The sequence below is a fragment of the Pseudomonas sp. IPO3747 genome, assembly GCF_013385245.1.
In the GTDB taxonomy this organism is placed as follows: Bacteria; Pseudomonadota; Gammaproteobacteria; order Pseudomonadales; family Pseudomonadaceae; genus Aquipseudomonas; species Aquipseudomonas edaphica.
Window position 1 is genome coordinate 606,348 of record NZ_JACAQL010000004.1, and the last position, 57,671, is coordinate 664,018.

The window sequence follows — 57,671 nt, forward strand, 5'->3', positions numbered from 1 at the left end:
ATTGCGGCACTGGTCAAGCAGACCGGCGCGATCGAAACCGCCGCGGGCAAGCTGGGCATCAGTGATTTGAACCCGGATAACGCTGATCACGAGTTCTGATTGATCCTGCGCTGAATAAGGCGACCTTCGGGTCGCCTTTTTTGTGCGCGTTCCCCCCTTCCCATACCCACTGTGGGAGCTGGCTTGCCTGCGATAGCGATGGGTCTGCTACAGATGGGTGGCTGACAGGTCGCCATCGCAGGCAAGCCAGCTCCCACAGTCGAACTGCTTCGCCTCGTACACCCCGGTTTACAAGACCCGCACCGCAGGTAGAATGGCGCCACTCTCTCAAACCCGAGCTTTCTTCATGGCGTTGCCGACCCTGCGTATCATCGGTTTCATCATCGGCATCTTCCTGATCACCCTCGCGATCGCCATGGTCATCCCGATGGCCACCCTGGTGATCTTCGAACGCACCAGCGACCTGCCCTCGTTCCTGTGGGCCAGCATGATCACCTTCCTTGCGGGTTTGGCCCTGGTTATCCCCGGCCGCCCCGAACACGTGCACCTGCGCCCCCGGGACATGTACCTGCTGACCGTCACCAGCTGGCTGGTGGTGTGCATCTTCGCCGCGCTGCCGTTTCTGCTGACCCAGCACATCAGCTACACCGATTCGTTCTTTGAAAGCATGTCGGGCATCACCGCCACCGGCTCCACCGTCCTGAGCGGTTTGGACAGCATGTCCCCTGGCATCCTGATGTGGCGTTCAATGTTGCACTGGCTGGGCGGCATCGGCTTTATCGGCATGGCGGTGGCGATCCTGCCGCTGCTGCGCATTGGTGGCATGCGCCTGTTCCAGACCGAATCCTCGGACCGCTCAGAAAAAGTCATGCCGCGCTCGCACATGGTGGCGCGCCTGATCGTGGCAGCGTATGTGGGCATCACCATCCTGGGCAGCCTGGCGTTCTGGTGGGCCGGCATGGGCTTGTTTGATGCGATCAACCACGCGATGTCAGCAATTTCCACCGGCGGGTTTTCCACCTCCGATGAATCCCTGGCCCACTGGAAACAACCGGCGGTGCACTGGGTAGCGGTGGTGGTGATGATCCTCGGCAGCTTGCCGTTCACCCTGTATGTGGCCACATTGCGCGGCAACCGCCGGGCGCTGATCAAGGATCAGCAGGTGCAAGGCTTGCTCGGTTTGCTGATCGTGACGTGGCTGGTACTCGGCACCTGGTACTGGTGGACGACCAACCTGCACTGGCTGGATGCCCTGCGCCATGTCGCCCTGAACGTTACGTCGGTGGTGACCACGACCGGCTTTGCGCTGGGGGACTACAGCCTGTGGGGCAATTTCTCGCTGATGCTGTTCTTCTACCTGGGTTTTATCGGCGGCTGTTCGGGCTCGACGGCGGGCGGGATCAAGATCTTCCGCTTCCAGGTCGCCTACATCCTGCTCAAGGCCAACCTGAACCAACTGATCCACCCACGCGCAGTGATCAAGCAGAAGTACAACGGCCACCGTCTCGACGAAGAGATCGTGCGCTCGATCCTGACCTTTTCGTTTTTCTTCGCTATCACCATCTGCGCCATCGCCCTGGCCCTGTCACTGCTGGGTCTGGACTGGATGACCGCACTGACCGGTGCCGCCAGCACCGTGTCCGGTGTTGGCCCGGGCCTGGGCGAAACCATCGGCCCGGCCGGTAACTTCGCCAGCCTGCCGGATGCGGCCAAGTGGATCTTGTCATTCGGCATGCTGCTGGGAAGGCTGGAGATTATTACCGTGTTTGTTCTGTGCATTCCGGCGTTTTGGCGCCACTGACCGTCGATGCCTGCAGCAGCCGCACCCGATACTCGCCGGGCGTGACGTCGAACCAGCGGCGGAACGCGCGGAAGAAATTACTCGGGTCGGCAAAGCCCAACAGGTAGGCGATTTCCAGCAAGGTCATACTCGGCTGCGCCAGGTACTGTTCGGCAAGCTCGCGACGCGTATCGTCGAGCAACGTCTGGAAACTGGTGCCCTCCTCCTGCAAACGCCGCTGTAACGTGCGCTGAGACAAGTGCAGGGTCTGTGCCACCACTTCGCGCTTGGGCTCACCCTGGGGCAACAAGCGGCACAGCACCTGGCGCGCCTTGTGGGTCACGCGGCTCTCGGAAAACCGCGCCAGGTATTCACCGGCAAACCGATCATGCAGCAGCGCCATCGCCTCATTGGCGGTGGGCAACGGCGCATCCATGTCGGCCTGTTCGAAAATCAGCGCATCATAGGGCGCATTGAACTCCATAGGCGCATGGAATGCTTGCTTATAGGGCGCCAGATCGGCCGGTTGGTCACCTTGCAACATTACCTTGCGTGGCTGCAGGGTGCGGCCAGTCAGCCAGCCACATAATGCCAGGGCACTGGCCAACGAGGCTTCAGCGCTTTGCCGGGTCGGCGGCAGGTGATCGCCATGCACCGTCAGAATCAGCGCATAGCCTTCAGGTAACAGGCGAAAACTCAAGTCGGCGCTTTCGGCGATGATGCGTTGGTAACGCACCAGGCGCATAAAACCTTCGGCCAGGGTGTTGCTGGACATCAAGGCGTAACCCGCCACATGAAACGACGCCGGGCGCACCACCTTGCCCATGTTCAAGCCGATCGCGGGGTTGCCTGACAGCTCGACAGCGCGCTGCCACAGCCGGGTCATGGAGTCTTGCGCAAAACGTGCGTCAGGGTCACTGAGGGCGGCGTAGTCCAGGCCCAGTTGCTTGAACAAGACACGGCAATCCAGGCCGTCCATTTCCAACGCTTTGACGATGCCCATTGCCCAGCTTGCAGAAGTTGTTCGTTCGCTCATGGCGTCTTCTTGAAAAAGGCAGGCTTAAACGGCAGCCAGGAAGCCAAGGATACTAAAGTGGCATCTATTGTCACTGGCTGTTACCACTGATCACTCTAGACTCAAATAAGCTCCCCGCCGAACATCTGTTGGGCGGCATCACCAGCCCAGGGCCGATCACTGTGGAAAACGTCAAGCAATTCAACAGCTTCGCTGAGTTCTACCCTTATTACCTGAGCGAGCACGCCAACAGCACCTGCCGGCGCCTGCACTTTATTGGCACCACCCTGGTGATTGGGATTCTGGCTTATGCCATTGGCCGTGGCTCGTTGGGGTTACTGCTCGCATTACCGGTCGCCGGCTACACCTTTGCCTGGATCGGGCACTTCTTCTTCGAAAAGAACCGGCCTGCAACGTTTCAACATCCCTTCTACAGTTTGCTGGGGGATTTTGTGATGTATCGCGACATGATTTTGGGGAAGGTGCCTTTTTGAGGTCTTTCCAAAAGTGACCCGCTGTAAGAGCGGAACCCTACTCAGCCATCACCCAAATAACGGATATGCCCCCAAACCCAACACCCACCCAGCCACCCAGCCACCCAGCCACCCAGCCACCCAGCCTGCGACCCCATGCCACTTGCGCAAAAAAATAAAAATTCGCACATCCGCCGACATAAAATTCTTTTTGTCATTTTCAGTGCTGTATCCTGCCAAGGCTTTTTGAGAGCGCGGAATCACCTGCGATTGATAAAACAGATCTTGCGAGGAGCGACGACGATGCACGAGATACCTAATCTCCCCTTCCCAAGCCTGCACCCAACTGAGCAGCCAACACCGCAGCAGGCCAGTGACAAACAGCCTGAAGCCAAAGAAGCAAAACCAGTCGACAGCAAACGCCAGGACTGACGCCGTACCAGACCGTGTGGAAAGCGCACTTCAAGCGCTTTCCACACTGCCTGAATCATCGAGACCCCCGCCATGACCGACACCCTCCCCGACACCCCCGACGCCGCAGTACTGGACGCTGCCTTGCAGATGATCGAAGTCTGGAACCGCCTCAGCGCCGACAAACAAGCCCTGCTGCTCAAGCGTTTTGGCACCCAGGAAAACGCCTTGGCCGCCCTGGTGACCACGCAAATGCTGGCCCCGCCTCAAGCCTGATGTCTTTTTGAGCTGACGTTTTGCTTTTTACCGCCCTGCACAAGCCAAAGCATCGGTATCATTAGCAGCCTATCTTTACCTGCTGCGACGGTGGACCTCTCCCATGCCAGATACCCAGCGCCCCATGGCGGTCACGCTGCAAGTCGTTTCCATCGTGCTGTTTACCTTTATCGGCTACCTCAACATCGGTATTCCCCTGGCCGTATTGCCGGGCTATGTGCACAGCCAACTGGGCTACGGCGCAGTTATCGCAGGCTTGGTAATCAGCGTGCAATACCTGGCCACCCTGCTGAGCCGTCCGTATGCAGGCAAAATCATCGATAACCTGGGCAGCAAGCGCGCGGTGCTGATCGGCTTGGTCGGTTGCGGCCTGAGCGGCGTGTTCATGTTGCTGGCGGCGTGGTTTTCCAGCCTGCCGGGCGTCAGCCTGATCAGCCTGCTGATTGGCCGACTGGTGCTGGGCAGCGCGGAAAGCCTGGTGGGCTCTGGCGCCATCGGCTGGGGCATCGGCCGGGTCGGCGCCGCCAACACGGCCAAGGTCATCTCGTGGAATGGCATCGCCAGCTACGGCGCGCTGGCCATCGGTGCGCCGCTGGGTGTGCTGCTGGTCAGCCACTTGGGGCTGTGGAGCATGGGCGTCAGCATCATCCTGCTGGCGGTGCTCGGCGTGCTGTTGGCCTGGAACAAGGAAGCCGCGCCAATTGTGGCCGGCGTGCGCCTGCCCTTCATGAATGTGCTGGGCCGCGTACTGCCACACGGCTGTGCCCTGGCGTTGGGTTCGATTGGTTTTGGCACCATCGCCACCTTTATCACCCTGTATTACACCACCCAGCATTGGGACAACGCGGTGTGGGCATTGAGCCTGTTCGGCGCCAGTTTTATCGGCGCGCGCCTGTTGTTCGGCAATTTGATCAACCGGATCGGCGGCTTTCGTGTGGCGATTGCCTGCCTGTCGGTAGAAGCCCTTGGCCTGTTGTTGCTGTGGCTGGCACCCGACGCGCAATGGGCGCTGGCCGGTGCGGCGTTGAGCGGATTTGGCTTTTCGCTGGTGTTTCCAGCACTGGGCGTAGAAGCCGTCAACCTGGTGCCGGCCTCCAGCCGTGGCGCGGCGGTGGGGGCTTATTCGCTGTTTATCGACTTGTCATTGGGTATCACCGGCCCACTGGCCGGGGCGGTGGCGGCAGGCTTCGGCTTTGCGTCGATATTCCTGTTTGCCGCCCTCGCGTCGGTCGGTGGTCTGCTGCTGAGTGTTTACCTGTACCGGCAAGCCCCCAAGGCCCGCGAGGCGAGAGGCGCCTAGAAGTCGACCTTGCCGCGCCCGGCCTTGATGCTGCCGCGCTTGGTCTTGGATTCCAGGCGACGCTTTTTCGAACCCAGGGTGGGTTTGGTCGGGCGGCGCTTTTTTTCGACCTTGGTGGCGCTGAGGATCAACTCCACCAGGCGCTCCAGCGCATCGGCACGGTTCTGTTCCTGAGTGCGGTATTGCTGAGCCTTGAGCACCAACACACCTTCACTGGTGATACGACTGTCACGCAGCGCCAGCAAACGCTCCTTGTAGAACTCCGGCAACGATGAAGCCGGGATATCAAACCGCAGGTGCACCGCGCTCGACACCTTGTTGACGTTCTGCCCACCGGCGCCCTGGGCGCGAATGGCGGTCAACTCGATCTCGGCATCGGGCAAGTGCACGTTGTTGGAAATTACCAGCATCAATCAAAAACCTTAGGCAACGGGCCACAACAACATAAACAACAAGGACGCAGCAATATGAAAAGGCTATTCATCACTGTGCTCGGCACTTTATCACTCATTCAAACGCCACTGTCCGTCGCGGACACTGCCAACGGCAAAAACCTGTATTCACAGCGATGCGCCATGTGCCACGGCCCGGACCTCAAGGCCTCCGGGCCATTGGCCAGGAAAAGCAGCCCGCCCACGCCCGACCTCACAACGCCTGCTTTCAAAAAACGGCTGGCAGATTATCCGGGCGTTATTGTGTCTTCGGTGATCCTTCGCCCCAATGGCAACCTGATCCCAAAAACCCTGCAAGACAATGGTGTGAAGGTTGCGCCGCATGCCTGGAGCGTCAAGGATTTTCGCGACTTGAACGCCTACATGAGTGGCGTTATTGCAAACAGCCGATGAATCGCATCGCAAAAAAATACCCCTCAATAGAGGGGTATTAATCGCCGATGGAGCGTCGCTTACTTCAGCGCTGCATTTGCCGTGGTCAATGCGGCTTCAGCACTGCGCTTGTTCTTGATCCAGTAACACACCGCCATGAACGCTACCCACACCGGGATTGCGTATACCGACACCTGAATCCCCGGAATCATCAGCATGATCACCAGGATAAACACCACGAACGCCAGGCAGATGTAATTGCCATACGGATACCACAGCGCCTTGAACAGCGGCACCTGGCCGGTGCGGTTCATGTGTTGGCGGAACTTGAAGTGCGAAAAGCTGATCATCGCCCAGTTGATTACCAGGGTGGCAACCACCAGCGACATCAACAACTCCAGCGCGTGTTGCGGGATGAAGTAGTTCATCAACACCGCCACCAGAGTGACCGCTGCCGAGGCGAGGATCGAGCGCACCGGCACGCCGCGCTTGTCGATTTTGGCCAATGCTTTGGGCGCATCACCCTGCTCAGCCATGCCCAGCAGCATGCGGCTGTTGCAGTAGGTGCCACTGTTGTACACCGACAATGCCGCCGTCAGCACCACGAAGTTGAGGATGTGCGCGGCGGTGTTGCTGCCCAGCATCGAGAACACCTGCACGAATGGGCTGCCGCTGTAGGCATCGCCGGACGCGTTAAGGGTCGCCAGCAGGCTGTCCCACGGCGTCAGCGACAACAGCACCACCAGGGCGCCGATGTAGAAAATCAGGATGCGGTAGATCACCTGATTGATCGCCTTGGGGATCACCGTACGTGGCTGATCGGCCTCAGCAGCGGTAAAACCGAGCATTTCCAGACCACCGAACGAGAACATGATGATCGCCATGGCCATCACCAAACCGCCGACGCCATGGGGGAAGAACCCACCGTGGTCCCACAGGTTGCTCACCGACGCTTGCGGACCGCCGCTGCCGCTGACCAGCAAATAGCTGCCCAGGGCAATCATGCCGACGATAGCCACGACTTTGATGATGGCGAACCAGAATTCGGCCTCACCGAAGACTTTGACGTTGGCCAGGTTGATCAGGTTGATCAATACGAAGAACGCCGCCGCCGAGACCCAGGTCGGGATCTCTGGCCACCAGTAGTGCACATACTTGCCGACCGCAGTCAGCTCCGACATGCCTACCAGGATGTACAAAATCCAGCAGTTCCAGCCCGACAGGAAGCCGGCGAAACCGCCCCAGTACTTATGGGCAAAGTGGCTGAAGGAACCGGCGACCGGCTCTTCGACGATCATTTCGCCGAGCTGGCGCATGATCATGAAGGCGATGAAGCCGCAGATGGCATAACCCAGGATCATCGAAGGGCCGGCGGATTTGAGCACGCCGGCCGAGCCCAGGAACAGGCCGGTGCCGATGGCGCCACCGAGGGCGATCAACTGGATATGCCGATTTTTCAGGCCGCGTTTCAGCTCGCCTGAAGAAGATTGGGGTCCACTCATGAAAAGGGTCTCACGCAAGGTTTGAGAATGTCGAATGCAGGTTGCTGCCTTGAATTACCGACTCAAGCAGCGCCGCTCAAACCCCAGCGCAGGCACCAGGAGTACAGCGTCTTTCTAACGGTCATGCGTCACCTGTTTGTTTTTATCTGTGACGAAATCGAACCCGTCCGACTCGTGGCCGCACGGAGTGATCAGGGTGGGTAAACCCTGAGGTCTTGGCCTTTTGCGTGGATACGCAAGGGGGTCACAGTAAAACGCGGCGCATTGTACACCGCTCGACAGCTTCAGCACGCCCCAACAGAGTGCACACACCAAACTGTAAGCTAATCATTACAGCTGGACGGCACTCAGTAAAACCCGGACAAACTCGTAAATTAAACGTTACACCCCGGAAAACCAGCGTTACAGGCAGACTTTTTCGTCAGCTAACGGAAAACTGTCAGTGGGAAGTTTTTGAAAAATCGGTTCAGCCAATTTGCTGTTTTTTCTGGATAAAAAAACACACTGAAAAAACAGAAGAAAAAATTCAAATGAGACCGTGTCAATAAATATTTTGCATTTCCAAACACTCTCTCCTAGGTTCTTTCACTTGCCAGCGAAGCCCGTTGGCAAGCCGTTCTCAAACAACGTCCTCTAGGAGAAATACCATGCAAGCACTGGAAAACGACCTGGAAACCGAACTGCAACTCGACGATTGGTTTGAAGCGCCGACCCATGAGGCCGCCGTTGAAATGATGCAAGCCGATGCCGTTGTGCCCTTTGGCACTGCGATGTGGCCTTTCTAACACCCGGCAGGCATCCGGCAGGTGCTGTGCACGGCACCTGCCCCCTTACCCAAGGCACAGAAGGACACCCGTCATGGACAAGGCCCGCGCCGTCGAACACTTCCTCTACTACCTCGCACACCACCCGGCACTCAACGGCCTGAGCCGCCCGACGGTGTTGCTGGGCCATACCGAGCGCTACGACGCCATCGCCGAAGCAATCACCCACAGCAGCGCCGCACGCTTCAACTTCCAATGCCAGCGCCTGGACCTCACGCCCAGCGACACCCTGGCCCACGCCATCGAAGCCTGCGACCTGTACCTGTTTCTGTATGACTCTTCGACCCTGCCCAACCCACGTGCCGAAGGCCCGGATTTTATTCGCGCCCTGCAAAGCGTGATGGCCGAACACTGGAAGAAATCCCTGCTGTTCAAGGATTATGGCGACTATTTCTACGACACCTTCAGCGTCGAGCCGCAGCGCATCGCCGACCTCAACGCTACGCTGATCCGGCGCATGTCCCAGGCCAACGTGCTGAGCTTTACCGACAAGCACGGCTCCCGCCTTGAAACGCCACTGAGCAGCATCAAGAAGTGGACCAATATCAACGGGGTCGGCAACCACGACCTGGCACCAGGCGAAATCGCCACCCACAGCGAAGCCATCAATGGCCAGGTGCGGTTTGTTGGCACCTTCCTCAGCACCATCCCGTTTGCGCGTAAGTACGGCGTGCTGCAATCACCGCTGGAGCTGTGGATCGAGAACTCGACGGTTTGCAGCGTGGCCAGCGAGGTGCCAGGGCTGGCGGACGACTTCAATAAATACCTGAATGCCAACCCGTCCAACCGCCGTGTGGAGGAATTGGGGATTGGCACCAACGAGGGCGTAAAAGACTTGTATGCACGCAATGCCGGCTTCGAGGAGCGCCATTGCGGCCTGCACCTGGGCTTGGGTGGCGGGCAGAAAGGCAGCCATCACCTGGACCTGATCTTCGCCAGTGGCGTGTTGGCACTGGATGACAAGCCGGTGTTTGATGGCAGGTTTGCGTTCTAAACACACCTCGTTGAAACAAAGCGGATCCCTGTGGGAGCTGGCTTGCCTGCGATGCAGACACCTCGGTCCTTCAGTTGAACCGAGCTGATGTCATCGCAGGCAAGCCAGCTCCCACACTTGAAAGCATTTCAAATCAAGGTCCAAAAAAAACGCCAACCCGAGGGTTGGCGTTTTTTTATGCCGCAATCAAATCACTGCGGCTTCTTGCGACCAAAACCCGGACGCTGACCGGAACCGGCCGGCGCGCCACGGCGCTTGCCCGACGGCTCGTCGGCGACCAGTTTCGGACCAGGGCGCTTGTTCGCCGCGGGCTTGGCTGGGCGCTTGGTGCTGGCGTTGTCCGCTGGGCGGTCCGCTTCACCACGGTTGCTACGGCCGCCGCTTGGCGCTTCACCACGGGCAGGGCGCGGAGTGCGTGGCGCACGCTCGCCTTCCTGACGCGATGGCGCGGTTGGGCGACGCTCGCCTTCGATGTGCGGCTCACGGGAGATACGCCCACCGGTCGCCGGTGCATTCAGCGCAGGGCGCAAGGTGCGTGCAACACGCTCGGTACGCGCCACAGGACGCGAGGATTTACGCTGCATACGCTCAAGCTTGTCTTTGCTCTTGGCGTTCATCTGCGGCATGGCCACCGGCGTCAGGCCGACTTCGGCACTGAGGATGTCGACTTCGTACTGGCTCATTTCGCGCCAGCGGCCCATCGGCAGGTCGGAGTTGAGGAACACCGGGCCGAAACGCACGCGCTTCAGGCGGCTGACCACCAGGCCCTGGGATTCCCACAGGCGACGTACTTCACGGTTACGGCCTTCCATCACCACGCAGTGGTACCAGTGGTTGAAACCTTCGCCACCGGGCGCCTGCTTGATGTCGGTGAACTTGGCCGGGCCGTCTTCCAGCACCACGCCAGCCTTCAGGCGTTCGATCATCTCGTCATCGACTTCGCCGCGTACACGTACAGCGTACTCACGGTCCATCTCGTAGGACGGGTGCATCAAGCGGTTGGCCAGCTCACCGTCGGTGGTGAACATCAGCAAGCCAGTGGTGTTGATGTCCAGGCGGCCGATGTTGATCCAGCGGCCTTCTTTGGGCTTGGGCATCTTGTCGAACACGGTCGGACGGCCTTCCGGGTCGTCACGGGTGCAGATCTCGCCGTCGGGCTTGTTGTACATGATCACGCGGCGCACCGATTCGGCGGCCTCTTCACGCTTGATGACTTTGCCATCAATGGTGATTGCATCGTGCAGGTCGACGCGCTGGCCGAGGGTAGCCTCGACGCCATTGACCTTGATGCGCTTCTGGGTGATCCAGGCTTCGACGTCGCGGCGTGAGCCCACGCCGATACGCGCCAGCACCTTTTGCAGTTTTTCGCCTGCTGGGCCGATTTCCTGGCTGTCGTTCTGGTCTTGGTCGTTCATCTTAAGCACCTCCCGGTGGGTCGATTCAGGCGTGGCCTGAAGAGTATTGAAAGCGGGGCTTTGGCCGAATAGATCGGCAAAGGGTCGCGAATCATACGCGCATGGCGCGGGTTTCGCATCACAGACTAGTCGATAAGGCCCAAGTCATTTGCTTTTCCGCCGACCGGTGGCGCCCAGGGCCAGCAGGCGCAGCTCGGCTTCGGCCAGAACGGTGCGTTTGTCGGTTTTGTCGAGCTTCTTCCAGGCGCGGATTTCGCGCTTGCTGCGGCCACAGCCGACGCAGATGTCATCGGCGAATTTGCAGATGCTGATGCAAGGGTCTTTGGTGGAACTCATTTGAATCCTCCCAGTAAGCTGGCTTTTCTGTGGGAGCTGGCTTGCCTGCGATGGCATCACCTCGGTACAACCGACAGACCGGGGGGCCCGCATCGCAGGCAAGCCAGCTCCCACAGGGTTTCCATGTGTCTGGCAGACCGGGTCAGTCCTCAAACTGGCGCCGTTCGGCTTCGATGGCTTCAGCCAGCGCCCGGGCTTCGTCTTCCTCGTCGCTAAGCGGCGGCTGCTCAAGGGCGGCCACGGCGGCCAGGAGTTTTTCACGGGCTTCGGCCACGCCGAGGATATCCTCTTCGGGTTCCGGTTCGACTTCGGCCTCAACCTCAACGTTCACCTGGGTTTCAGGCTCAGCCGCGCCATCACGCAGCAAGTCATCAAAGTCAGTCTTGATGCCCTGCTCCATATCATCCAGTTCAAGCAGCAAGGTATGGAAACTGGTTTCGTCCTTCGGCTCTTCCGGCTCGGCGGTGGCGTCGGCCAGCTCCTGCAGGCTGGCCGGCACCGGCGCGTCGTCGAAGTCGAGCACCGGCTCGGCTTCCATCTCGCGCAGTTCGGCAAGCGGCGGCAGGTCGTCGAGGTTTTTCAGGTTGAAGTGGTCGAGAAACACCTTGGTGGTGGCAAACATCGCCGGTTTGCCGGGCACGTCGCGGTAGCCGACAATGCGGATCCACTCGCGCTCCAGCAGTGTCTTGACGATATGGCTGTTGACCGCCACACCCCGCACATCCTCAATCTCGCCCCGCGTGATGGGCTGGCGGTAGGCAATCAGTGCCATGGTCTCCAGCATCGCGCGGGAATAACGCTGCGGGCGCTCTTCCCACAAGCGGCCGACCCACGGGGAAAATTTCTCACGGATCTGCAAGCGATAACCTGACGCCACTTCGCGCAGTTCAAAGGCGCGGCCGTCGCAGGACTTGCGCAGAATCTCCAGCGCCTTCTTGAACACCGGTGGTTCAGGGCGCTCGGCCTCTTCAAACAACTCGAACAAGCGTTCCAGGGATTGCGGTTTACCCGAGGCCAGGAGAAAGGCTTCCAGCAAGGGCGCCAGTTCGCGGGGTTCAGTCAGATTCATCGATTCAGCTCTTTATTCGGCTCGCGCCCGCACGTGGATAGCCGCAAAAGGCTCATTCTGGACCAGCTCGACCAAGGATTCCTTGACCAGTTCGAGGATGGCCATAAAGGTCACCACCACCCCCAGGCGCCCTTCCTCTTTGGTAAACAGCTCGACAAACGGCACAAAGCCGCCGCCCTTGAGGCGCTCCAGCACATCGCTCATGCGCTCGCGGGTCGACAGCGCTTCGCGGCTGACCTGGTGGCTTTCAAACATGTCACCCCGGCGCAGCACCTCGGCCATGGACATCAGCAATTCTTCCAGGCTCACATCCGGCAACAGCTTGCGCGCCCGGGCTTCCGGGGCATCGAGCTTGGGCACCACCACATCACGGCCCACGCGGCTCAAGCCGTCGATGCCTTCGGCGGCGGCCTTGAAGCGTTCATATTCTTGCAGACGGCGGATCAGCTCGGCCCGCGGGTCGTCTTCTTCGGCCTCAATGGTCTCGGAACGCGGCAACAGCATGCGCGACTTGATCTCGGCGAGCATGGCGGCCATCACCAGGTACTCGGCGGCCAATTCCAGGCGTACCGACTGCATCAACTCGACATACCCCATGTACTGGCGAGTGATTTCTGCCACCGGGATGTCGAGGATATTGATGTTCTGCTTGCGAATCAGGTACAGCAGCAAATCCAGCGGGCCTTCGAAGGCCTCAAGAAAGACCTCCAGCGCATCCGGCGGAATATACAGGTCCAGCGGCATTTCCATGACCGCCTGGCCATACACCATGGCAAATGGCAGTTCCTGCTGGGCGCCCGCCTGGGGATCAGCGGTTTCCACGGCCGACATTCAGGCCTCGACCATAAACGGCGTCGGGTCGCCGCAGCCCACGCGTACCACTTCCGGCTCGCCGTCGGCCAGGTTGATCACAGTGGACGCCTTGTTGCCGCCGTAGCCGCCGTCAATGATCAGATCGACGTGTTTTTCCAGCAGGCGGCGCATCTCGTAAGGGTCGTACAGCGGCTCTTCTTCACCGGGCAAAATCAGCGACACGCTCATCAACGGCTCACCCAGTTCTGCCAGCAACGCCAGGGCAATCGGGTGCTCGGGCACACGCAGGCCGATGGTGCGCTTTTTGGGGTGCAGCAACAGGCGCGGCACTTCGCGGGTGGCATTCAGAATAAAGGTGTACGGCCCCGGCGTGTGCGCCTTGAGCAGACGGAAGGTGCCGGTGTCGACTTTGGCGAACAGCCCCAGTTGCGACAAGTCGCTGCAGATCAGCGCAAAGTTGTGGTTTTTGTCCAGGTCACGCAGGCGTCTGACCCGTTCAACTGCGCTCTTGTCGCCGATCTGGCAACCAATGGCGTAGGACGAATCCGTTGGGTAGATCACCACGCCACCGGCGCGAATGATCTCCACGGCCTGTTTAATCAGGCGCGCTTGAGGGTTTTCCGGATGAATCTGGAAGAATTGACTCACGTGTTCTACCTGTTCAGACGGTGGCAATAATGGGGTCATGCTTGAATCGCCCCCACAACAGCGGCAAGTCTTCCGGGACCTGGCGGTACTCGCCAATCTCGGACCAGCCGCCTGGGCCATGAAAATCACTGCCGGCGCTGACCAGCAAACCAAATTCGCGAGCAAGAATCGCCAGGCTGCCCACCTGCTCAGCGGGTTGATGCCCGTTGACCACTTCGATTGCGTGGCCGCCCGCTCCAATATAGTCGGCAATCAGCTTGCGGCGCTTGCTGCGGGTGAAATCGTAATGCCAGGGATGCGCCAGGCTCACCCAGGCTCCGGAGGCACGCAATGTGCCGACTGTATCTTCCAGCGTCGGCCAGTGTTGCTTCACATCACCCAACTTGCCGGCGCCCAGCCATTTGCGAAACGCTTCGGCGCGGTCCTTGACGAAACCTTCACGCACCATCCAGTCGGCAAAGTGCGGGCGGGCCGGCGCGTTGCCGCTGTCGCCCAGCTCTTGCTGGATGGCGCGGGCGCCGTCGAGCGCATTGGGCATGCCTTTAAGGCTGAGCTTGCGGCTTATTTCTTCGGACCGCAGCCAACGGCCATCGTGCAATTGGGCGATGGCCGCCACCAAAGGCGCGGCGTTTTGATCGAAGCCGTAGCCGAGCACATGAATGGTGGCGCCGCCCCAGGTACAGGACAATTCCACGCCGTTGACCAGTTGCATGCCCAAGGCATGCGCCGCCGTGCGGGCCTCGTCGAGGCCTTCGAGGGTGTCGTGGTCGGTCAACGACAAGACTCGCACGCCTTTTTCAAACGCACGCGCAACCAGTACCGCGGGCGCCAGGGCGCCATCGGAGGCCGTGCTGTGGCAGTGCAAATCAACATTCACGGGAGTGTGTAACCTCAAGTCAGCTGGCGCTTTCGCTACCAAGGATGTTTGTTATTATGCCGCCACATCCAGCTTCTGGCTCTTACTGTGAAACAATTCATCGACTTCATCCCGCTGTTGCTGTTTTTCATCGTTACTAAACTCGACCCCAGGGTCATCGATATCGCCGGTCATCCGCTCTCGTTCGGGGGCATCTACAGCGCCACTGCCGTGCTGATCGTCAGTTCTATCGTAGTCTACGGCGCCATTTTCATTTCCCAGCGCAAACTGGAAAAAAGCCAATGGCTCACCCTGGTTGCCTGCCTGGTGTTCGGCGGCCTGACCCTGGCCTTTCACAGCGAAACCTTCCTTAAATGGAAAGCCCCGGTAGTGAACTGGCTGTTCGCGCTGGTGTTTATAGGCAGCCACTTCATTGGTGACCGCTTGTTGATCAAGCGCATCATGGGCCACGCGCTGACCCTGCCGGAGCCGGTATGGACGCGTTTGAACGTGGCCTGGATCGTGTTTTTCCTGTTCTGCGGCGCCGCCAACCTGTTCGTGGCCTTTACCTTCCAGGATTACTGGGTCGACTTCAAAGTCTTCGGTAGCCTGGGCATGACCGTATTGTTCCTGATCGGCCAAGGTATCTACCTGTCGCGCCATCTGCATGACACCGCCCCTACCACGCCGAAAACCGAGGACTGACATGCTCTACGCCATCATTGCCACCGACGTTGCCGATTCGCTGGAAAAACGCCTGAGCGTGCGTCCGGCGCACGTTGAGCGCCTGAAAACCCTGCAAGCCGAAGGTCGCCTGGTGATCGCAGGCCCGCACCCGGCCGTCGACAGCAATGACCCAGGCGCCGCCGGCTTCACCGGCAGCCTGATCATTGCCGAGTTCGCCTCCCTTGCCGACGCAAAGGCCTGGGCCAACGCCGACCCGTACATCGCCGCAGGCGTCTACGCTGATGTAGTGATCAAGCCGTTCAAGCAAGTCCTGCCTTAAGCCCGGCTGCGCTGAACCTAATCGGTTCGGCGCGCTCCTAATTGCTCATTATTCTCGGTAACCTGCCGACAACGTTCTGAATATTCGTGTGGAATCAGGAGTTCCGATGCGCTTACGTCCGTTGTGTCTGTTGGCAGTGTTAATGATCGGGGCAAGCGCCCACGCTGAAGAAACCTCGAACACTGGCAGCTCCACGCCCTTGTCCCTGGCCGCCGGCAGCCAGATCACCGAGTTGCAGCAACGCTTGAAAGAAAGCGAACGGCTGCGTGAAGAACTGAGCAAACAACTGCAAAGTGCAGATACTGCTCGCGAAAGCGCCCAACTGAGTCGCTTGCGCCAGGAGAACCAACGCCTGGTCCAGCAACTCAAAGAGACACAAGGCGGCGCCTTGACCCGCTGGCTGACCGAGCAACAACAGTGGTTTGTCACGGGCGCGGCCGTCGCACTGATCGCCCTGCTGTGCGGGATCTTCGCCAGTGGTGGGCACCGTCGCCGTCGACAATGGCTAAATTGAGTGAGTCATGAGCGAGCTGTTACTGATAGATGATGACCAGGAGCTCTGTGAGCTGCTGACCAGTTGGCTGAGCCAGGAAGGTTTCCAGGTGCGCGCCTGCCACGACGGCGTGAGCGCGCGCAAAGCCCTGGCCGAAGCCGCACCCGCCGCCGTCGTGCTTGACGTGATGCTGCCGGATGGCAGTGGCCTGGAGTTGCTCAAGCAATTGCGCAATGACCACCCGGAATTGCCGGTGGTGATGCTCTCGGCCCGTGGCGAACCGCTGGACCGTATCCTCGGCCTGGAACTGGGTGCCGACGATTACCTGGCCAAGCCCTGTGACCCGCGCGAGCTGACTGCGCGCCTGCGCGCCGTGCTGCGCCGCAGCCACCCGGCCGCCGTGTCGACGCAGATGGAACTGGGCGATTTGTGCTTCAGCCCGGTGCGCGGTGTGGTCAGCATCGACGAGCAGGAATTCACCCTCACCGTGTCCGAAAGCCGCCTGCTCGAAGCCTTGCTGCGCCAGCCCGGCGAGCCGCTGGACAAGCAGGAACTGGCGCAGATCGCCCTGGGCCGCAAGCTCACTCTGTACGACCGCAGCCTGGACATGCACGTGAGCAACCTGCGCAAAAAGATCGGCCCACACCCGGATGGTCGGCCACGGATCGTGGCGCTGCGCAGCCGCGGCTACTACTACAGCCTTTAAAGATCGTTTAAAGATCGTTCCCACGCTCCGCGTGGTAATGCCGCCGGGGACGCTCTGCGTCCCGCTGTGTACGCCGGTGACGCAGAGCGTCACGGTATGCATTCCCACGCAGAGCGTGGGAACGATCAATTACCCTGTGGGAGCTGGCTTGCCTGCGATAGCGCAGGGTCAGCTTGCATCTATGTAGCTGACCCGCCGCATTCGCAGGCAAGCCAGCTCCCACACTTGATCGCATCAATCCGACAGTTTTGTCAGTTCACATCAAAACCCTCTTTACCCAAGCTTTACCCTCCCCTGACCGCCGCTGACCTTGCGCTGCGTAACCTACTCACATCCGGACTCACCGGAATAGAGACAGGAGAAACACCATGCGCAAGACCCTTATCGCTCTGATGTTCGCCGCTGCCCTGCCGACCGTTGCCATGGCCGCAATGCCAGAAGGCCCAGGCCCGATGGACGGCCCAGAAGGCCACATGATGGGTGGCCCGGGCCACGGCGGTGAACACGGTCCGCGTGGCAAAGGCGGCCCCTTCAGCCAGCTGGACCTGACCAAGGAACAGCGCCAGCAAATCGGCAAATTGATGGGTGACCAATGGCACGCCCGCAAAGACCTGGTCAAAAAGTACCTGGACAAGCTGCCGGCTGCTGACCAGAAAGCCATGCAGGATGAAATCGCCGCCGGCAAACAGAAAACCCAGGCTGACATCCGTGCCGTGCTCAAACCCGATCAACAGAAGAAATTCGACGAGATCGTCAAGAAGCAAGCCGAGCGCCGCGCCGAGTGGAAGGAATTCCAGGCCTGGAAAGCGCAACAGCCGCAAAAAGCGCAATAATGCTCTAGCGTTACCTCCCCAGCCCAGTGGCTCACGCCGCTGGGCTTTTCCTGCTTGAGGGTTTCCTGTGCGTTCATTGTTCTGGCGCATCCTGGCCAGTTTCTGGCTGGCCATCGCCTTGGTTGCCGGGCTGTCGATCCTGCTTGGGCACATGCTCAACCAGGACGCCTGGATTCTCAGCCGCCATCCCGGCCTCAACAACCTGGCGCAAGAGTGGACGCAACTCTATGAAGCCCAGGGTGAGGACGCCGCCCAGGATTTGCTGCAACAACGCAAACGCCAGTACCACATCGACGTGCAGGTACTCAACGAAAGCGGCGACCCGGTGGTACGCGGCACGTTCCCACGTCGCGCCGCCGCCTTCGAAGCCCGCCAGAATGACAACCAGGACAGCCACTTGCCCTGGCGCCGCCTGACCGCCGAGTACACCAGTGAAAAAACCGGGGACACGTACCTGCTGATCTACCGCATCCCCAACCCGGAACTGGACGCCTGGCACCGCAGCAGCCTGCTGTGGCCGTTTAGCGCGCTGGCGATTGCCCTGGTGGTACTGACGTTGTTCAGCCTGCTGGTGACCTTGTCCATCACCCGCCCACTCAGCCGCCTGCGCGGTGCGGTGCATGACCTGGGCCAGACCACCTATCAGCAAAACAGCCTGGCGCAACTGGCCAACCGCCGCGATGAGTTCGGCGTGCTCGCCACCGACTTCAACCGCATGGGCGCGCGCCTGCAAAGCCTGATCGGCAGCCAGCGCCAGTTGCTGCGCGATGTGTCCCACGAACTGCGCTCACCGCTGGCCCGCCTGCGTATTGCCCTGGCCCTGGCCGAACGCGCCAGCCCGGAAGAACGCGAACGGCTGTGGCCGCGCCTGACCCGCGAGTGCGACCGCCTGGAAGCGCTGATCAGCGAGATTCTGGTGCTGGCCCGCGTGGATGCCGACAACGCCAGCGCCGAAGACGTCGACCTCACCCCACTGCTCAGGACCTTGCAAAAGGATGCCCAACTCAGTGCGCCGGAACAGATGGTGCAACTGAGCGCCGAGCCCGAGCTGCACCTCAAGGGCTGGCCGACCATGATCGAGCGCGCCGTGGACAACCTGCTGCGTAACGCCCAGCGCTTTAACCCCGTGGGCCAGCCGATCGAGCTAAGCGCCCGGCACCAGGGCGAGCGCATCCTGATCAGCGTGCGCGACCACGGCCCCGGCGTTGAAGCCGAACACCTGAGCCAGTTGGGCGAGCCGTTTTATCGCGCGCCTGGCCAGGCCGCACAAGGCCACGGGCTGGGCCTGGCGATTGCCCGTCGCGCCGCCGAACGCCATGGCGGCAGCCTGATCCTGGGCAATCACCCGGACGGCGGTTTTATCGCCAGCATCGACTTGCCGTTGGAGCCGGGAGTGGTCACAGCCGTGTGAGGATCTTCTATAGTGGCCCTTCTCTAACGGAGGGCCTTTGATGACTGACCTGCTGACACCCATCCAAGCCGCACTCGATCTACCGCAAACCCCGCTGACGTTTACCGAGGCCGGCGCCCTGCCCTCGACCTTTGCCGTAACCGAACTGGCCAGCGCCAGCCTCGGCGCTGCCGGCCAGGCGGTTGCTCAACTTATCCAGCAACAGACCGGACGCTTGCCCAGCGTAAGCGTGGACCGGCGCCTCGCTTCCTTCTGGTTCTCCTCCTCGATTCGCCCGGTGGGCTGGCAAGTACCGCCGCTGTGGGACCCGGTAGCCGGCGACTACGCCAGCGCCGACGGCTGGATCCGTTTGCATACCAATGCGCCCCACCACCGTGCCGCTGCCGAGCGCGTGCTGGGCAAGGTCAAGGACCGCGCCGAGATGGCCAGTAAAGTCGCGACCTGGAACGCCGCCGAACTGGAACAGGCGATCGTCGATGCCGGCGGTTGCGCGGCGCAGATGCGTACATGGCAGGCCTGGCAAACCCATCCGCAAGGGTTGGCGGTGAACGCCGAGGCATTGGTGCAGCGCCAGGCCTTCGACACCCCCTGCGACAAACCTTGGCTCGGCTCGGTGGCACGCCCACTGGCCGGCATCAAGGTGCTGGATTTGACCCGCGTGTTGGCCGGCCCCGTGGCCAGCCGTTTTCTCGCAGGTTTGGGCGCAGATGTACTGCGCATCGACTCGCCGACCTGGAACGAGCCCGGCGTAGTACCGGAAATGACCCTGGGCAAACGCTGCGCACGCCTGGACCTTAAAAGTGCTGAAGACCGCCAGGTGTTCGAAAGCTTGCTCAAGGACGCCGACATCCTGTTCCACGGCTACCGCGCCGACGCACTGGAGCAGTTGGGCTACACCGCCACTGAACTGCAAAACCTCGCCCCCGGCCTGATCGACGTGAGCCTCAACGCCTACGGCTGGAGCGGCCCGTGGCGTAACCGTCGCGGCTTCGACAGTTTGGTACAGATGAGCAGCGGGATTGCCGACGCTGGCATGGCGTGGAAACAGGCAGATAAACCGGTGCCGCTGCCGTTGCAGGCGCTGGATCATGCGACCGGGTATTTGATGGCGGCCAGTGCGATTCAAGCGTTGAGTGAGCGGCTGAAAACCGGACGTGGTGGTTCGGCGCGGTTGTCATTGGCGCGCACGGCGAAGTTGCTGGTGGAGGCCGGGCACGTGCCGGAGCAGCCGGCGTTGCGGGCTGAAGAACCGGGCGATCAGGGCTTGGTGGTGGAGCAGACGGCGTGGGGCCAGGCGCATCGTTTGCTGGCGCCGGTGAGCATCAGTGGCACGCCGTTGCAGTGGGATTTGCCCGCCGGCGAATTGGGCTCACATCGGGCTCAGTGGTGACTTGAGATCGCTATCGCAGGCAAGCCAGCTCCCACATTGGATGTGTGAACACAGTCAAATGTGGAAGCTGGCTCTCACACATTGAAAGTGTGGCCACAGTCAAATGTGGAAGCTGGCTCTCACACATTGAAAGTGTGGCCACAGTCAAATGTGGGAGCTGGCTCTCACACATTGAAAGTGTGGCCACAGTCAAATGTGGGAGCTGGCTTGCCTGCGATGAGGCCCTGACAGCCACCCTCAATCCCCCCGACTCAACGACGTCCACAAATGCTGCGCCGCATACGCCCTTAAAGGCCGCCACGCCTCGGCACGCGCCAACAACTGCCGCGCCGACACCGGCCCGCCTTCCAGCGCCGCCAGCGCATTGATCAAGCCAATATCCCCCGACGCAAACGCATCCGGCTCACGCAACTGACGCATGGCGATGTACTGCGCGGTCCAGTCGCCGATTCCCGGCAAGGCCACCAGCCGCGCCACGCCGTCCTTGAGGTTGGCCTTGGGTGCAAATAACTGCGGATCTTCCAGCAACGCCTGAGCCACACCTGACAAAGTACGGCCCCGCGCCTTGGGCATGCCCAAGGTCGCGAGGTCCGCCGCCGCCAAGACTTCGGCAACAGGAAACACATGGGTAATACCGGCATAGGGCGTTTGCAGCGGCTGGCCATACTGCGCCACCAATTTACCCGCCAGGCGAATGGCCGCGACCACCGTGATCTGCTGGCCCAGCACCGCACGAATCGCCAGTTCCAAACCGTCCCACGTCCCCGGTACACGCAGGCCAGGGCGCGCAGCCACCAGTTGTGCCATCAACGGGTCGGCGGCCAGCTGCGCATTGATCAACCCAGGCCGGGCGTCCAGATCGAACATGGCCCGCAGGCGCCGCTCGATCTCGGGCAGCGCCGCCGCGTCGGGGAACTCAACACCCACTTCCAGCCAATCGCCCGCACCCGGTGCCACGCTGAGGCAGCCGTGCTGCCCGTTCACGCTGATGCTGCGCCGATACACGCCGGCCTCAACGGTCTCCAGCCCGGTGATCGCCCGCGCCGATAAAAAACCCAGCATTGCCGCCCAGTCATAGGGCGGCTCATACGCCAATCTCACAACGACAACACCCCGCTATACAGCCCATAAGCCGCCAGCCCCGCGCCCGCGATCACGCAGCTGAAAATGCCCTTTTCCATGTGCGTAAACAAGGGCTGGCCCTGCTCGCGCTTGGCCAGGGCAAACAGGATCACGCCGGGCGCATACAACAGCGCCGAGAGCAGCAGGTACTTCAAGCCGCCGGCGTACAGCAGCCAGACGGCATAGCCAAGAGCGATCAGGCCGACCAGCAAATCCTTATAGCGCTGGCGCTGGGCACCGGCATAGGTTTCACCGCGCCCGCTCAACAGCACCGCGTAGGCCGCCGACCACAGGTAGGGCACCAGGATCATCGACGAGGCCAGGTAAATCAGGGTGGTGTAAGTGCTGTGGGAAAACAGCGTGATCACCAGGAACACCTGGATCATCAGGTTGGTCAGCCACAGCGCGTTGACCGGCACCCGGTTGGGGTTTTCCTTTTTCAGGAAGGCCGGCATGGTCTTGTCATGGGCAGTGGCGTAGAGGATTTCCGCACACAGCAGCGCCCATGAGAGCAAGGCGCCGAGCAGTGACACGGCCAACCCGATGCTGATCGCCATCGCGCCCCACGGCCCGACGATATGTTCCAGCACACCTGCCAGGGACGGGTTTTGCAATTGCGCCAGCTCCGGCTGGCTCATGATCCCCAGGGACAGCACATTCACCAGCACCAGCAGTGCCAGCACGCCGAGAAAGCCGATCACGGTGGCGCGGCCCACGTCCGAGCGCTTCTCGGCGCGCGCCGAATACACGCTGGCGCCCTCGATGCCGATAAACACGAACACGGTGACCAGCATCATGCTGCGCACCTGATCGACCACGCTGCCAAATTGCGGGTTGCCCAGGCCCCAGATATCACGGGTGAAAATATCCGCCTTGAACGCCACGGCGGCGATCACGATAAACATCAGCAACGGCACGATCTTCGCCACGGTGGTGATCTGGTTGATGAACGCCGCCTCCTTGATGCCGCGCAGCACCAGAAAATGCACGGCCCACAGCAGCAGTGAGGCGCAGCCGATGGCGACCGGCGTATTGCCCTGGCCGAACACCGGAAAAAAGTAGCCGAGGGTGCTGAACAGCAACACGAAATAACCGACGTTGCCCATCCACGCACTGATCCAATAACCCCAGGCCGACGAAAACCCCATGTAGTCACCGAACCCGGCCTTGGCATAGGCGTACACGCCGGAATCCAGTTCGGGTTTGCGATTGGCCAGGGTCTGGAACACAAACGCCAGGGTGAGCATGCCGACGGCGGTGATGGCCCAGCCGATCAGCACGGCGCCCACTTCGGCGCGTGCGGCCATGTTCTGCGGCAAAGAGAAAATCCCGCCGCCGATCATCGACCCCACCACCAGGGCAATCAACGCGCTGAGACGTAGTTTCTCGGCCGGTTGGGACATGCAAACTCCTGAAATAAAATAGTTTGAGAGAACAAACGCGCACTCAACTAATTAAATCAGCGAGTGCAGCGTTTATTAAAGACAGCGATAAAACCGTCACGCTCATAACGCAACGGCATGACAGTTTATAAAGTTTAAGCTTATTTAGATTTTAAATAGAGCAGGCACTTGGCCAGTTTTTGCAGACTTAACCCGTTAATTGAGAAAAGTTTGCACATTCGACAAAGCGGGCTAGGGTCAAACGTCCACACCTCGGACTAAATGCTTGATCAAAACTCAGGAGCCGCTCTGGAAAGCGCCTTTTCGGGGGAAACTATTGCCCCGGGATCTTACCCCTAAGTCATTAATTCACAATGGAATGTGCCAATGACGTGATCTAAGTCAGCTGTTTGATCAGCGCACAGAATTATTCTGTGCTCTCTCTTCTCCTGCATTGGAGTCATGCAATGTCTGACACTCCCGGAAAACTTCGACTCGGCGCCCTGGTTGCGCTGGTCGTGGGCTCAATGATTGGCGGCGGGATCTTCTCACTGCCGCAAAACATGGCCGCCAGCGCCGATGTCGGCGCGGTGTTGATCGGCTGGGTCATTACCGCCATCGGCATGCTCACCCTGGCTTTCGTGTTCCAGACCCTGGCCAACCGCAAACCTGACCTCGACGGCGGCGTATACGCCTACGCCAAAGCCGGCTTCGGCGACTACATGGGCTTCTCGTCGGCCTGGGGCTACTGGATCAGCGCCTGGCTGGGCAACGTCGGATACTTCGTGTTGCTGTTCAGCACCCTCGGTTACTTCTTCCCGATCTTTGGCGAAGGCAACACACCCGCTGCGGTGATTGGCGCCTCGGTGCTGCTGTGGGCCGTGCACTTTCTGGTACTGCGCGGCATCAAGGAAGCGGCGTTCATCAACCTGGTGACCACCGTCGCCAAAGTGGTGCCGCTGGTGCTGTTCGTGTTGATCGCTGTGTTCGCGTTCAAGCTGGACATTTTCACCGCCGACATCTGGGGCGTGAAAAACCCCGACCTGGGCAGCGTGATGAACCAGGTGCGCAACATGATGCTGGTCACCGTGTGGGTGTTTATCGGCATCGAAGGCGCGAGCATCTTCTCGTCCCGTGCAGAAAAACGCAGCGACGTCGGCAAGGCCACCGTGATCGGTTTTATCACCGTGCTGTTGTTTCTGATGCTGGTGAACGTGCTGTCCCTGGGCATCATGACCCAACCGGAACTGGCCAAACTGCAGAACCCTTCGATGGCTGCCGTGCTGGAGCATGTGGTGGGCCACTGGGGCGCGGTGTTGATCAGCGTCGGCTTGATCATCTCGCTGCTGGGTGCGCTGCTGTCGTGGGTGCTGCTGTGTGCGGAGATCATGTTCGCCGCCGCCAAGGACCACACCATGCCGGAGTTCCTGCGTAAGGAAAACGCCAACCATGTGCCGGTCAACGCCCTGTGGCTGACCAATGCGATGGTCCAGGTTTTCCTGGTAATCACGCTGTTTTCGGCCAGCACTTACCTGTCGCTGATCTACCTCGCCACCTCGATGATCCTGGTGCCTTACCTGTGGTCGGCGGCCTATGCACTGCTGCTGGCGGTGCGCGGCGAGACCTACGAAAACGCCCTGCGCGAGCGCAAGAAAGACCTGTTCATCGGCGCCATCGCGTTGATCTACGCGGTGTGGCTGCTCTACGCCGGTGGCACCAAGTACCTGCTGCTCTCCGCCCTGCTGTATGCCCCCGGCGTGATCCTGTTCGCCAAGGCCAAGCATGAACTGGGCAAACCGATTTTCACCAACGTCGAGAAGCTGATTTTCGCCGCGGTAGTCATTGGCGCCCTGGTGGCTGCTTATGGCCTCTACGCCGGCTTCCTGACTCTGTAACTTTTGTTCACTGGAGGATCTGTAATGACCACGGAAAAAGTGAAGTACGGCGTACATTCCGAAGCCGGCAAACTGCGCAAAGTCATGGTGTGCTCCCCAGGTTTGGCCCACCAGCGGCTGACCCCCAACAACTGCGATGAACTGCTGTTCGATGACGTGCTGTGGGTGGCCCAGGCCAAGCGCGACCACTTCGACTTCGTAACCAAGATGCGCGAGCGGGACATTGATGTGCTGGAAATGCACAACCTGCTGACCGATATCGTCGCCATCCCCGAAGCGCTGGACTGGATTCTGGAGCGCAAGATCACCGCCAATACGGTGGGCCTGGGCCTGGTCGATGAAGTCGGCTCGTGGCTGCGCAGCCTGGAGCCGCGCAAAATCAGCGAGTTCCTGATTGGCGGCGTGTCGGCCGATGACCTGCCGAGCAGCTTCGGCGGCCGGACCATCGAGATGTTCCGCGACTTCCTCGGCCACTCAAGCTTCATCCTGCCGCCGCTGCCCAACACTCAGTTCACCCGCGACACCACCTGCTGGATCTACGGCGGTGTGACGCTCAACCCGATGTACTGGCCGGCGCGACGTCAGGAAACCCTGTTGGCCAGCGCCATCTATAAATTCCACCCCGAGTTCACCAACGCCGACTTCCAGATCTGGTACGGCGACCCCGACCAGGAACACGGGGCCGCCACACTGGAAGGCGGCGACGTGATGCCGATTGGCAATGGCGTGGTGTTGATCGGCATGGGCGAGCGTTCTTCGCACCAGGCGATTGGCCAACTGGCGCGCAACCTGTTCAAGAACAAAGCCGTGGAACGCGTGATCGTTGCCGGCCTGCCGAAGTCCCGCGCGGCGATGCACCTGGATACGGTGTTCAGCTTCTGCGACCGCGACCTGGTGACGATCTTCCCCGAAGTGGTCAACCAGATCGTGCCCTTCACCCTGCGCCCGGATGAAAGCAAACCACACGGCATCGACATCCAGCGGGAGAAAACCAACTTCCTCGAAACCGTGGCCGCAGCCCTCAACCTCAAGACGCTGCGAGTGGTCGAGACCGGCGGCAACAGCTTCGCCGCCGAACGCGAGCAATGGGATGACGGCAACAACGTGGTGGCCGTGGAGCCCGGCGTGGTGATCGGCTACGACCGCAACACCTACACCAACACCTTGCTACGCAAGGCCGGTGTGGAAGTCATCACCATCAGCGCCGGTGAACTCGGCCGAGGCCGTGGCGGCGGCCACTGCATGACCTGCCCGATCATCCGCGACCCCATCGACTATTGATTTTTTGGCCCTGGCCGCTGCTTATCCAGCAGCGGCCAGGGGGATAACCGAAACCTAAGGAGATCCATCATGGCTTTTAATATGCGCAACCGCAGCCTGCTCTCGCTGATGCACCACACTACCCGCGAGCTGAACTACCTGCTGGACCTGTCCCGCGACCTCAAACGCGCCAAGTACACCGGCACCGAGCGTCCGCACCTGCAAGGCAAGAACATCGCGCTGATCTTCGAAAAAACCTCGACCCGCACCCGTTGCGCGTTCGAAGTGGCGGCCCATGACCAGGGCGCCCACGTCACCTATATCGACCCAGTGTCGTCGCAGATCGGCCACAAAGAAAGCATGAAAGACACCGCCCGCGTCCTGGGCCGCATGTTCGATGCCATCGAGTACCGTGGCTTTGAACAGGAAATCGTCGAAGAGCTGGCCAAGTTCGCTGGTGTGCCGGTATTCAACGGCCTCACCGCCGAATTCCACCCAACCCAAATGATCGCCGACACCCTGACCATGCGCGAGCACAGCGACAAGCCGCTGCATGACATCAGCTACGCGTACCTGGGCGACGCACGTTACAACATGGGCAACTCGTTGCTGATGATCGGCGCCAAACTGGGCATGGACGTGCGCATCGGCGCGCCGAAAGCGCTGTGGCCACACGAAGACTTCATCAAGCAGTGCCAGGCGTTTGCCGAAGAAAGCGGCGCGCGCATCACCATCACCGAAGACCCGAAAGAAGCGGTCAAAGGCGTCGACTTCATCCACACCGATATCTGGGTGTCGATGGGTGAGCCGGTGGAAGCGTGGGACGAGCGTATCGAGCAACTGCTGCCGTACCAGGTCAACGCCAAGATGATGAAAGCCTCGGGCAACCCGCGCGTGAAGTTCATGCACTGCCTGCCGGCGTTCCATAACAGTGAGACCAAGGTGGGCAAGGACATCGCCGCGCGCTATCCGAACCTGGCCAATGGTGTGGAAGTGACTGAGGAAGTGTTCGAGTCGCCAGCCAACATCGCGTTTGAGCAGGCGGAAAACCGCATGCATACCATCAAGGCAATTCTGGTGTCGGCGCTGGCGGATATCTAACCCCACTCTGATCGTTCCCACGCTCTGCGTGGGAATGCAGCCAGTGACGCTCTGCGTCACAAGAGCGGACGCAGAGCGTCCAGTGAGGCATTCCCACGCAGAGCGTGGGAACGATCCTTCTAAAAGGAATGCATTATGCGCATCGTCGTAGCCCTGGGCGGTAACGCCCTGCTCCGCCGTGGTGAACCCATGACGGCGGACAACCAACGCGCCAATATCCGTATCGCCACCGAACAGATCGCCAAAATCCACCCCGGCAACGAATTGGTGATCGCCCACGGCAATGGCCCGCAAGTCGGCCTGCTGTCGTTGCAGGCGGCGGCTTACACCCAGGTTTCGCCGTACCCACTGGACGTGCTCGGCGCCGAGACCGAAGGCATGATCGGCTACATCATCGAACAGGAACTGGGCAACCTGCTGGACTTCGAGGTGCCGTTCGCCACCTTGCTCACCCAAGTGGAAGTCGACGCCAAAGACCCGGCCTTCCAGAACCCGACCAAGCCCATCGGCCCGGTGTACTCCAAAGCCGAAGCCGAAAAACTCGCCGCCGAAAAAGGCTGGGCCATCGCGCCCGATGGCGATAAATACCGCCGTGTGGTGGCCAGCCCAAGCCCCAAACGCATCTTCGAAATCCGCCCGATCAAGTGGCTGCTGGAAAAACGCGCCATTGTGATCTGCGCCGGTGGCGGCGGCATCCCGACCATGTATGGCGAAGACGGCACGCTGCGCGGCATTGAAGCGGTAATCGACAAAGACCTGTGCTCATCCTTGCTGGCATCACAACTGGACGCGGATTTGCTGGTGATCGCCACCGACGTCAATGCGGCTTTTATCGACTTCGGCAAGCCGACCCAAAAGGCCATCGGCCAGGCCCATCCCGATGACATGGAGAAACTCGGCTTCGCCGCCGGCTCCATGGGGCCGAAGGTACAAGCGGCCTGCGAGTTCGCCCGCCAGACTGGCAAAACTGCCGTCATCGGTTCACTCTCGGATATCGAAGCCATCGTCCAGGGCAGCGCCGGCACGCGTATCAGCACGGCAAAACCTGGCATCACCTACCTGTGAAGTAGAGGAGAAACGCCTATGGCCACCTTTGAACCCGGTCACCTGCACATCGAACGTCACGCGCTCAACAAGGATGACTACAGCTACAACCTGTGCATCGACTACGAGGTCAGCCAGGATCCAAAGGAAGGCAAGGGAATGCTCTTCAAGCTGCACGGCTCGGTGCAGGGCAAGGACCTCAAGGAGGAATTCTTTTTACCCAAGGATCAGTCCTTCGACTTTGCCCGGCATGCGATGAACATCGCGCAGAAATATGGAATGCCGAAGGCTGCGACGCTTAACGGCCAGATGCACAAGCAGTACGACTTGATGTTTGAGGATGTGCGGCATCAGTTGGATGTGAAATCCGGCGATCCGGTCAAACCGGAACACCTGGAGTAACAACACCGTAAGTCCAATGTGGGAGCTGGCTTGTGTGGGAGCTGGCTTGCCTGCGATGCGGTCACCTCGGTGTATCAGGTAGACCAAGGTGATGCTATCGCAGGCAAGCCAGCTCCCACATTTTGATCTCCCTGCGCTCCAAGGCATACTTGCCGCCTCCAGTTCCCCAGAATTGCCAGCCCCATGCGTATCCACGTCAGCTTCATCGACCGCGTCGGCATTACCCAGGAAGTCCTGGCCCTGCTCGGTGGGCGCAATCTCAACCTGGATGCGGTGGAGATGGTGCCGCCCAACGTGTACATCGACGCGCCGACCCTGAGCGCCGAGGTGCTCGAAGAGCTGCGCGATGCGCTGTTCAGCGTGCACGGCGTACAGGCGGTCACCGTGGTGGATATCCTTCCCGGCCAACGCCGCCACCTGCAACTCGACGCGTTGCTCGCGGCCATGACCGACCCGGTGCTGGCCCTGGACAGCGCGGGCAAGATCCTGCTGGCCAACCCGGCGCTGATCGCGCTGTATGGCCGCGAACCGGCGGGTGAAAGCATCAGCGCGTTGTTCAATGACCCGGCGTTGCTGGAAACCTTGCTCGAACAGGGCTTTCGTTTGCCGTTGCGCGAAATCAGCGTCAACGGCCAGACCTTTTTGCTCGACGCCACGCCGATCACTGACGCCGGCGCCCTGCTCACTCTGTACCAACCCAACCGCATCGGCGAACAGCTGTCGGCGCTGCACCATGACCATGCCGAAGGTTTTGATGCGCTGCTGGGCGAGTCGCCGGTGATTCGCACGCTCAAGGCGCGGGCGCAACGGGTGGCGGCGCTGGATGCACCGCTGTTGATCCAGGGCGAAACCGGCACCGGCAAAGAGCTGGTCGCACGCGCCTGCCATGCGATCAGTGCGCGGCACAGTGCGCCGTTTCTAGCGTTGAACTGCGCGGCGCTACCGGAAAATCTCGCCGAAAGTGAATTGTTCGGTTATGCGCCTGGCGCCTTTACCGGCGCGCAGCGTGGCGGCAAGCCGGGGCTGATGGAGTTGGCCAACCAGGGCACGGTGTTCCTTGATGAGATCGGTGAGATGTCGCCGTATTTGCAGGCCAAGCTGCTGCGGTTTCTCAACGACGGCAGCTTTCGCCGGGTGGGCGGCGACCGCGAAGTGAAGGTCAATGTGCGTATTCTCAGCGCTACTCACCGCGACCTGGAAAAGATGGTCAGCGAGGGCACCTTCCGCGAAGACCTGTTCTACCGCCTTAATGTGCTCAACGTCGAAGTGCCGCCGCTGCGCGAGCGCGGCCAGGACATTCTGCTGCTGGCGCGCTACTTCATGCAGCAGGCCTGTGCGCAGATCCAGCGCCCGGTGTGCCGCCTGGCGCCTGGCACTTATCCGGCGCTGCTGGGCAACCGCTGGCCGGGTAATGTGCGCCAGCTGCAGAACGTGATCTTCCGCGCCGCCGCCATCTGCGAAAGCAGCCTGGTGGACATCGGTGACCTCGACATCGCCGGCACCTCAGTGGCGCGCCAGAGCGACGGTGAAGTCGACAGCCTGGAGCAAGCGGTGGAAGACTTCGAGCGCAACCTGCTGGAAACGCTTTACACCAGTTATCCCTCGACCCGCCAACTGGCCAGCCGCTTGCAAACGTCCCACACGGCGATCGCCCATCGCTTGCGCAAGTACGGCATTCCAAACAAAACCTGAAAATGTAGAGATCAAAATGTGGGGCTTGTGTGGGAGCCAGCTCCCACACAAGCCCCCTCCCCCATGGAGGGCATCCAAGTTTTGGTCTGAGAACGACATCCGCTGTACTGAAAGCGCTACAGCGTAACGATATCGCTACAACCCTGTTTTTTGCGCGCCATGCAAGGCTTTGATCCGCATAGGCTTTTTTTGGTGTGCCCGAGCGTAGCGAAATCGCTACAGCTGAAAATCATATCGTCATAACCAAAATCGTTAAGTAGCTGATTTATAACGACTTAATAACATTGGCCGCAATATTGCTAAGCAACTCCCCATTATTCCAATCCCGTCCACCAGACGAATCTGGCCCTGAGGAGTTTCCATGAGCGAGTTGCGTTTCACTGAAGATCACGAATGGCTGCGCGCCGAAGCCGATGGCAGCGTCACCGTGGGTATCACCGCTTTCGCGCAGAATGCGCTGGGTGATGTGGTTTTCGTGCAACTGCCGGAGTTGCAGGCTTACGACAAGGGCGCCGAAGCCTCCACCGTGGAATCGGTAAAAGCCGCCAGCGGCGTGTACATGCCGCTGACCGGTGAAGTGCTCGAAGTGAACGAAGCACTCAGCGACAGCCCGGAACTGGTCAACGAAGACCCGATGGGCGAAGGTTGGTTCTTCCGCTTTAAACCGGCCGACGCCGAGGCGGTAGCTAAACTGCTGGATCAGGATGCGTACGACCGCCTGATCAAAGCCAACGCTGAAGCCTGAGGAGCGCGCCATGACCGTTAATCTGACCACCGCCAATGAATTCATCGCCCGCCACATCGGCCCTCGCCAGGAAGATGAGCAGCACATGCTCGCAAGCCTGGGTTTTGATTCCCTCGAAGCCCTCAGCGCCAGCGTGATCCCGGAAAGCATCAAGGGCACCAGCGTGCTCGGCCTGGAAGACGGCCTGAGCGAAGCCCAGGCCCTGGCCAAGATCAAGGCCATCGCCGGCAAGAACCAACTGTTCAAGACCTACATCGGCCAGGGCTATTACAACTGCCACACGCCGTCGCCGATCCTGCGCAACCTGCTGGAAAACCCGGCCTGGTACACCGCCTACACCCCGTATCAACCTGAAATTTCCCAAGGCCGCCTGGAAGCGCTGTTGAACTTCCAGACCCTGATCAGCGACCTTACCGGCCTGCCGATCGCCAACGCCTCCTTGCTCGACGAAGCCACCGCCGCCGCCGAAGCCATGACCTTCTGCAAGCGCCTGAGCAAGAACAAGGGCAGCAATGCCTTCTTCGCCTCGGTCCACAGCCACCCGCAAACCCTTGACGTGCTGCGCACCCGTGCCGAGCCGCTGGGCATCGACGTGGTAGTGGGCGATGAGCGTGAACTGACTGACGTCAGCGCGTTCTTCGGCGCTCTGCTGCAGTACCCGGCGAGCAACGGTGACGTGTTCGACTACCGCGAACTGACCGAGCGCTTCCACGCCGCCAACGCACTGGTGGCCGTGGCCGCAGACCTGCTGGCCCTGACCCTGCTGACCCCGCCGGGTGAGTTCGGCGCCGACGTGGCCATCGGCAGCGCGCAACGCTTCGGCGTACCGCTGGGTTTTGGTGGCCCGCACGCGGCGTACTTCTCCACCAAGGATGCGTTCAAGCGCGACATGCCCGGCCGTCTGGTCGGTGTGTCGGTCGACCGTTTCGGCAAGCCGGCCCTGCGCCTGGCCATGCAGACCCGCGAGCAACATATCCGTCGCGAGAAAGCCACCAGCAACATCTGCACCGCGCAAGTGCTACTGGCTAACATCGCCAGCATGTACGCCGTGTACCACGGCCCTAAAGGCCTGACCCAGATCGCCCAGCGCATTCACCAACTGACCGCGATCCTGGCCAAAGGCTTGACCGCCCTGGGCCTTAAGGTTGAGCAGGCAAACTTCTTCGACACGATCACCCTCAACACGGGCGCCAACACCGACGCCCTGCACGACAAGGCCCGCGCCCAGCGCATCAACCTGCGTGTGGTCGATGCTGAACGCGTTGGCCTGTCGGTCGACGAAACCACCACCCAGGCTGACATCGAAGCCCTGTGGTCGATCTTCGCCGACGGCAAGGCACTGCCCGCCTTTGCTGCGACTGAAAGCACCTTGCCCGCCGCGCTGCTGCGCCAGTCGCCGATCCTCAGCCACCCGGTGTTCAACCGTTACCACTCCGAAACCGAGCTGATGCGCTACCTGCGCAAGCTGGCCGACAAGGACCTGGCGCTGGACCGCACCATGATCCCGCTGGGTTCGTGCACCATGAAACTCAACGCCGCCAGCGAAATGATCCCGGTGACCTGGGCCGAATTCGGTGCCCTGCACCCCTTCGCCCCGGCCGCACAAAGCGCCGGCTACCTGGAGCTGACTTCCGACCTGGAAGCCATGCTCTGCGCGGCCACCGGCTACGACGCGATCTCCCTGCAGCCGAACGCCGGTTCCCAAGGTGAATACGCAGGCCTGCTGGCCATTCGTGCTTACCACCAGAGCCGTGGCGAAGAACGCCGCGACATCTGCCTGATCCCGTCTTCGGCCCACGGCACCAACCCTGCTACCGCCAACATGGCCGGTATGCGCGTGGTGGTGACCGCCTGCGACGCACGCGGCAACGTCGACATCGAAGACCTGCGCGCCAAAGCCATCGAGCACCGCGAGCACCTCGCTGCGCTGATGATCACCTACCCGTCCACCCACGGCGTGTTCGAAGAAGGCATCCGCGAAATCTGCGGGATCATTCATGACAACGGCGGCCAGGTGTACATCGACGGCGCCAACATGAACGCAATGGTCGGCCTGTGCGCACCGGGCAAGTTCGGAGGCGACGTGTCCCACCTGAACCTGCACAAAACCTTCTGCATTCCGCACGGCGGTGGCGGCCCGGGCGTTGGCCCGATTGGGGTTAAATCCCACCTCACGCCATTCCTGCCAGGCCACGCGGCCATGGAGCGCAAGGAAGGCGCGGTGTGCGCGGCGCCATTTGGCAGCGCGAGCATTTTGCCGATCACCTGGATGTACATCAGCATGATGGGCGGCGCGGGCCTCAAGCGCGCCTCGCAGCTGGCGATCCTGAACGCCAACTACATTTCCCGTCGCCTTGAAGAGCATTACCCCGTGCTCTACACCGGCAGCAACGGCCTGGTGGCACACGAGTGCATCCTGGACCTGCGCCCCTTGAAAGACAGCAGCGGCATCAGCGTGGATGACGTGGCCAAGCGTCTGATCGATTTTGGTTTCCATGCGCCGACCATGTCGTTCCCGGTGGCGGGCACCTTGATGATCGAGCCGACCGAAAGCGAATCCAAAGAAGAACTGGACCGCTTCTGTGACGCCATGATTGCCATCCGCGAGGAAATTCGCGCAGTGGAAAACGGCACCTTGGACAAGGACGACAACCCACTGAAAAACGCCCCGCACACGGCGGCTGAAATCGTCGGTGAATGGAGCCACCCGTACAGCCGTGAACAGGCGGTGTACCCGGTGGCGTCGTTGATCGAAGGCAAATACTGGCCGCCGGTTGGCCGGGTCGACAACGTGTTTGGCGACCGTAACCTGGTGTGTGCGTGCCCGTCGATCGAGAGCTACGCGTGATCTGACTGAACTCGGTCAATGTGGGAGCTGGCTTTTGTGGGAGCTGGCTTGCCTGCGATGCAGGCACCTCGGTCTATCAGGTAGACCAGGGTGATGCTATCGCAGGCAAGCCAGCTCCCACACAAGCCCGGTTTCTGCACTGAGCGAGCAAGTCTTCCAAAATAATAAGAAACCGGAGAACAACCATGTCCCTTAGCGTGTTCGACCTGTTCAAGATTGGCATCGGCCCCTCCAGCTCCCATACCGTCGGCCCGATGCGCGCCGCCGCTCGATTCGTCGAAGGCCTCAAGCGCGACAACCTGCTGAGCGCCACCAGCGGCATCAAGGTGGAGCTCTATGGCTCGCTGGGCGCCACCGGCAAAGGTCACGGCAGCGACAAGGCCGTGTTGCTGGGCCTGGAAGGCGAACACCCAGACACCGTGAATACTGAAACCGTCGCCGCACGCCTTGCGCAAATGCGCGGTGACGGTCGCTTGAACCTGCTCGGTGAACACAGCATTGCGTTCAACGAGAAAGAACACCTGGCGATGATTCGCAAGCCTCTCGCCTACCACCCCAATGGCATGATTTTTCGCGCCTTCGACACCGCCGGGATCCAGATCCGCAGCCGCGAGTATTACTCGGTCGGCGGTGGGTTTGTGGTGGATGAAGACGCTGCCGGCGCTGACCGGATTGTCGAAGACACCACGCCGCTGACCTTCCCTTTCAAGCACGCCAAGGACTTGCTTGGCCATTGCGCCACCTACGGGCTGTCCATCAGCCAGGTGATGCTCACCAATGAAAGTGCCTGGCGCCCGGAGGCGGAAACCCGCGCCGGCTTGCTGAACATCTGGCAAGTGATGCAGGACTGCGTGGATGCCGGTTGTCGCAACGAAGGCATCTTGCCCGGCGGCTTGAAGGTCAAGCGCCGTGCAGCGGCGCTGCATCGGCAGCTGTGCAAGAACCCCGAATCGGCATTGCGCGACCCGTTGTCGGTGCTGGATTGGGTCAACCTGTATGCGCTGGCGGTCAACGAAGAAAACGCCAACGGCGGGCGCGTGGTCACCGCGCCCACCAACGGTGCGGCCGGGATTGTGCCGGCGGTGTTGCATTACTACATGCGCTTTATCCCCGGCGCGAACGAGGACGGCGTGGTGCGCTTTCTGCTCACCGCCGCCGCCATCGGTATTTTGTACAAGGAAAACGCCTCGATTTCCGGCGCCGAAGTCGGCTGCCAGGGCGAAGTCGGCGTGGCCTGTTCCATGGCCGCAGGCGCTTTGTGCGAAGTGTTGGGCGGCAGCGTGTCCCAAGTGGAAAACGCTGCCGAGATCGGCATGGAACACAACCTCGGCCTGACCTGCGACCCGATTGGCGGGCTGGTGCAGGTACCGTGCATCGAGCGCAACGCCATGGGCTCGGTCAAGGCGATCAATGCCGTGCGCATGGCCTTGCGTGGTGACGGGCAGCACTTTGTCTCACTCGACAAGGTCATCCGCACCATGCGCCAGACTGGCGCCGACATGAAAAGCAAATACAAGGAAACCGCCCGTGGCGGTTTGGCCGTCAACATTATCGAGTGCTGACGCCTACAAGCGCGTCCGCACGTTTTTCAGGAGCTGAACATGTCCACCGAAACCCTGTTGAAAACCCCATTGCACGCGCTGCACATCGAGTTGGGCGCGCGCATGGTGCCCTTCGCCGGCTACGACATGCCGGTGCAATACCCGCTGGGCGTGATGAAGGAACACCTGCACACCCGTGATCAAGCCGGGTTGTTCGACGTGTCCCACATGGGCCAGATCCGCCTGACCGGCGCCAACGCCGCCAAGGCCCTGGAAACCCTGGTGCCGGTCGACATCATCGACCTGCCAGTCGGCATGCAGCGCTACGCCATGTTCACCAACGACCAGGGCGGCATCCTTGATGACCTGATGGTGGCCAACCTGGGCAACGACGAGCTGTTCCTGGTGGTCAACGCAGCCTGCAAGGACCAGGACCTGGCCCACCTGCGCAAACACATTGGCGAGCAGTGCAGCATCGAACCGCTGTTCGAAGAGCGCGCCCTGCTGGCCTTGCAAGGCCCGGAGGCAGTGAAAGTGCTGGCGCGCCTGGCGCCGGAAGTGACCAAGATGACTTTCATGCAGTTCGCCACCCTGCGCCTGCTGGGCGTGGAGTGCTACGTGAGCCGCTCGGGTTACACCGGCGAAGACGGTTTTGAGATCTCCGTACCGGCGGCCAATGCCGAGAGCCTGGCGCGCAGCCTGCTCGCCGAAACCGAAGTTCAAGCCATCGGCCTGGGCGCCCGCGATTCCCTGCGCCTGGAAGCCGGCCTGTGCCTGTATGGCCATGACATGAACACCGAAACCACGCCGATCGAAGCCAGTCTGCTCTGGGCGATCTCCAAGGCCCGTCGTGCCGATGGCGCGCGTGCTGGCGGCTTCCCGGGCGCTGACCGCATCTTCACCCAGCAACAAGCCGGCGTAAGCCGCAAGCGCGTGGGCCTGCTGCCACAGGAACGGACCCCGGTGCGTGAAGGCGCAGAAATCGTCGACGAACACGGCACGGTGATCGGCAGCGTGTGCAGCGGCGGTTTTGGCCCGACACTGGGCGGCCCATTGGCCATGGGTTACCTGGACAGCGCATTTGTCGCACTGGACACCGAAGTGTCTGCGTTGGTACGTGGGAAAAAGGTGCCACTACGTGTAAGTAAAATGCCATTTGTACCGCAACGTTACTACCGTGGCTGATTGACTGTTCCTATAAGTAACGCGGTTGCGTTAACGCGCACTAATTTGTAACGCAACCGCCATAAAAGAGTGCATTGACGATAGTCATTTTAATAGGCGCAAACCTATAACAAGTGAGCAACGCTATCGAATATGTGGGATCCACTTTTAGTCAACGAAGTGTCATATGGCCGAGCAAAACCTGGGGATTCTCCGGGGCTTGTTTTTTCCATATTAGTTGACGTAGAGTTTAGCCACTGTGTTTGCATGGGTCGCTTTGAACCTGGACCTGGGCAGTAGCCATAAGTTTGCTACAACCCGTTCGACGTCTCTTACTTTCCTGCAACCCAGCCCAGTACTCTTTCATGTGAAAGGGGCTGTCATTAATTTTTAGCGTCAAAGGAAATAAGAAATGTCGAATCGTCAGAGCGGTACCGTCAAGTGGTTTAACGACGAGAAAGGGTTTGGTTTTATCACTCCAGAAAGCGGTCCGGATCTGTTCGTGCATTTCCGCGCTATTCAGGGCAATGGCTTCAAGAGCCTGAAAGAAGGCCAGAAAGTGTCTTTCATCGCCGTGCAAGGCCAGAAAGGCATGCAGGCTGACGAAGTACAAGCAGAAGGCTGATCCTTACTGCGACAAAAAGCCCCTGATGGTGACATCAGGGGCTTTTTTATGTGCGTTTGCTCGTAAAATGGCTTTTTTCTCAAGAGAGACGGCCATGCCCAAACCTTTGTTGAGCCCCCAAGGCGAATTCCCCGCCGTTGGCCTGGGCCGTCGTCTGGCAGCGATGTTCTATGACTTCCTGTTGTGCACCGCGCTGCTGATCGTCACCGCGTTTATCTACAAGCTGGTGTGGATGGCGTTTATCGGCGAAGCCAGGATGCGCACGCTCACCGAGTCCGGCGCGCTGGACGGCGACCCGCTGCTGTCGACGATCCTGTTTTTTGTGCTGTTTGGTTTCTTCGCCAAGTTCTGGACCCATTCGGGGCAGACATTGGGCATGCAGGTGTGGGGCGTGCGCGTGCAGAACGCCGACGGCTCGCGCATCAGCCTGTGGCAGGCGCTGCTGCGCTTTGTGGTGGCGATTGCATCGTGGTTGTGCGTGGGGCTGGGGTTTGTCTGGTCGGTGTTTGATAAGCGCAAGCGCAGCTGGCATGACATCTACTCGGATACGCAGCTGGTGCACATTCCAAAGCAGAAAAAGTAACCCAAGAACACTAGAGATCAAGTGTGGGAGCTGGCTTGTCTGCGATGGCGATCGTTCAGTCACAGCAGCATTGACTGATAGACCGCTATCGCAGGCAAGCCAGCTCCCACATTTTGTCTATGTGTTCAACTTCAGGTCAGGCGTTGCCAGCCAGCTTGAGGCGCGCAGCCTGGGTAAAGTCCAACATGCGTTTGAGCGGGCGCACGGCGTGCGGGATCACCGACGGCTCGACGAAGATCTCATTACTGCCCTCACGCAAACACTGCAGTGTGCGCTCCAGCGTATTCATCGCCATCCACGGGCAGTGCGCGCAACTGCGGCACGCCGCGCCGTTGCCGGCGGTCGGTGCCTCAACGAAGACTTTATCCGGGCACAACTGCTGCATCTTGTAGAAGATGCCGCGGTCGGTGGCGACGATAAAGGTCTTGTTCGGCAAGCGCTGGGCTGCGGCAATCAGTTGGCTGGTGGAACCCACCGCGTCAGCCAATTCAATCACCGCCGTCGGCGACTCCGGGTGCACCAGGATCGCAGCGTCCGGGTACAGCGCCTTCATGTCTTCAAGCTGCTTGGACTTGAACTCTTCGTGGACGATGCACGCGCCGTCCCAGAGCAACATGTCTGCGCCGGTCTGGCGCTGAATGTAAGTGCCCAGGTGCTTGTCCGGCCCCCAGATAATCGTCTCGCCGTTGTCCATCAGGCTTTCGACGATTTCCAGCGCGCAGCTGGAGGTAACAACCCAGTCGGCACGGGCTTTGACCGCCGCCGAAGTGTTGGCGTAAACCACCACCGTGCGCTCGGGGTGCTGGTCGCAGAACGCCGAGAACTCATCCACCGGGCAGCCCAGGTCCAGGGAGCAGGTGGCTTCCAGGGTGGGCATGAGGATGCGTTTTTCGGGAGTGAGGATTTTGGCGGTCTCACCCATGAAACGTACACCGGCCACCAACACGGTCTTGGCCGGGTGGGCCGCGCCGAAACGGGCCATTTCCAGGGAGTCGGACACGCAGCCACCGGTTTCTTCGGCCAGGGCCTGAATCACCGGGTCGCAATAGAAGTGGGCAACCAGCACCGCGTCCTGAGCCTTGAGCTCGGCGGCGATGGCGCTGCGCAGGCTCGCCTCTTCATCGGCACTCAGCGCCTTGGGCTGCTTGGCATCGAGGTGGGCTTGAACCAGTAGGCGTTCGGAAATTTGCGTCATGTTCGCAAGACCTGCAAGCGCAGTAAGCGCGAAAGTCGAGTGTACCACCGGCTCTGGAGCCCTTCGGGCGCCGCCGGACGAAGTGATTGTGTTCATCAAGCACGGTTGAAGCTGCGCAAGGCTACAGAATATCGAATCGATTCAAAAGCCTAATCTGGCATCCAGGCGCACGCCTGTCGGGCAAAAAAAACGGGAAGGCCCCGTGATGAGCCTTCCCGCTTTCATGGCGCGCAACCTCAGCGCATCAGTACAGCGGGATAGTCCTTTAGCAGCACCGAATCCTGCATGGCCGCCAGGGCGTCCTTCAAGGTTGATTGCTCCAGCGCGTCCTTGGACTTTTTAACCTCCTGGGCTGCGTGCTCCAGCAACGCCAGGTAGTCGCGTTTGGACGAGCCATCTTTCGGCACCACCGTGTCTGACACCAACTGGGCCATCTCGTACTTCTGGGTCCGGGTGTTCTGCACCGCCGACTGCGACACAGAAGCACTCGCCAGTTGGCCATCCTTATAGGAGAAGCTCGCGGTGCTGCTGGCCTTGTCCTGCACTTGCACATACAGGTAGTTCTGCGATTCGCGGGTGCCATCCAACACCGGTGGCTCGCCACCGCTGAGGCTTTTGTGGAAGTTTGCCGACAGCACCGACTGCTGGTTCTGGGTCACGCTGCGGTCCGCGCTGCTGCGGCCATTGACCTGGGTCTTCTGCGACACGGTGTAGGAGAAGCTGTCGACTTCCGTAGGACGCATTGCGTTGGACGCACCTACGGCCTGCTTGATCGAAACCTTGAAGTCCGCCAGCCCTGTCAGCAAACCTTTGTCGGTCGGGTTGTTGCTCAATGCATTCGTTGCGCCAGCGCCTTGGGGATAGTTGCTGTTCATGGCGCTGAACGCATCCTTGAATATCGCCATCAAATCAGCATTGGCACTACCGCGCTGTTGCACCCGGTCGAACTGGGCGAGGTAGGTTTTCATCGCATTGGCCTGCTGTTTGGAGTCACCCAGGATTGCGCGGTTTTTCAGGTCCACAGACAGGTCGACGTCGCCGGCCGGGCCACTCATACGTGTGGTGCGGCTTTGGCTGTCGGCGTGGAACGCCAGGCTCATGTCCTCGCCCCCCTGGGTTTTGACTTTGGCGTTGAGGTCCACCGACGCCAACACGCTGGTGTCGAACTGGGTCAGTTTGCTCAGGTCGAGTTTCGGCGGTACGGCGGTCAACCCATCGACCGAAGCCTGGAACGCCGTCCCCAATTGGCCGACGGCTTTGAGTTCATCCGCGGTCAAATCGCCGCCGTCGACGGTGGCCTGCACGCCCAAGCCGTCTTTCTGACTGAACAGGCTGAACGTCACAGTCTTACCGCTGGCGGTCTTGATGCTGAGGCTGATTTGGTTGTCGGCCTTGCTGTGCAACACCGCCTGGTCGGCCTTGATCCCGCCCGTATCACCGGCACGCTCTGCCGTGGTGTTGAGCACCGATTGTGAAATCCCCGCCCCGCCGCCCCCGGTGAACTGATCCACCAACGCAGCACCGAGACCGCTGTAACGGCTGGCCGTGGAGATTGAACCGAAGCGTTGGCTGATCGCCTGGGTGACTGCGTCCTGATTATCGTTTTCCCAGGCCCACACGGTTTCGCGGCCGGGGAGCTGCCCGTTTTTGGAATAGAGATCGATAACGTCGGCCACGGGATTTCCGAGGCTGACCACGGAAGACGGCCGGGCCGGTGAGACGTCGAGGGTGTTCGCAAGCGCTGCCGGCGGTGAGGTCGTGGCGGCGCGAAGAATGAGGGGATTGGTCGCGATGATCGGCGTTAGCGTAGTCATGACAGTCCGTGTCCTAAAAGCTGATTAGCCTTCAATCTAACCAAGACACGCCGCGATTGACAGCATTGAGGTCAAAACTTACGGCAAAGGACCACGCCAAAAAACCGGCCCTTTGCCGTTATCCACAGGTCAGAAGCGGTAAGTCACCGAACCACCAAAACCATTGGCACTGTTTTCATACTTGGCGTCGTAGGTCAGCGCCAACTGAGGATTGTTGTTGCGCACCTTGATGGGCTCTTCCTTCAGGTAGGAATAGGCCACGTCAAAGGTCAGGTTATCCACAGGCGTCCAGCCGGCACCGAGGCTGAAGACGGTGCGGTCGCCGGTCGGAATACGCACCGAACGGTCGGTGTTGTTGGTTGGCGTCTGGTCCACCGAGAAGCCGGTACGCAGCACCAACTGCTTGTTGAGCTGGTACGACAGGCCTATCGCGTGGGACCAGGTGTCGTGCCAATGCTGCTCTTCGGTGATGGAGCCCAGGCCGGCCAGCTCAGCGGTAATGTCCGACACGCCGGCGTTGTTGACCGTGATCTTCTTCAACTGGCTCCAGCGCGTGTAGGTGCTACCCACGTAGAGGGTCAAGGCGTCGGTCAGTTGGTGCGTGACCGAGAAGTCCACGGACGACGGCGTGGTGACATTCAGCTTGGCGTCATACTTCTGCGCCCCGCCGTCCAGCACATCGGAGAGCACGCCGGAGGCGTTGGTATGGCCGCTCAGGTGATAGACGACTTGCGAGTGGTAGGTGACGCCGACGCGGGTGCTGTCCAGGGCCTGCACCAGGATACCGGCGTTGAAGCCCATCGCGGTGTCGTCACCCTTGATCTTGGCCGTCTCGGTGCCCAAGCCAAACGCCGGGACTTTGGAATCCAGCTCGCCGCTGATTTTGTTGAAGGTCGGGCCGAAACCTACCGAAACCTTGTCGTTGAACGCATAGCTGACCGTCGGCTGCACGGTGATGACCTGAATCTTGCTTTTGTTACCAAAGCCATTGCCCTGGAACCCGTGTTCATAGTCGGTCACCAGACCGAACGGCGCGTAGACCCCCAGGCCAAAGGCCCAGTGTTCATCGATCGGCGTCACCAGGTAACCCATCGGCACGGCAATGCCGGGGACCATATCGCCTTTGTTGGTGCCAGGATTGTCGACACCGCCTTGAGAGGAACTGGCGTCCTTGATGTTGGATTTGGCATCGAGGTAGGTGGCGCCGATGCTGACTTCATTGTGCTTGATGCGCGACATGCCGGCCGGGTTACCGAACACCGTGCTGGCGTCATCCGCCGAGGAAGAACGCCCGGCGTAGCCTGTACCCATTGAGCTGACACTTTGCTCATTGAGGGCAAAACCACCGGCGAACAGGTGTGTGGAGGCGAGCGAAATGGAGAGCGCCAAGGCGCTTTTAAGAGTTTTGTTATTCATTATTAGGACTCGAATTATTGGGCAGCGCTGGGGAAACTACCAACGTTCGAGTGAGGCGTTTATGAAGAGTTTTTCATGCTTTTGATTGTCGGACAATCTCAGGATTTTCAAAGACTTCGCCTGATTTTCCGTGTCTTTTTATGACTTTTTAACCGGATCGTGACTGCCTGGTTTCATCGTCGTAAAGCTGTCAATTTGAACGCCAATACCCCTCGATAGCCACGTTGACGACATGGGATGCGTGCATCTCTATAAACACGCCGATTAAGTCATCTTGCTGCAACAATCAAAACCCTCCCACATCGCCTGATCCACATACCCACCCCGTAAATTCAGGGACCTGATAGCCCCCACCAGTCAATTTGCACTGATTTTGTGCATTTATTTGCTGAATAACGCGGCATTCCTCACGTTTTATGTAATAAATCCTACAGACGATGTAACAATCCGTTTAATCATGACTCAAGAGCGGCAAGCCCCCCGAGCTCACGGTTTGGCTCCGGGGCATGAATCGTGTGTATTTCTACGTTAAGGATGTCGAGTGCCGAACCTGCCCTCACTCAAACGCTTGTGCCATCTCCACCCATTGGGTATCGCCCTGCTCTGCGTGTGCGCGCTGCCCGCGTCCGCCGCCGACGGCCCGCAGCCAGGCCAGGAAGCCCTGCGTTTGCAGCAACAACAGCAGCGCGACCTGCAGCAATTACAGCTGGAGCAACGCCAGCGCCAGCTCCAGAAAGGCAGCTTCGGCACACCGACGGCCGCCCCCACTGTGCCAGCAGACAATGTCAAAGATGAACGCTGCTGGCCGCTGAGCGGCATACGCCTGGCCGGTGTCACGCTGTTCAGCAGGGCCGAGCTGAATAAACACATCGAGCCCTATGTCGCCCCGTGCATGGGCGTCACCCAGATCAACCGCCTGCTGGCCGAGATCACTCGCCTGTACGTCGAGGCCGGTTATATCGCCAGCCGCCCGTACCTGATCAGCACCCCGGCTGCCGGGCAACCGCTGGATATCCATGTCGAAGAAGGCTACCTGGAAGCCATCGAACTGGCCGACCAAAGCTTGCCCGTGTCCCTGGCCGGCGCCTTCCCCGGGCTGCTCGGCAAGCCACTGAACCTGCGCGACCTGGAGCAAGGCCTGGACCAGCTCAACCGCCTGCGCTCGGTGGACCTCACCGCGGATATCGCCCCTGGCCGTGAACCTGGTGCCTCGCGCATCATCCTGCGTTCGCGCAGTAGCGCCTCACGTTGGGGGCTGGGCCTGGGAGTGGATAACCTTGGCAGCGCCGGCACCGGCCGTGATCGCAACGCCATCAGCCTGAGCCTGGACAGCCCGCTGCAGCTCAACGATTCACTCAACCTGAGCTTCAGCGACACGCTCAACCACGGCCCGCGTTACAGCCGCAGCAACAGCCTGTTTTATTCGATCCCCTACGGCTACTGGACCTACAGCCTGTTCGCCAGCCATGCCGAATACCGCTCACCGCTCAAGGTCAGCAACACCACGCTGTACAACAGCGGCCGTACCGATCAGATCAGCCTGCGCACCGACCGCGTGTTGTGGCGCGACCAGGGCCATCAACTCAGCGCCAACCTGCAACTGGCCTACAAGGACGTCGACAGCTACCTGCAAAAGGTCCGCTTGGGCATCCAGAGCCCAACGCTGAGCGTGGCCGAGGCCGGTTTGAACCTGTTCTGGCTCAACAGCGCGGTGTGGAACCTGGACGTCAATTACGCCCAGGGCCTGACCTGGTTCGGCGCTGATCGCGACGCTGACCAAGTGCAGAAAAACCTGCCCCAGGCGCAGTTTCACAAGTACCGCGCCAACCTCACTCAATGGCGCAACGGCCAATGGCGCACGCAACCCTGGCAGTGGCAAAGCCAGCTGTCTGCGCAATACAGCCCGGACCGTTTGCCTGCCATTGAGCAACTGCTGGGCACCGACGATTCGGCTGTGCGTGGCTACCGCGAAAACAGTGCCTCGGGCGCCATCGGTGCGGTGTGGCGCAACACCTTGCGCCTGCCGCTCAACAGCGACCTGCTGGTAAAAATCACCCCGCGCCTGGGCCTGGACAACGGTTGGGTCAAGCGCGAATACGGCGCCCCGGGCCAACGCCTGAGCGGCGCGAGTGCCGGGCTCAACCTGAGCTGGAAGAACGTGCAGCTCGACGTCGATTACCAACGCAATTTGAACACGCCAACAGGCTTTGGCCAGGAGCCGGAGGTCTGGCTGACGCGCCTTAGCTTGCAGATATGAGCGTGCAGATATGAGCGTGCAGATTTAAACCAACACCCGATTAGCCTGAAACAACCGCCGTACCTGACCACCCCAGTAGCGTTGCAACGAACAACGCACGAGGCGGCTCAGCCAACATAGAGCGAACTTACTTATGCCGACTGACACCCACACGTTTCACCTTTCACCCCAGGGCAAACTGCGCTGGGCCATCGCCAGCCTGTTCCTGCTGCCGCAACTGGTACTGGCCGCCGGCATCACCGTGGTCGAAGGGCCTGGCGGGATACCGCAACTGCAAAACCAGCAGGGCGTGCCCATCGTCAATATCGTCGCGCCGAATGCTGGCGGCCTGTCCCATAACCAGTTCCTGGATTACAACGTCGACCGCCAGGGCGTGGTGCTGAACAACGCCCTGCAGGCCGGCCAGTCGCAACTCGCCGGGCAACTGGCGGCGAACCCGCAGTTCCAGGGCCAGGCGGCGAGCGTGATCCTCAACGAAGTGATCAGCCGCAACGCCTCGACCTTAAACGGCGCCCAAGAGATTTTCGGTAAGGCGGCCGATTATGTGTTGGCCAACCCCAACGGTATTTCGGTGAATGGCGGCAGTTTCATCAACACCCCGAACGCCAACCTGGTGGTGGGCCGCCCCGAACTCAATGACGGCAAGCTGCAAGCCTTGAACACCCGCGACGCAAGCGGCCAACTGACGGTGCACGGCCAAGGCCTGCAAAACCGCGCGGGCTCGATCAACCTGATCGCGCCGCGCATCGACAGCGACGGGCGCTTGAGTGCCCGCGATCAACTGAACCTCACCGTGGGCCGCAACCAGGTCGATTTCGCCAGTGGCCAAGTGCGCCAGGTCGACCCGGCCAGCAAGACCCAGGACCAGCGCATCGACGCCAGCCTGTTTGGGGCGATGCAGGCCGGACGCATCAACATCATCAGCACGGCCGAAGGTGCTGGCGTGCGCGTAGGCGCGGTGCAAGTGGAAGGTCGTGACGGGGTCAACGTCAGCTCGGCCGGCGACCTCGACATCAGCGGCCAAGTCCACGCCAACAGCCTGGACGCCACCCGCGCCGGCGTGCAAAGCCAGCATGGCGATGTGGACTTGCACAGCGCCAAGGATTTGAACCTGGCCGCCACCGACGTCAGTGGGCGCAACGTCAAGCTCGACGCCGGTCGCAACCTGACCCTCAGTAGCCTGGAAAGCCGCAAACTCCAGGAAAAACGTGAACAGTGGGACAACAGCAACTTCCTGTTCACCTACGAAACCTACGACCGCACCACCACTGATAAAGACTCGCGCCAGCACGGTAACAAGGTCGTAGCGCAGCAGGATGCAACGCTGTCTTCCGGCGCCAAGGCCGAGATCAAGGCCAGCCAAGTCGAAGCGGGCAATGCCTTACGTGTCAACAGCGGCGCCGACCTGCTGGTGAACGCCGCGACTGAAACCCATGAAACCCGCGATCAGGGCAACCATCGCAAACATCTGTGGAAAGCCAACTGGGATAAATCTTCCAGCGAGCAACGCAGCGTCACCAGCAGCCTCAAGGCCGGCAAAACGCTGGAGCTGACCAGCCAGCAGAAACTGCAATTGCAAGGCGCCGAACTGAAAACACCCGGCGATATTCAATTGGCCGGCCGCCAAGTGGAGATCAGCAGCGCCAGCCGCACCCAGGTAAGCCGCGACAACGCTTACTCCGGCGACCTGACCGGCGGCAGCTTCTTTGGCAAGAGCGGCGACGGCGACAAGGGCAAAACCTTGAACACCGGCAGCAAGGTCAACGCCGACGGCAAACTGCTCGTCAAGGCCGACGACGTGCGCATCAGCGGCAGCCAGGCGCGTGGCGGCAAGCAGGCCAGCGTGATCAGCGACAAAGGCTCGCTGGTGATCGACGGCGTAAAAGACACCTCCCACGACAATAGCTACAGCAACGACAGCAAGTTCTTCGGCATTTCCAAGGATGAAAGCCGCAAGCAACTCAAGGACAGCACTGTCGTGGCCAGCAACCTGCGCTCGGACAGCAACCTCAAGCTGCAAAGCGCCAAGGACATTCAAGTCAGTGGCTCTCAGGTGTCGGCCGCCGGTAAATTACAGGCGGACGCCAAGGGCGATATCAAGATCGCTTCGGCTGACAACACCACACACGACACCACCACCACTCACACCCGTGGTTTCGATGGCTACGCCAAGGAAAACGCCGAAGGCACCCGCCAGTACCGCGCTGGCGTGAGCTTTGAGGACCAGCAGCAAACCAGCAAGACCGACACCACAAAACAACAAGCTTCCAGCCTCAGCGGCGCCAGCGTGGCGGTCACCGCCGATGGCAATGTGAGCATCAAGGGTTCCGGCGTCCAAGCCACCCAGGGCGATGCAATTTTGAGCGGCAAAAACGTCGAGTTGCTGGCGACCGATAACAGCACGCGCAACACCACCGACAAAACCACCACCGGCGGTGGCGTGTACTACACCGGCGGTCTGGACAAGGCTGGCAACGGCGCACAGTTCAGCCATCAAAGCAGCCACGACAACAGCAGCAACACCACCGCGCAAACCAGCAACGTGGCAGCGGCTGGCAAGTTGACCATCAACGCCGGCAACACCCTCACCAGCCAGGGCGCGCAGGTCAAAGCAGGCTCCGAATTGCAGGTCAACGCCGGCACCGTCGATAACCAGGCGGCGCACAACAGCCAGACCAGTACCCACAAGGAAAACGGTTGGAGCGCCGATGTCGGCGTCAATGTTGAATACAAAGGCATCACCCGACCCATCGAAAAAGCCATCGAAGGTGTGGCCCAGGCCAAATTCCATCAACCCGGTTTGCTCGATGCTTTCGAGCAGCCGAATGTCGGGCTGGACGTGGAAGTCGGTCACACCAACAAGACCCGCACCCAGCAGGACAGCACGGCGGTGGTCAGCCAGTTCAGTGGCGCCACGGTGCAGGTGGATGTCGCCGGTAAGTTGCAGGATGAAGGCACTCAGTACCGCGCCACCGATGGCGGGCTGAAGATCGATGCCGGCGAGCATATCGCCAGCGCCGCAGCCAACACCCACAGCAGCAGCGAACAAAGCGTGGACGCCAAGGCAGGCGTGCGGGTCTACACCACCACCGGTGAAGACGTGAACGTGCGCGGCAGCGGCGCAGGCGGCAGCAGCGATGTGCGCGAAGCCAGCAGCACGGCGGTGGTCGGCAGCTACGCGGGCACTCAGGGCGTGAACATCACGGCCAAGGGCGATGCGCATTACGCGGGTAGCCAGTTCAACGGTGGCCAGGCGGGCGTCAACCTCAAGGCCGGTGGCGAGTTGGCGCTTGATCAGGCCAGCGACACGCAAAGCACAACCAGCAACAGCCTGCGCGGTAATGGTTCATTGACCGTGGGCACCGCACCGGGCACCAACGGTACCAACGTCAACCTCGGTGCTGGTGTGCAACTGGATAACAAGCAGCTGGCCACCCAAGACAGCCAGGCGCGGGTCGCGACGCTTCAAGGCAGCGGGCCGATCAAGCTCAGCAGCGGCGCCGACATGACCCTGCAAGGCACGCAGATCGCCAGCAACGGTGATATCAGCCTGAATGCCGGCGGCAAGCTGGACCTGCAAGCGGCCACCAATACGCATGTCAGCAATGGCAGCAACCTCGGCGGCGGCCTGAGCGTCGGTGCCGGAAAAACCAGTGGCGCCGACAGCAGCGCCAAGACTGGCAGCCTGAGTGCCAACTTCAATATCGGCAAGGTGGCGGAAAACGATCAGGGCGTGGTTGTCGGGCAGTTGCACAGCAAGGGCAACGTGAGCCTCTCCAGCGCCGATGATCTCCATCTGCAAGGTACGCAGATTGCCGCCAAAACGGTCACCCTCGATGCGCAAAACGGCGGCATCCTGCAAGAGTCGGCGCAATCCACCCAGGCTCACAACAGCTGGGGCGTGACCCTCGGCGCGGGTGGCAGCGGCGGTAAAACAACACGGGGCGACGCCGGTGAACACGACACACCCAAGACCCAGCTGGGCATCAATGCCCGCGCCAAGGTCGATGTGGACCACGTGCAAGGCACCACCCAGCACGACAGCCTGATCAAGGCCGATAGCGTAGCCATCAACAGTGCCGGTGATACCCATCTGGCGGGTGCGCGGATAGAGGCGGATCAGGTCAGCGGCAACGTCGGCGGGGATCTTGTGGTCGAGAGCCGCAAAGATCACGTCAGCAGCACTAAGGTCAACGTCGACGCCAAGCTTGATGTCGAAAAAAACCAACCCGGCGTGGTCAACAAGCTCGCCAAGACCACCGGCCCGCTCAAGGACAAGGTGCAAGCCAAGGCCGAGGGCGCGTTCGACAAGCATCGGGAGAAGTTGGAAAACGCCGTCGACAAAGGCACCGAGCACCTCGCTTCGGCCAAGGACAGCGTGATCAACGCCAAGGAGCGCCTGGGCGAAAAGCTCAGCCGCAGTGGCAGCTACGAGGTGAATCCTGAACCCCGTGGCGCCTTTGGCACCCGCGTGGACCAGGCCAAGACCTACCTCGCGGACAAGAAAGATGCACTGGGCACGCGCCTGTCCAGCTTCAAGGACAAAGTCTGGCCAAAAACCAGCGACAGCTACACCGTCAGCGGCAAGGACACCGCCGGCAGCAAGGTGGCCGATACCGCGCAAAACGTACTGTTCGGTGACAAGAGCGGCAACACCAGCTACACGCCGACGCTGAACCTGGACGTCAGCCACGTGGTGAAAGACAGCGTTAATCAGGCCTCGGGCATTCGCGGTGCTCAGGGCGTAAACCTTGAAGTGGCTGGCGACACACGGCTGACTGGCGCGCGGATCAGCGCCGAAAGCGGCAAGGTTGAGTTGGGCGGTTCCAAAGTGACGGCGACGACGTTGGCAGGCAGCGACTATCGCGCCGATGTCGGGCTGAACCTGTCGAAATCGCCGGTCAACCTGGCGCTGGGCGCCAAGGACGAACTGACCCAGAAACAGGACGACGCCACACGCAAGGATCAGGCTTTCAACCTTGGGCCGCTGCGGGTCGGCGGGCACAGTGACCAGCAGGAATTACAGGCGGGGATTGACCAGAAAGGCAGCTAAGTAGCATCGCCTGGGTGACAGCAGGCATGCTCGCTGCCACCCAGGCAAACATTTCTAAATGTTTCTTCATAAAGCCAAACCGTCATTAAACAGCAACATATCAGGAATTAAATCGTCACGTCTTAGACAGGTGGGCCTACCCACTTACCCCTTCCCTTGAGGTGTTGTCGTGATGTTGCCGACTAAAAAAAGTCTGTCTGTATTGTTGAGCGCCCTGTGCCTGAGCGGCATGGCCCACGCCACCGACGTTACCGGTGCCGGCTCCAGCTTCGTCTACCCGGTGCTGTCCAAGTGGTCGCAGGACTACAGCAAGAACTCCAGCAACCGCATCAACTATCAGTCGATCGGCTCCGGCGGCGGCATCGCCCAGATCAAGGCAGCCACCGTTGACTTCGGCGCCTCTGACGCACCACTGTCGGCCGACGATCTCAAAGCCGGCGGCCTGGGTCAGTTTCCCAGCGTGATCGGCGGCATCGTGCCGGTGATGAACGTCGAAGGCGTGGCCGCAGGCCAGCTGAAACTCGACGGCGACACCCTGGCAAAGATCTTCCTCGGTGACATCAAGGCCTGGAACGACCCTGCCATCGCCGCGCTCAACCCTGGTGTGAAGTTGCCAAGCGCAAACATCACCGTGGTGCACCGTTCGGACGGCTCCGGCACCTCGTATAACTTCACCAACTACCTGGCCAAAGTCAGCGACAGCTGGAAAACCAGGATTGGTTTCGGCACCACCGTACCGTGGCCGGTCGGTGTGGGCGGCAAGGGCAACGAAGGCGTTTCGGCCTACGTGAAGCAGATCAAGAACTCGATCGGCTTTGTGGAATACGCCTACGCCCTGCAGAACAAAATGACCTTTGCCTCACTGAAGAACGCGTCCGGCAAGTTCGTCGAGCCTAACGCCAAGGCGTTCCAGGCCGCCGCCGACACCGCCGACTGGGCCAGTGCCAAAGACTTCAACCTGATCATGACCAACGCCCCAGGTGAAGGCGCATGGCCGATCACGGCCACCACCTGGATCATCATGTACAAGCAGCCCAAGAATGCCGAGCAAAGCCAGGCGGCGTTCAACTTCTTCAAGTGGTCGCTGGAAAAAGGCCAGGAACAGGCTGCGGCCCTGGACTACGTCGCATTGCCGGGCTCCCTGGTGTCGCGAATCGAAGATTACTGGAAGTCTGACTTCGCCCACTGATTCGCCCTACGACCGCCTTCCTCGATAACTGAGGAAGGCGCTGAGCACCTCTGATATGAACGACACGGTCCACACCCTGGTTATGACTACTCACGCGAGCGACACCGGGGGCGACCGCCGCGCCGCCCGCGATCAACGCCACGACCTGTGGTTCAAACGCTCGATGTTCGGTGCCGCCATGCTGGTACTGGCGCTGCTGGGCGCCATTGCCGCCTCGACCCTGTGGGGCGGCGGGCTGGCGTTCAAGACGTTTGGTTTCGGTTTCATCACCAGCACCGAGTGGGATGCCGTCAATAACCACTTTGGTGCCGTGGTGCCGATTTACGGCACCTTGGTCACCTCCTTTCTCGCCTTGCTGATTGCCGTTCCGGTGAGTTTCGGCATCGCGATTTTTCTGACTGAAGTTGCACCGCCCTGGCTGAAAATGCCGGTGGCCTCGGCGATTGAGCTGCTGGCCGGTATCCCGTCGATCATCTATGGCATGTGGGGTTTGTTTGTGTTCGGGCCTTTCATGGCCGAACACCTGTCGCCGTTGATCAATGACTACCTGGGCGCCCTGCCCTTTGTTGGCTCGCTGTTCCAGGGGCCGCCACTGGGAATCGGCATGCTCACCGCCGGCATTGTGCTGGCGGTGATGATCATGCCGTTTATCACCTCGGTGATGCATGAGGTGTTTCGCAGCGTGCCCAAGCAGTTGAAAGAATCCGCCTACGCCTTGGGCAGCACGACGTGGGAAGTGGTGTGGGACATTGTTCTGCCTTACACCCGCTCGGCGGTGGTCGGCGGTATCTTCCTCGGCCTGGGCCGCGCCCTTGGCGAGACCATGGCGGTGACCTTCGTATTGGGTAACGCACAACAGTTTTCCGCCTCGTTGCTGATGCCCAGCAGTTCCATCGCCTCGGTCATCGCCAACGAATTCAGCGAGGCCTACACCGACCTGCATCGCTCTGCGCTGATTGCCTTGGGTTTCCTGCTGTTTATCGTGACCTTCGTCGTGCTCGCGCTCGCGCGACTGCTGCTGATGCGCCTGTCGCGCAAGGAAGGGTTATGAACGCCAACGAACGCCTGTATCGCAAACGCGCATTTAAAAATGGCGTGGCCATGTTCCTCAGTTGCGGCGCCACCGCCTTTGGCTTGCTGTGGCTGACGTGGATTCTGCTGACCACCATTATCAACGGGTTCCAGGCCCTGAACCTGCGCCTGTTTACCCAGATGACCCCACCGCCCGGCACCGAGGGCGGCCTGGCCAATGCGTTTTATGGCAGCGCGTTGATGTCGGGTATCGCGTTGCTGATCGGTACGCCCATCGGGCTGATGGCCGGCATCTGGCTGGCAGAGTTCGCACGCCACTCGCGCCTGGGGACTACGGTGCGTTTCATCAATGACATCCTGCTGTCCGCCCCCTCGATTGTGCTGGGTTTATTCATCTACACCGGGGTTATCCTGCCGCTGAACCTGCTGACCAATCATCAGGTCGGCTTCTCTGCCATCGCCGGTGCGCTGGCGCTGGCGCTGCTGGTGATTCCGGTGGTGGTGCGCACCACCGATGAAATGCTCCAGTTGCAACCCTCCACCATGCGCGAGGCGGCCCTGGCACTCGGTGTACCGCAGTGGAAGCTGACGCTGCAAATCGTGCTGCGGGCGGCCAAGGCCGGCGTAGTCACCGGCATCCTGCTTGCCCTGGCGCGCATCACCGGGGAAACCGCGCCACTGCTGTTCACCGCCTTTGGCAATCAGTTCTGGAGCAGCAACCTGCTCAAGCCGATCGCCAGCGTACCCGTGGTTATTTTTCAGTACGCCATGAGCCCGTTCGACGACTGGCATGCACTCGCCTGGGCCGGCGCATTGGTCCTGACGTTGTTCGTGCTGGTACTCAGCCTGGCATCCCGCCTGATTCTTTTACGCAATAGGTCTCACTGATGGACGCCACCGGCATTGCTCCCGACAAAACCAAAATCCAGGTGCGTGGGTTGGAGTTCTTCTACAACAACCAACGCTCGCTCAAATCCATCAACATGGATATTCCGGAAAAGCGCATTACCGCCATCATCGGGCCTTCGGGCTGCGGCAAGTCCACCATGCTGCGGGTGTTCAACCGCATCTACTCGATGTACCCCAAGCAGGAAGCGCGCGGCGAAGTGCTGCTCAACGGCGAAAACATCCTCGCCCCCGGCTACTCGATGAACCGCCTGCGCAGCCACGTAGGCATGGTGTTCCAGAAGCCGGTGCCGTTTCCGATGTCGATCTACGACAACATCGCCTACGCAGTGCGTCACCACGAAAAACTCTCGCGCCGCGAAATGAACGACCGCGTCGAACAGGCCCTGCGCGGCGGTGCGCTGTGGGATGAAGTCAAAGACAAACTCAACCAGAGCGCCCAGAGCCTCTCCGGCGGCCAGCAACAACGGCTGTGCATCGCCCGCACCATCGCGCTGCGCCCGCAGGTGCTGCTACTGGACGAACCAACCTCCGCCCTCGACCCGATTTCCACCGGGCGTATCGAACAGTTGATTACGGAATTGAAGGCGCAGTACACGGTGATCATCGTGACCCACAACATGCAACAGGCCGCGCGGGTTTCGGACAGCACCGCGTTTATGTTCATGGGGGAATTGATTGAGCATGGCAAGACCGATCAGATCTTTACCACGCCGAAGATGAAGCAGACGGAGGACTATATTACGGGGCGGTTTGGCTAAGGCCGGGCAACGAGCCGTCTCTTGGAGGCGGTTTTTTACCAGCGCCAAATTGCAGGCAAAAAAAAACCCGGAAATCCTCACTTACGTGGGCCTTCCGGATTTTCTAAACCGCCAAAAATGGTGGGTCGTGTGGGATTCGAACCTACGACCAATTGGTTAAAAGCCAACTGCTCTACCAACTGAGCTAACGACCCGCTGTGTGGTGGCGCGTATAATACTGATTTCTAAGGATTATTCAACACCTTATTTTAAATAAATCAGAAATAACGCGTTGGGTCCGCAATTGCGGCGTTTTTGAAGCCTTCTGCTCGCAGTCTGCAAGCGTCACATTTCCCACAGGCACGACCGGAATCGTCTGCCTGGTAGCAGGAAACTGTCAGCGCGTAATCGACGCCCAGTCCTACGCCAGCCTTCACGATGTCTGCCTTGCTCATGTTCTGCAGCGGCGCCTGAATGCGGAATCCCTGCCCTTCCACTCCGGCCTTGGTCGCCAGGTTGGCCATGCGTTCGAATGCCTCGACGTATTCCGGACGGCAGTCCGGGTAGCCGTTGTAGTCGAGGGCATTAACACCTATGAAGATGTCGCGGGCTTTCAATACTTCGGCCCAGCCAAGCGCGAGGGACAGGAATACGGTGTTGCGCGCCGGCACGTAGGTCAACGGAATGCCTTCGCTGGGCGCTTCAGGCACATTGATGCTGCTGTCCGTCAGGGCCGAGCCGCCGATGCCGTTGAGGTTGAGGCCGATCACCTTGTGCTCGACCACGCCCAGCTCACGGGCAACACGCTCGGCGGCGTGCAGCTCGGCGCGGTGGCGTTGGCCGTAGTCGAAACTCAGGGTGTAGCAGCTGTAGCCTTGGGCGCGGACCATGGCCACCAGCGTGGCGGAATCCAGACCGCCAGAGAGCAGGATGACCGCGCGCTTTTGCTCGGTCATGTCAGCGCCCCGGCTCGTCGTTCCACAGGTATTTGTGCAACTGCAATTGCAGGCGCACCGGCAGGTTGTCCGCCACCACCCAATCGGCCAGGTCGCGGGCATTGAGGTCATGGTGGCTCGGCGAGAACAACACCTCACCGGCACGGCGGTCGAGGTTGTACTGGATCAGCTTGGAGGCCGCCCAGTCATAGTCATCCCGCGAACAAATCACGAACTTGACCTGATCGTTGGCCGTCAGCAAATCCATGTTGTCGTAGAGGTTGCGGTGCGCTTCCTTGGAACCTGGGGTCTTGAGGTCGACCACCCGACTCACGCGCGCGTCGACCGCGGAGATATCCAGGGCGCCGCTGGTTTCCAGTGAAACCTCATAGCCAGCGTCACACAGCCGCTTGAGCAACGGGATGGCATTCGGCTGGGCCAGGGGCTCACCACCGGTCACACAGACGTAGCGCGGCTTGAAGCCGGCAACCTGCTCGATGATGTCGTCGAGGGTGCGCACGGTGCCGCCACTGAAGGCGTAGGCGCTGTCACAGTATTGGCAACGCAACGGGCAGCCGGTCAACCGTACAAATACGGTAGGCAGGCCAGCGGTACGCGTTTCACCCTGTAACGAGTAAAAAACTTCGGTAATACGTAATGTGTCTTGCATAGTCGCCACGGGCGTAACAGCTAAACAGGCTGTCCGCCTCCGTCAGGCACTTCAAGGAACCCCGCCAACGCGTAGGCCCCAAAAAGCGTGTTTCATAAAAGGGCGTGGATTCTAACGAAAAAACCCGCGCCAGGCGCGGGTTTCTTCTAAACGGGTTGCATCGCTTACAAGCGCTGCAGATCCCGCTGGGCCAACTGGGCTGCGGAGGTACCCGGATATTGGGCAACCACCTGTTGCAAAATGCCTTTGACCTTGTCGGTGTGACCCAGGCGGCGTTCTACATCAGCCAGTTTATACAGCGAGTCAGGCACCTTGGCATGCTTTGGGTACAGCTGGCTGACCTTGGCAAATGCCTGGCCTGCCGCTTGCAAATCACCCTTTGCCAGGTTCACCTCACCCAGCCAGTACTGGGCATTGCCCGCGTATTGGCTGTTAGGGTATTTGCGCAGAAATGCGGTAAAGGCCTGGCTGGCCTTATCGAAATCCTTGGCTTTGATCAGGTCAAAAGCTGCGTCGTAATACAGCTTTTCCTTGGCCGGATCACCCGGTTCGCTGCTGGCAGCAGGCGCTTGGCTAGCCGCTGCGCCTGCTGCTGCACCACCGGCGGCAGCGCTTGGCGCGCCACCGGCAGAAGAATTATCAGGAGTTGCGGCAGGTGTAACACCGGCTCCAATGCGTCGATCAAGATCCTGGTAACGTTCCAGGCCTTCTTGCTTCAGCTGGTTCACTTGGTTCTGCAAGATCTCAATGGTGCCTTGTTGCTGCGACAATTGATCCTGCATACGTTGCAGCTGGTTGAACAGTTCGCCCTGTGCCGAGGGAGCGGCAGTTGCCGGTCCCCCAGCATAGGCGCCGTTCGTGCCATAACCCGCTGGCGGATAACTGCTCCCGCTATTGTTATAGCCAGAGTTGCTATCTTCCACAGGAACCGCAGCCCACACCGCAAGCGGTGCGAGGCTGAGAGCCAATACAGTTAGAGCACGACGGCACGTTCGCATGACGAATTACTTACGCAGTTCGACGCGACGGTTTTGAGCCCACGACTGTTCGTCGTTGCCAGTTGCAACTGGACGCTCTTTACCGTAGGAAACCAGTTCCAGTTGGCCTGGAGCAACACCTTGCAGTACCAGGTAGCGTTGAACGGCTTTCGCACGACGCTCGCCCAGTGCCATGTTGTACTCACGAGTACCACGGGCGTCAGTGTTACCTTCCAGAACAACGCGAGCGCCGTTAGCTTTCAGGTCCTTCGCGTGAACGTCCAGAGCGCGCATGGCTTCTGGCTTCAGGTCAGAACTGTCGTATTCGAAGTAGAAAGTGGTGATAGCGCGCAGAGCAGCTTCTTCGCTCAGGGAGCCGTCAACTGCACCAGTGTTAGCGCCGTAACCAGCGTTTGGATCAACAGCTGCGCCTTCACCGGCATTGTCGCCGCCTTTAGACGAGCAACCAACGGCTACGGACAGAGCCAGAGCCAGAGCAGCAAACTTACCAAACTTCAGCATTTCCATCGTGAAACTCCTAATGAACCCCAGTGTGTTAAGCAATTCTTTTTGTAGCGCCGCGTCAGTTCAGGTAAGGGGACCAGGATGGTTCTCTGACTTCGCCTTGTGCGGTAGGAAGCGGGAGCCTTACGCGTCCATTAATGGACACGAGCATCAAGACTCCCCGGCCCTGCTGGCGGGTGGCGTAGATTACCATGGTGCCGTTGGGCGCAACAGTGGCTGACTCATCAAGGTTGGTATCTGTGAGGATTTTTACCGTTCCACGCTGCAAATCCTGGGCCGCAACCCGGAAATTAGTGAAACCATCCTGACGGTGAATCATCACCAACGTCTTTTCATCGGCCGAAAGCTTAGGGTTGGCATTGTAGTTACCAATAAAGGTCACGCGTTCCGCGCCACCGCCACCTACGCTTGTTTTGTAGATTTGAGGCTTGCCGCCACGGTCGGAGGTGAAGTAGATGGTCGAGCCATCCTTACCCCAGAACGGTTCGGTATTGATGCCCGGGCCACTGGTTACACGGCTGATCTGCCGCGAAGCCATGTTCATCACGTAAATGTCCGGGTTGCCGTCCTTGGACAGTACGAACGCCAGGCGCGAACCATCCGGCGACCACGCAGGGGCACCGTTGAGGCCTTCAAAGTTGGTGATCTGCTCACGACGACCGGTGTCGATGTGCTGCACGAAAATGCGCGGGCGGCGCTGTTCGAACGACACATAGGCAATACGCTTGCCGTCCGGCGCGAAGCGCGGCGACAGGATTGGCTCACGCGACTGCAGCAAGGTCACGGCGCGGGCACCGTCGTAGTCCGAACGCTGCAAGGTGTAACGCGTGTTGTCTACGGAGAAACGCTCAGCCGTTACATAAAGCAGACGTGTCGAGAACGCACCCTTGATACCGGTGAGTTTTTCAAACGACTGGTCCGAGATGTAGTGCGCCATGTCCCGCAGTTGTTCGGCGGTGCCCGATACGCTGCCGGTCAAGACCTGCTGCTCGGTGGCCACGTTGAACAACGTGTACTGGATTTGCAGGCGACCGCCGGCCGGCGTAATGCTGCCGACCATCAGGTACTGGGCGCCTACCGCTTTCCAGTCACGGAAAATGACTTCGCTGGCCTGGGTCGGCTGGCTGATCATGTTGCCTTTTGGAATAGGCGCGTAGTAGCCGGAGTTGCGCAGGTCGTCGCT

Annotated in this window: 53 protein-coding genes and 1 tRNA gene (2 of these 54 cut by a window edge); 33 read left to right on the top strand and 21 right to left on the bottom strand. The window is 60.3% G+C overall.

The annotated features are described in order from the left end of the window. Positions 1–99 carry the 3' end of an imelysin family protein gene (locus tag HX790_RS09790; protein ID WP_017139174.1) on the top strand. The gene continues 1,236 nt to the left of window position 1, outside the view, so only the last 99 of its 1,335 coding nucleotides appear in the window; the start codon falls outside the window, past its left edge; its stop codon occupies positions 97–99. Between the two features lie 247 nt (positions 100–346). Then, positions 347–1,801 (top strand): TrkH family potassium uptake protein, encoded by a 1,455-nt coding sequence (locus HX790_RS09795; RefSeq protein WP_017139173.1) that lies wholly within the window; start codon positions 347–349, stop codon positions 1,799–1,801. Here the strand turns inward: HX790_RS09795 and HX790_RS09800 are convergent. Then, positions 1,758–2,816, bottom strand: a complete 1,059-nt coding sequence (locus HX790_RS09800) for an AraC family transcriptional regulator (RefSeq protein ID WP_017139172.1) — start codon at positions 2,814–2,816, stop codon at positions 1,758–1,760. The genes HX790_RS09795 and HX790_RS09800 overlap by 44 nt on opposite strands. A 161-nt stretch (positions 2,817–2,977) precedes the next feature. Here HX790_RS09800 and HX790_RS09805 point away from each other — a divergent pair, with 161 nt between their 5' ends. After that, positions 2,978–3,289 carry a DUF962 domain-containing protein gene (locus HX790_RS09805; RefSeq protein ID WP_099550496.1) on the top strand — a complete coding sequence of 104 codons (312 nt, stop codon included), beginning with the start codon at positions 2,978–2,980 and terminating at the stop codon, positions 3,287–3,289. A 48-nt stretch (positions 3,290–3,337) separates the two neighbouring features. Here HX790_RS09805 and HX790_RS09810 read toward each other — a convergent pair whose 3' ends face one another. Continuing rightward, positions 3,338–3,577, bottom strand: a complete 240-nt coding sequence (locus tag HX790_RS09810; protein WP_176991482.1) for a hypothetical protein — start codon at positions 3,575–3,577, stop codon at positions 3,338–3,340. A 195-nt stretch (positions 3,578–3,772) separates the two neighbouring features. Here HX790_RS09810 and HX790_RS09815 point away from each other — a divergent pair, with 195 nt between their 5' ends. Together HX790_RS09815 and HX790_RS09820 are read left to right on the top strand one after the other, a co-directional pair. Further along, the gene (locus tag HX790_RS09815) at positions 3,773–3,955 is read left to right on the top strand and encodes a hypothetical protein (protein ID WP_017139170.1); all 183 of its coding nucleotides are present in this window, start codon (positions 3,773–3,775) and stop codon (positions 3,953–3,955) included. A 103-nt stretch (positions 3,956–4,058) separates the two neighbouring features. Continuing rightward, the gene (locus HX790_RS09820) at positions 4,059–5,255 is read left to right on the top strand and encodes an MFS transporter (protein WP_176991483.1); all 1,197 of its coding nucleotides are present in this window, start codon (positions 4,059–4,061) and stop codon (positions 5,253–5,255) included. Here the strand turns inward: HX790_RS09820 and arfB are convergent. After that, on the bottom strand, positions 5,252–5,665 hold the full coding sequence (arfB, locus tag HX790_RS09825) for an alternative ribosome rescue aminoacyl-tRNA hydrolase ArfB (protein ID WP_016975416.1): 414 nt from the start codon (positions 5,663–5,665) through the stop codon (positions 5,252–5,254). The genes HX790_RS09820 and arfB overlap by 4 nt on opposite strands. A gap of 57 nt (positions 5,666–5,722) precedes the next feature. Here arfB and HX790_RS09830 point away from each other — a divergent pair, with 57 nt between their 5' ends. After that, on the top strand, positions 5,723–6,100 hold the full coding sequence (locus HX790_RS09830; RefSeq protein ID WP_138453797.1) for a cytochrome c: 378 nt from the start codon (positions 5,723–5,725) through the stop codon (positions 6,098–6,100). Positions 6,101–6,159: 59 nt separating this feature from the next. Here the strand turns inward: HX790_RS09830 and HX790_RS09835 are convergent, their stop codons facing one another. After that, on the bottom strand, positions 6,160–7,581 hold the full coding sequence (locus tag HX790_RS09835; RefSeq protein ID WP_017139166.1) for an amino acid permease: 1,422 nt from the start codon (positions 7,579–7,581) through the stop codon (positions 6,160–6,162). Between the two features lie 647 nt (positions 7,582–8,228). Between HX790_RS09835 and HX790_RS09840 the strand changes: the two genes are divergently transcribed. Then, the gene (locus tag HX790_RS09840; protein WP_003175756.1) at positions 8,229–8,366 is read left to right on the top strand and encodes a hypothetical protein; all 138 of its coding nucleotides are present in this window, start codon (positions 8,229–8,231) and stop codon (positions 8,364–8,366) included. A gap of 73 nt (positions 8,367–8,439) precedes the next feature. After that, a complete protein-coding gene (locus HX790_RS09845; RefSeq protein WP_176991484.1) occupies positions 8,440–9,399 on the top strand; it encodes a leucyl aminopeptidase in 960 nt (319 codons plus the stop codon). A 191-nt stretch (positions 9,400–9,590) separates the two neighbouring features. Here the strand turns inward: HX790_RS09845 and rluB are convergent, their stop codons facing one another. The 6 genes from rluB to HX790_RS09875 all read right to left on the bottom strand — a co-directional run bounded on the left by rluB (position 9,591) and on the right by HX790_RS09875 (position 14,557). Next, positions 9,591–10,814 (bottom strand): 23S rRNA pseudouridine(2605) synthase RluB, encoded by a 1,224-nt coding sequence (gene rluB / locus HX790_RS09850; protein WP_017139164.1) that lies wholly within the window; start codon positions 10,812–10,814, stop codon positions 9,591–9,593. 144 nt (positions 10,815–10,958) lie between these two features. Next, positions 10,959–11,150: a DUF1289 domain-containing protein gene (locus tag HX790_RS09855; RefSeq protein ID WP_138454185.1), complete on the bottom strand. Its 192-nt coding sequence runs from the start codon at positions 11,148–11,150 to the stop codon at positions 10,959–10,961. Between the two features lie 142 nt (positions 11,151–11,292). Next, positions 11,293–12,219 carry an SMC-Scp complex subunit ScpB gene (scpB, locus tag HX790_RS09860; protein WP_138454230.1) on the bottom strand — a complete coding sequence of 309 codons (927 nt, stop codon included), beginning with the start codon at positions 12,217–12,219 and terminating at the stop codon, positions 11,293–11,295. A 12-nt stretch (positions 12,220–12,231) separates the two neighbouring features. Next, on the bottom strand, positions 12,232–12,930 hold the full coding sequence (locus HX790_RS09865) for a ScpA family protein (RefSeq protein ID WP_169875663.1): 699 nt from the start codon (positions 12,928–12,930) through the stop codon (positions 12,232–12,234). A gap of 120 nt (positions 12,931–13,050) precedes the next feature. Further along, the gene (locus tag HX790_RS09870; protein WP_017139161.1) at positions 13,051–13,680 is read right to left on the bottom strand and encodes an L-threonylcarbamoyladenylate synthase; all 630 of its coding nucleotides are present in this window, start codon (positions 13,678–13,680) and stop codon (positions 13,051–13,053) included. A gap of 13 nt (positions 13,681–13,693) precedes the next feature. Beyond that, positions 13,694–14,557, bottom strand: a complete 864-nt coding sequence (locus HX790_RS09875) for a PHP domain-containing protein (RefSeq protein ID WP_099549411.1) — start codon at positions 14,555–14,557, stop codon at positions 13,694–13,696. Positions 14,558–14,644: 87 nt separating this feature from the next. Between HX790_RS09875 and HX790_RS09880 the strand changes: the two genes are divergently transcribed. The 7 genes from HX790_RS09880 (at position 14,645) to HX790_RS09910 (ending at position 20,375) form a co-directional block, all read left to right on the top strand. After that, on the top strand, positions 14,645–15,241 hold the full coding sequence (locus HX790_RS09880; RefSeq protein WP_099549410.1) for a septation protein A: 597 nt from the start codon (positions 14,645–14,647) through the stop codon (positions 15,239–15,241). Between the two features lies 1 nt (position 15,242). After that, the gene (locus HX790_RS09885) at positions 15,243–15,542 is read left to right on the top strand and encodes a YciI family protein (RefSeq protein ID WP_017139159.1); all 300 of its coding nucleotides are present in this window, start codon (positions 15,243–15,245) and stop codon (positions 15,540–15,542) included. A 106-nt stretch (positions 15,543–15,648) separates the two neighbouring features. Then, positions 15,649–16,056, top strand: coding sequence for a translation initiation factor 2 (locus tag HX790_RS09890; protein ID WP_176991485.1), 408 nt, complete (start codon positions 15,649–15,651; stop codon positions 16,054–16,056). A gap of 7 nt (positions 16,057–16,063) precedes the next feature. Continuing rightward, positions 16,064–16,741, top strand: a complete 678-nt coding sequence (locus HX790_RS09895; protein WP_017139157.1) for a response regulator transcription factor — start codon at positions 16,064–16,066, stop codon at positions 16,739–16,741. 368 nt (positions 16,742–17,109) lie between these two features. Beyond that, the gene (locus HX790_RS09900; RefSeq protein WP_176991486.1) at positions 17,110–17,574 is read left to right on the top strand and encodes a Spy/CpxP family protein refolding chaperone; all 465 of its coding nucleotides are present in this window, start codon (positions 17,110–17,112) and stop codon (positions 17,572–17,574) included. Positions 17,575–17,641: 67 nt separating this feature from the next. Further along, positions 17,642–18,985: a HAMP domain-containing sensor histidine kinase gene (locus HX790_RS09905; RefSeq protein WP_017139155.1), complete on the top strand. Its 1,344-nt coding sequence runs from the start codon at positions 17,642–17,644 to the stop codon at positions 18,983–18,985. Between the two features lie 40 nt (positions 18,986–19,025). Then, positions 19,026–20,375: a CoA transferase gene (locus HX790_RS09910; protein WP_176991487.1), complete on the top strand. Its 1,350-nt coding sequence runs from the start codon at positions 19,026–19,028 to the stop codon at positions 20,373–20,375. Positions 20,376–20,612: 237 nt separating this feature from the next. Here the strand turns inward: HX790_RS09910 and HX790_RS09915 are convergent, their stop codons facing one another. Together HX790_RS09915 and arcD (HX790_RS09920) are read right to left on the bottom strand one after the other, a co-directional pair. Next, entirely contained in the window at positions 20,613–21,476 is an 864-nt protein-coding gene (locus tag HX790_RS09915) for a DNA-3-methyladenine glycosylase (protein WP_099549407.1), read from the bottom strand. Then, entirely contained in the window at positions 21,473–22,900 is a 1,428-nt protein-coding gene (arcD, locus tag HX790_RS09920; protein WP_170039879.1) for an arginine-ornithine antiporter, read from the bottom strand. The genes HX790_RS09915 and arcD (HX790_RS09920) overlap by 4 nt, the downstream gene beginning before the upstream one ends. A gap of 446 nt (positions 22,901–23,346) precedes the next feature. Between arcD (HX790_RS09920) and arcD (HX790_RS09925) the strand changes: the two genes are divergently transcribed. The 12 genes from arcD (HX790_RS09925) to HX790_RS09980 all read left to right on the top strand — a co-directional run bounded on the left by arcD (HX790_RS09925) (position 23,347) and on the right by HX790_RS09980 (position 37,779). Further along, the gene (gene arcD / locus HX790_RS09925; protein WP_017139152.1) at positions 23,347–24,774 is read left to right on the top strand and encodes an arginine-ornithine antiporter; all 1,428 of its coding nucleotides are present in this window, start codon (positions 23,347–23,349) and stop codon (positions 24,772–24,774) included. A gap of 24 nt (positions 24,775–24,798) precedes the next feature. Beyond that, a complete protein-coding gene (arcA, locus tag HX790_RS09930; protein WP_017139151.1) occupies positions 24,799–26,055 on the top strand; it encodes an arginine deiminase in 1,257 nt (418 codons plus the stop codon). Positions 26,056–26,124: 69 nt separating this feature from the next. Then, the gene (locus HX790_RS09935; protein ID WP_015885593.1) at positions 26,125–27,135 is read left to right on the top strand and encodes an ornithine carbamoyltransferase; all 1,011 of its coding nucleotides are present in this window, start codon (positions 26,125–26,127) and stop codon (positions 27,133–27,135) included. A gap of 135 nt (positions 27,136–27,270) precedes the next feature. Further along, complete coding sequence (arcC, locus tag HX790_RS09940) at positions 27,271–28,200, top strand: carbamate kinase (protein WP_176991488.1); 930 nt, start codon at positions 27,271–27,273, stop codon at positions 28,198–28,200. Positions 28,201–28,218: 18 nt separating this feature from the next. Continuing rightward, positions 28,219–28,581 (top strand): DUF5064 family protein, encoded by a 363-nt coding sequence (locus HX790_RS09945; protein WP_176991489.1) that lies wholly within the window; start codon positions 28,219–28,221, stop codon positions 28,579–28,581. Between the two features lie 183 nt (positions 28,582–28,764). After that, complete coding sequence (locus HX790_RS09950; RefSeq protein ID WP_099549404.1) at positions 28,765–30,273, top strand: sigma-54-dependent transcriptional regulator; 1,509 nt, start codon at positions 28,765–28,767, stop codon at positions 30,271–30,273. A 361-nt stretch (positions 30,274–30,634) separates the two neighbouring features. Beyond that, positions 30,635–31,018: a glycine cleavage system protein GcvH gene (gene gcvH, locus HX790_RS09955; RefSeq protein ID WP_099549403.1), complete on the top strand. Its 384-nt coding sequence runs from the start codon at positions 30,635–30,637 to the stop codon at positions 31,016–31,018. A gap of 10 nt (positions 31,019–31,028) precedes the next feature. After that, a complete protein-coding gene (gene gcvP / locus HX790_RS09960) occupies positions 31,029–33,866 on the top strand; it encodes an aminomethyl-transferring glycine dehydrogenase (protein WP_176991490.1) in 2,838 nt (945 codons plus the stop codon). 185 nt (positions 33,867–34,051) lie between these two features. Continuing rightward, entirely contained in the window at positions 34,052–35,428 is a 1,377-nt protein-coding gene (locus HX790_RS09965; protein ID WP_176991491.1) for an L-serine ammonia-lyase, read from the top strand. Between the two features lie 39 nt (positions 35,429–35,467). Further along, the gene (gene gcvT / locus HX790_RS09970; protein WP_099549401.1) at positions 35,468–36,592 is read left to right on the top strand and encodes a glycine cleavage system aminomethyltransferase GcvT; all 1,125 of its coding nucleotides are present in this window, start codon (positions 35,468–35,470) and stop codon (positions 36,590–36,592) included. A 391-nt stretch (positions 36,593–36,983) separates the two neighbouring features. Continuing rightward, positions 36,984–37,196, top strand: coding sequence for a cold-shock protein (locus HX790_RS09975; RefSeq protein ID WP_017139143.1), 213 nt, complete (start codon positions 36,984–36,986; stop codon positions 37,194–37,196). A 94-nt stretch (positions 37,197–37,290) separates the two neighbouring features. Next, complete coding sequence (locus HX790_RS09980; RefSeq protein ID WP_099549400.1) at positions 37,291–37,779, top strand: RDD family protein; 489 nt, start codon at positions 37,291–37,293, stop codon at positions 37,777–37,779. A gap of 136 nt (positions 37,780–37,915) precedes the next feature. Here the strand turns inward: HX790_RS09980 and nadA are convergent, their stop codons facing one another. From nadA to HX790_RS09995, 3 genes are all read right to left on the bottom strand, one after another. Next, a complete protein-coding gene (gene nadA / locus HX790_RS09985) occupies positions 37,916–38,974 on the bottom strand; it encodes a quinolinate synthase NadA (protein WP_056858584.1) in 1,059 nt (352 codons plus the stop codon). Positions 38,975–39,210: 236 nt separating this feature from the next. Further along, positions 39,211–40,650, bottom strand: a complete 1,440-nt coding sequence (locus HX790_RS09990; protein WP_176991508.1) for a lactate dehydrogenase — start codon at positions 40,648–40,650, stop codon at positions 39,211–39,213. Between the two features lie 267 nt (positions 40,651–40,917). Next, a complete protein-coding gene (locus HX790_RS09995) occupies positions 40,918–42,204 on the bottom strand; it encodes an OmpP1/FadL family transporter (protein WP_176991492.1) in 1,287 nt (428 codons plus the stop codon). Between the two features lie 541 nt (positions 42,205–42,745). Between HX790_RS09995 and HX790_RS10000 the strand changes: the two genes are divergently transcribed. The 6 genes from HX790_RS10000 (at position 42,746) to pstB (ending at position 53,402) form a co-directional block, all read left to right on the top strand. Then, positions 42,746–44,461: a ShlB/FhaC/HecB family hemolysin secretion/activation protein gene (locus tag HX790_RS10000; RefSeq protein WP_176991493.1), complete on the top strand. Its 1,716-nt coding sequence runs from the start codon at positions 42,746–42,748 to the stop codon at positions 44,459–44,461. A 133-nt stretch (positions 44,462–44,594) separates the two neighbouring features. Beyond that, the gene (locus HX790_RS10005) at positions 44,595–49,514 is read left to right on the top strand and encodes a hemagglutinin repeat-containing protein (protein ID WP_176991494.1); all 4,920 of its coding nucleotides are present in this window, start codon (positions 44,595–44,597) and stop codon (positions 49,512–49,514) included. A 172-nt stretch (positions 49,515–49,686) separates the two neighbouring features. Continuing rightward, entirely contained in the window at positions 49,687–50,703 is a 1,017-nt protein-coding gene (gene pstS, locus HX790_RS10010) for a phosphate ABC transporter substrate-binding protein PstS (RefSeq protein ID WP_176991495.1), read from the top strand. A 55-nt stretch (positions 50,704–50,758) separates the two neighbouring features. Continuing rightward, positions 50,759–51,754, top strand: coding sequence for a phosphate ABC transporter permease subunit PstC (pstC, locus tag HX790_RS10015; protein WP_176991496.1), 996 nt, complete (start codon positions 50,759–50,761; stop codon positions 51,752–51,754). Then, positions 51,751–52,623: a phosphate ABC transporter permease PstA gene (gene pstA / locus HX790_RS10020; protein WP_017139134.1), complete on the top strand. Its 873-nt coding sequence runs from the start codon at positions 51,751–51,753 to the stop codon at positions 52,621–52,623. The genes pstC and pstA overlap by 4 nt, the downstream gene beginning before the upstream one ends. Then, complete coding sequence (gene pstB / locus HX790_RS10025; RefSeq protein ID WP_017139133.1) at positions 52,623–53,402, top strand: phosphate ABC transporter ATP-binding protein PstB; 780 nt, start codon at positions 52,623–52,625, stop codon at positions 53,400–53,402. The genes pstA and pstB overlap by 1 nt, the downstream gene beginning before the upstream one ends. Positions 53,403–53,520: 118 nt before the next feature. On the opposite strand, the gene HX790_RS10030 is transcribed toward pstB, so the two are convergent. The 6 genes from HX790_RS10030 to tolB all read right to left on the bottom strand — a co-directional run. Then, positions 53,521–53,596 (bottom strand) — tRNA-Lys (locus tag HX790_RS10030). Between the two features lie 63 nt (positions 53,597–53,659). Continuing rightward, on the bottom strand, positions 53,660–54,337 hold the full coding sequence (gene queC, locus HX790_RS10035; RefSeq protein WP_099549396.1) for a 7-cyano-7-deazaguanine synthase QueC: 678 nt from the start codon (positions 54,335–54,337) through the stop codon (positions 53,660–53,662). 1 nt (position 54,338) lies between these two features. Further along, complete coding sequence (gene queE, locus HX790_RS10040) at positions 54,339–54,986, bottom strand: 7-carboxy-7-deazaguanine synthase QueE (RefSeq protein WP_017139819.1); 648 nt, start codon at positions 54,984–54,986, stop codon at positions 54,339–54,341. Between the two features lie 164 nt (positions 54,987–55,150). Next, a complete protein-coding gene (gene ybgF, locus HX790_RS10045) occupies positions 55,151–55,984 on the bottom strand; it encodes a tol-pal system protein YbgF (protein WP_017139818.1) in 834 nt (277 codons plus the stop codon). 6 nt (positions 55,985–55,990) lie between these two features. Next, complete coding sequence (pal, locus tag HX790_RS10050) at positions 55,991–56,491, bottom strand: peptidoglycan-associated lipoprotein Pal (protein ID WP_003193861.1); 501 nt, start codon at positions 56,489–56,491, stop codon at positions 55,991–55,993. 55 nt (positions 56,492–56,546) lie between these two features. Then, positions 56,547–57,671 carry the 3' portion of a Tol-Pal system beta propeller repeat protein TolB gene (gene tolB, locus HX790_RS10055; protein ID WP_032865998.1) on the bottom strand. The gene runs 156 nt beyond the window's last position, so only the last 1,125 of its 1,281 coding nucleotides appear in the window; its start codon lies off the right edge, out of view; it ends in the stop codon at positions 56,547–56,549.

Coding starts and splice junctions, on each gene's coding strand:
- HX790_RS09945 (WP_176991489.1), top strand. CDS start 28,219: ATGGCCACCTTTGAACCCGGTCACCTGCACATCGAACGTCACGCGCTC.
- pstA (WP_017139134.1), top strand. CDS start 51,751: ATGAACGCCAACGAACGCCTGTATCGCAAACGCGCATTTAAAAATGGC.
- HX790_RS09980 (WP_099549400.1), top strand. CDS start 37,291: ATGCCCAAACCTTTGTTGAGCCCCCAAGGCGAATTCCCCGCCGTTGGC.
- HX790_RS09840 (WP_003175756.1), top strand. CDS start 8,229: ATGCAAGCACTGGAAAACGACCTGGAAACCGAACTGCAACTCGACGAT.
- HX790_RS09950 (WP_099549404.1), top strand. CDS start 28,765: ATGCGTATCCACGTCAGCTTCATCGACCGCGTCGGCATTACCCAGGAA.
- arcD (WP_017139152.1), top strand. CDS start 23,347: ATGTCTGACACTCCCGGAAAACTTCGACTCGGCGCCCTGGTTGCGCTG.
- HX790_RS10005 (WP_176991494.1), top strand. CDS start 44,595: ATGCCGACTGACACCCACACGTTTCACCTTTCACCCCAGGGCAAACTG.
- HX790_RS09885 (WP_017139159.1), top strand. CDS start 15,243: ATGCTCTACGCCATCATTGCCACCGACGTTGCCGATTCGCTGGAAAAA.
- pal (WP_003193861.1), bottom strand. CDS start 56,491: ATGGAAATGCTGAAGTTTGGTAAGTTTGCTGCTCTGGCTCTGGCTCTG.
- pstS (WP_176991495.1), top strand. CDS start 49,687: ATGTTGCCGACTAAAAAAAGTCTGTCTGTATTGTTGAGCGCCCTGTGC.
- gcvH (WP_099549403.1), top strand. CDS start 30,635: ATGAGCGAGTTGCGTTTCACTGAAGATCACGAATGGCTGCGCGCCGAA.
- queE (WP_017139819.1), bottom strand. CDS start 54,986: ATGCAAGACACATTACGTATTACCGAAGTTTTTTACTCGTTACAGGGT.
- HX790_RS09795 (WP_017139173.1), top strand. CDS start 347: ATGGCGTTGCCGACCCTGCGTATCATCGGTTTCATCATCGGCATCTTC.
- HX790_RS09895 (WP_017139157.1), top strand. CDS start 16,064: ATGAGCGAGCTGTTACTGATAGATGATGACCAGGAGCTCTGTGAGCTG.
- HX790_RS09835 (WP_017139166.1), bottom strand. CDS start 7,581: ATGAGTGGACCCCAATCTTCTTCAGGCGAGCTGAAACGCGGCCTGAAA.
- HX790_RS09800 (WP_017139172.1), bottom strand. CDS start 2,816: ATGAGCGAACGAACAACTTCTGCAAGCTGGGCAATGGGCATCGTCAAA.
- HX790_RS09845 (WP_176991484.1), top strand. CDS start 8,440: ATGGACAAGGCCCGCGCCGTCGAACACTTCCTCTACTACCTCGCACAC.
- pstB (WP_017139133.1), top strand. CDS start 52,623: ATGGACGCCACCGGCATTGCTCCCGACAAAACCAAAATCCAGGTGCGT.
- HX790_RS09820 (WP_176991483.1), top strand. CDS start 4,059: ATGCCAGATACCCAGCGCCCCATGGCGGTCACGCTGCAAGTCGTTTCC.
- HX790_RS09830 (WP_138453797.1), top strand. CDS start 5,723: ATGAAAAGGCTATTCATCACTGTGCTCGGCACTTTATCACTCATTCAA.
- HX790_RS09890 (WP_176991485.1), top strand. CDS start 15,649: ATGCGCTTACGTCCGTTGTGTCTGTTGGCAGTGTTAATGATCGGGGCA.
- pstC (WP_176991496.1), top strand. CDS start 50,759: ATGAACGACACGGTCCACACCCTGGTTATGACTACTCACGCGAGCGAC.
- HX790_RS09855 (WP_138454185.1), bottom strand. CDS start 11,150: ATGAGTTCCACCAAAGACCCTTGCATCAGCATCTGCAAATTCGCCGAT.
- rluB (WP_017139164.1), bottom strand. CDS start 10,814: ATGAACGACCAAGACCAGAACGACAGCCAGGAAATCGGCCCAGCAGGC.
- HX790_RS09900 (WP_176991486.1), top strand. CDS start 17,110: ATGCGCAAGACCCTTATCGCTCTGATGTTCGCCGCTGCCCTGCCGACC.
- arfB (WP_016975416.1), bottom strand. CDS start 5,665: ATGCTGGTAATTTCCAACAACGTGCACTTGCCCGATGCCGAGATCGAG.
- HX790_RS09815 (WP_017139170.1), top strand. CDS start 3,773: ATGACCGACACCCTCCCCGACACCCCCGACGCCGCAGTACTGGACGCT.
- HX790_RS09965 (WP_176991491.1), top strand. CDS start 34,052: ATGTCCCTTAGCGTGTTCGACCTGTTCAAGATTGGCATCGGCCCCTCC.
- ybgF (WP_017139818.1), bottom strand. CDS start 55,984: ATGCGAACGTGCCGTCGTGCTCTAACTGTATTGGCTCTCAGCCTCGCA.
- scpB (WP_138454230.1), bottom strand. CDS start 12,219: ATGAATCTGACTGAACCCCGCGAACTGGCGCCCTTGCTGGAAGCCTTT.
- gcvP (WP_176991490.1), top strand. CDS start 31,029: ATGACCGTTAATCTGACCACCGCCAATGAATTCATCGCCCGCCACATC.
- gcvT (WP_099549401.1), top strand. CDS start 35,468: ATGTCCACCGAAACCCTGTTGAAAACCCCATTGCACGCGCTGCACATC.
- HX790_RS09910 (WP_176991487.1), top strand. CDS start 19,026: ATGACTGACCTGCTGACACCCATCCAAGCCGCACTCGATCTACCGCAA.
- HX790_RS09935 (WP_015885593.1), top strand. CDS start 26,125: ATGGCTTTTAATATGCGCAACCGCAGCCTGCTCTCGCTGATGCACCAC.
- arcD (WP_170039879.1), bottom strand. CDS start 22,900: ATGTCCCAACCGGCCGAGAAACTACGTCTCAGCGCGTTGATTGCCCTG.
- arcA (WP_017139151.1), top strand. CDS start 24,799: ATGACCACGGAAAAAGTGAAGTACGGCGTACATTCCGAAGCCGGCAAA.
- HX790_RS09995 (WP_176991492.1), bottom strand. CDS start 42,204: ATGAATAACAAAACTCTTAAAAGCGCCTTGGCGCTCTCCATTTCGCTC.
- arcC (WP_176991488.1), top strand. CDS start 27,271: ATGCGCATCGTCGTAGCCCTGGGCGGTAACGCCCTGCTCCGCCGTGGT.
- HX790_RS09975 (WP_017139143.1), top strand. CDS start 36,984: ATGTCGAATCGTCAGAGCGGTACCGTCAAGTGGTTTAACGACGAGAAA.
- queC (WP_099549396.1), bottom strand. CDS start 54,337: ATGACCGAGCAAAAGCGCGCGGTCATCCTGCTCTCTGGCGGTCTGGAT.
- nadA (WP_056858584.1), bottom strand. CDS start 38,974: ATGACGCAAATTTCCGAACGCCTACTGGTTCAAGCCCACCTCGATGCC.